A 57671-nucleotide genomic window follows, 5' to 3' on the forward strand; every position below is an offset into this window, starting at 1 on the left:
CGCGAGGGCCCGGGGGTCGGCGAACGCGTGCTCGACGCCGAACCGGCGGGCCGCCTCGCGGGCGCTGGCCTCGCGGCTGGTGCCGACAGCGGTGATCTCGAACTCGGGCAGCGTCCGCAACGCCGGGATATGGGCGCGGGCCGCCCATCCCCAGTCCGGATTGGCCCCCACGATGCCGACCCTGATCTTTCCTGAACTCATTGCCCGCCTCCCGTGCACCGGAATATGCGGACTCGTCACGTCCGCTTAGCGCCGACCGTACCATAAGCGGACGCACTAAGTCCGGTTGGTAGGCTGGCGGCGTGAACAAACGGGACGGCGCCGTCGACGAACTGCTGAGGGCCGTGGCCGGTGGCCCGCCCCGGGCCGACGCGCGGCGGAACGTGGAGCGGCTGGTGCTGGCGGCCAGGGCGGCGGTCGCGGAGGTGGGCGTCGAGGTCACCGCCCATGAGATCGCGCGCCGCGCGGGCGTCGGCATCGGCACGTTCTACCGCCGGGTGTCCTCCCGTGAGGCCCTGCTGGAGGCGGTCCTCGGCGAAGTGCTGGGTGAGGCGGCGGAGCTGGGCGGGCGCGCTCTGGCCGACCCGGATCCCTGGCGCGGGCTGGAGACGTTCGCCGCCGGATACGTCCGGATCCGTGCGGAGAGCTGCGGCATCCGCGACGCCATCGGCGGCGCCTGCGGGCCCGGGCTCGACCGGATCCTCGGCGAGCTGCGGGAGCTGACCAGGCGGCTGGTCGAGCGTGCCCAGGAGGCGGGGGTCGTGCGGTCCGACGTCGCGTGGCAGGACGTGCCGTTCCTGCTCGCCGCCGTGGCGACCGGGGAGCGGACGATGGGCCTGCGAGCGGGCGCCGAGCAGTGGGAGCGCAACCTGCGGATCGTGCTCGACGGCCTGCGCGCCGCCGGGGCCGCTTCGTTGCCGGGGGAGCCCCCCGCCTGACGCGGCTCCGCGCGCCGGTGCGACCGGGCGCGGAGCCGGGACGTGCGGCTAGTCGGTCTCGAAGGCGAGCCGGTCGGCGAGCCAGCGGTGGAACTTGATCGAGAATCTCACCCAGTGGGCGATCACAGTGGTCAGATGCTCCCTCGTGACGCCCGCGCCGATGTAGAGCTGGGCGTCGCCGATGACCCGGATCACGCCGTTGTCGGGGGTGAACGCGTAGACCTTCGGCCACATCGTGTCGGCGTTCCACTCGTTCAGCGCCGTGAGCAGCATCGGCTTCTCGTCGACGGAGTAGTGCCTGTCGTAGAAGGTGCGGATCGTGAACAGGTCGCCCTCTGAGCCGAACAGGAAGAAGATCGTGAGTGCGGCGGTGGAGATGGCCAGGTCGCCCTCGGCGTCGAGGGTGTGCTCGAGATCCAGCTCGTCGAGGATCTCCTTGATGAGCTCCTGGTCGGGCTGGACGACCGCTGGGGAAGGCGTCACGCGTCCATCCTGCACCATCCCGCCCTCATTGAGGCAGCACTCGAGGGAGACGGATCCGTGCTTCAGAAGATGCGGGCCACCAGCGCGGTGATCTCCCGCGCGAGCGCCGTGTCGACCGGCGCGTGCTGGTTGAGCAGGCGGTACCACATGGCCCCGAAGATCATGTCGACGAGCAGGTCGGGGTCCGCGCCGGCGGGGACGGGGCGGCGCACGAGCACGTCTCTCAGCGCGGCGCGCCGGGGGCCGATGAGCTCGTTCCGGAGCCGTACGGCGAGCCCCGGATCGCCCTGCGCCTCCGCCATGAGCCCCACGACCACCTGGCCCGCGACGCCGTTCGTCAGTGTGAACGTGTCGCGCAGGAACATCTCGAGGTCGGCGGGCAGGGGGACGAAACTGCCCGCCACGACGTCCGTCATCGCCTCCAGGAACACCTCCGGACGCGACGCGGTCGTTCCTCGCGGCTACGGGGCCCGTGGACCACCTGGTCGTCACGGTGACGGGCCGGGGGCAGGCGGTGGGCCCGCTGAAGTCGCTGACGGCGCAGGCGCTGCGCCAGGCGGTGGAGGACAAGCTGATCGCCCACATGATGACCGTGCAGGCGGCTCTCGACGTGCTGCGTCCCGGCGGGTCGGTGACGTTCGTGTCCGCCGCCTCTGCGGGGGCGGCCCTCGCGGGGATCTCCGGGCTGGCGGCGGTGAACGGCGCCATCGAGGCCGTCGTCCCCGGCCTCGCGGTCGAGCTGGCTCCCCTCCGGGTCAACGCCGTCTCGCCCGGCGTGGTGGACACCGAGTGGTGGGACTGGCTGGGCGAGGAGCGGCGGAGCGCGCTCGACGGCTTCGCCTCGGGCACCACGGTCGGGCGGGTGGGGACGCCCGCCGACGTGGCGGGGGCCATCGCCTACCTGATCGGCAACACCTTCGTCACCGGCACCGTCCTGCGGATCGACGGGGGAGGGATGCTGAAGCCGGCGACCGGCGTCCAGTGAATCCACGGGCCGCACGGGGTTCGGCGGTCAAGCCGGCTGCTCGGGCGGCTCGGTGAGACGAAGGGCGGTGACCGCTTCGTCGAGGGCCGCGTTCACGGATCGCATGGGTCGCAACGGACGTCGCCGGACGCACCCGGCCGACTTCTGGAGGCGGCGCTGACGGTCGAGCAGGCGAGAGCCGGCGAGAACAGGTGCGGGCGTGAGGAGACGGTCAGGATGGCTGGACTTCGTCGAAGAGGGCGATGGCTTCGGCGGGGTCCGGGCTCACGAGGCGTTCCAGACCGGCCGTTGTGATCTTCGCCCACTTGCCGGCCCGTGCCCACATCTGTTCCTCGAAGGCGCGTACGGCCTCGTCCAGATCGCCGGGGCCGGAGGCGGCGGCGACGGACTCGGCGAGTTCGGCGCCTTCCAGCATCGCGAGGTTCGCGCCCACCCCCAATGGGGGCATCAGGTGGGCGGCGTCGCCCAGCAGGGTCACCCCGGGAACGTGGGTCCAGGAGTGGGGCGCGGGCAGGACGTAGAGGGGGCGGGGGACGAAAGCGGTGCCGTGGCGGAGGAGGTCGAGTAGAGGGGCGGCCCAGCCGTCGAACAGAGCCAGCAGGCTTGATCGCACGGCCTCGGCGTCGTCCAGGTCCAGGCCCGCGTCCGGCCCTGGATTCAGGCCCAGATTCAGGCCCGGATTCAGGCCCGGACGCCGGTCCGCGTTCGTGTGCCAGTCCGACCGCGCGCGGAAGTGGGCGTATACCTTGACGTGGCCGCCACTGTTGCGCTGGGCGACGAGGCCGCGGTTCACGCCGTACGCGGCCACGGACCCGTCGCCGATCAGCCGGGCGAGGCCGGGGTGGCGGGTGTCGACGTCGTCCAGGGAGGTCTCGACCGAAGTGACGCCGGTGTAGTGCGGTGTCACGGACGAGAGCGCCGGGCGGACCCGGGACCAGGCGCCGTCCGCGCCGACCACGAGGTCGAACCTCTCCTGCCGCCCGTCGGCGAAACGGACCAGCGCGCCGTCCCCGGTCCCCGGCACGACCTCCGCCACGCCCCGCCCCCACTGAACGTCGAGGGGGCCGAGCAGCAGGTCGCGGAGCTGCCCACGGTCGATCTCGGGATTGGCCCGGTCCTCCGGACGGGGTTGCCAGTCGCGCAGGACGGTCCCGTCGGTGTCCAGGATGCGCATGGCCTGCCCCTCGGGCCGCGACAGCGCCTGGAATTCCGCCAGCAGGCCCGCCTTGCCCAGCGCGAGCTGGCCCATCCCTTCGTGCAGGTCGAGCGTGCCGCCCGGGGGACGGGCGTCGGGGGAGGGATCGCGTTCGAGGACGGTGACGGGGTGACCGTGGCGGTGCAGGACGCGGGCGAAGGTGAGCCCGGCGGGACCGCCCCCGACCACGGCGATACGATGTCTCATGTCGATATACTATATCTCTTCAATACACTGTATCGCAACAGTACGATGTGTCCATGACTGTGTGGGACAGGCCGGAGCCGCCGGCGCGCCCCGTGCCGCTCGACCGGCAGCGGATCGTCGCCGCCGCCGTCGCGCTGGCCGACGAGGGCGGGCTGGAGGCGGTGTCGTTGCGTAAGGTCGCCGCCCGGCTGGACGCCGGCCCGATGCGGCTGTACGGCTACATCTCCACCAAGGAGGAGCTGTTCGACCTCATGGTGGACGAGGTGCACGCCGAGATCCTGACCGAGGAGCGGTTCGGCGACTGGAGGGAGGCGCTGCGCGTCCACTCCCACCGCACCAGGCAGGCCACCCGCCGCCACGAATGGCTGGCCGATCTGCTCGGCGGCCGTCCGGCGCTGGGCCCGAACGCGTTCGCGGTGACCGAGGCCAAGCTGGCCGCCCTCGACGGTCTCGCCGACGTCGACACCGTCATGCGCGCCGTGGAGACCGTCAGCGCGTACGTCACCGGCGCGATCAGGCGCGAGATCGCGGACGTGCGGGCCGAGCGTGCCACGGGCCTGTCCAAGCCCGACTGGCAGCGCGCCTTCGGCCCGCATATGACCAGGATGCTGGCCACGGGCCGCTTCCCGGCGCTGGCCAAGATCGTGCACGACGGCACGGAGGTGGACGCCGAGACGTCCTTCGCGACCGGCCTGGAGTGGGTCCTCGACGCCGTGGCCGCCAAACTCGCCCGGCCGCCGGCGTGACGGTCTCCGGGACCGGGTGCAGGCCGTGATCTTCTCCTGCGAGTGCGGCCTGGTCCGCGCCGGCGGGTGACGATCGGCCGGGTCCGGCGACGGGGCTACAGCGGCTCGCCCGCGCGACGGAGCACGTGGCCGGGGACGGGCCGCGTGGCCTGGGGGTCGGTGAGGGGCGCCTGCCACGTGTGGGCGAGCGGCAGGACCCCCGCCCACACGTCGTGCGGGTCGTCGGCGTCGCCGGGGTGGCCCTGCCGCACCTTGACCGATGCCTCGGCCAGCGAGATCGCGAGGATCGTGGTCGCCGCGAGCTCCTTGCGGCTGGGCTGCCTGGCGTACTCCCACTGGCCGGGGGCGAGGTGCTCGGTCAGGCACCGCAGGGCCGCCAGCTTCTCGTCCCCCTCCAGCGGCCGGGGCACGCCGTAGATCATCGCGCTGCGGTAGTTGACGCCGTGCTCGAAGACCGACCGGGCGAGCACGAGGCCGTCGACGTGAGTGATGGTCACGCACGCGACCGCGTCAGGGGTGAGGCTGCGGCTGGCGACCGACCCGTGCAGGTAGAGATGGCCGGAGTCGAATCCGTAGACCGTGGGCACGACCATGGGGTCGCCGTCCACCACCACCCCCAGATGGCAGACGAATCCCGCCCGGAGCACCTCGAAGAGGGACTCCCTGTCGGTCCGGCCCTGCTCGCGCAGCCGGCGGTGCCTGGTGCGCTCGGTCGCTGACAATTCGCTCACGAGGGCAGATTCAACCAGAAGACCCACCGGTTGTACGTCGTGTACGTCGCGGAGCCCGCCGCCCGCTCAGGCGGCGGAGGTGGGGCCCGACGTCCTGGGGAAGCGGATGACGTTCGCACCCGTGTAGGCCCGCAGGTCGACGACCTTCGTGTCGCGCCGCGGCCTGCGCCGCAGGGCCGTCCGGATGTCCCTGACCTTGGCGAGAGACGGCACCACCCTGAGCATCGCTGTCATCCCCCCGCGCGTGATGCTTCCGTTATCTAACGACGATTGATACACGTAAGCCAGTAAAACGGCCGTAAAGGCGGGTGGGGCGGGCCCGTGGTCGCGCCTCGGACGTGGGGCCGGAAGCCGGTGTCCCGGGCGCGGACGCGCGCCTGGGACACCGGCCCCGTTGACCTCAGTGGACCATCACGTACGCGCCGAACTCCAGCACCACGTCCCAGGCCCGGGAGAAGACGATCACTCGTCCGCCGTCGAGCCCGCCGCAGTACACCGGCTTGCTGACGGCGGAGGTGATGCCCTGCGCCGCGATCTCGTCGAACCAGTTGGTGTAGGAGAACACCGGGCCGCCGCTGTCACCGTGCGCCACGGCGCAGCCGCCGTCGACGCTCTTGGCGCGGACCATGTGCTTGACGTACTGCCCGTTCGAGTAGGTTCCGCTCCACCCGGTCTCGGTCACCTTGATCAGGCAGTTCTCGCCCAGGGACGCCCCGGAGTTGCACACGAAGTTGCCGACGTGCGCCTTCCACAGCGCCACCACCCTGTTGCTGGTGGAGGCCGAGCTGTTGCCGTCGAACATGTCGGCGGTCGCGTCCGCCTGCACGATCGCGGCGTCCCTCTTGGTGACGCGCCACGTCACCGGGCCCATGTAGTTCGCCGCGGACCAGGTGCCCCCACCGTCGTAGAAGTTCTCCCAGAGGGCGCCGCAGTGCGCGGCGGTGAGGAATCCGCGGTTGCCGTACTTGTCCCAGACCGCGAATCCGGAGGTGCAGCCGGCGCCGGACTGCTGGTTCCAGGTCCGGCCGCCCGCGTAGTAGCTGGGGACGTCGTCCTGCCTGCTGTAGGCGGGATCGAACCGCTCCCCGCGCTCCAGTGTGATCGGCGCGGTGGCGCCGGCGGGGCGCTGCAACTGGTCGGGGCCGGTGTCCTCCCCGGCGACCGAGAGCCTCACCCCGCTGCCGTCTGCCGCCGGGGCCGCACCCGTCACCTGGCCGGACTCGGTCCATCTGTCGGTCTCCTGAAGGAGCTGGGCGCGGGTGTACGCGGCCGGCAGCACCGACACCGGCGCCGTCTGCCGTCCCTGTTCGACCACGTCCTGCACGGCCCGCGGCACGGTGCCCCGCCAGTACAGGCGCACCTCGTGGTTCTCCGGGTCGGCCACGAGCCCTCCGTAGCCGTCGGTGTTCTCGGCGGCGGCGAGGATGCGGTCGGCCACGCCGTTCAGCCGGGTCTGCTCGGTGAACAGGGCGTTCCAGCCGGCGAACCCGCCGGGCACCGGGCCGCGCGGCCCCGTGTCGTCGGCGGCCGGCGTCTTGCCGTCCGGGACGGCGGCGGCCGGCCGGGTGAGGTCGGGGTCGTCGGCGGCCTGTGCCCCGGCGGCTCCCGCGCCCAGGAACGGCATGAGCACACAGGCGGCGCTCAGGACCATCAGGCGTAAGCGGACATTGTTCTGCATGGATTCCCCCATACGTGTCGAGATCTGGGGGCATCACAGCAGCCGGCCCGCGGTGTCTTCCGCGTCTAATTACCGGCATGAACCTGGTGTTTTCACCTTCCGCGGCCGGACGGCCGGCCAGGCGCGCGTCCGCGTCCGCGGCGAGAAGCGACGCCGCTGGGCCGACCGGCCACTCGAGCGGCATGATCAGTCGGGCCGACGTTGTGGTCACCCACTAGCTGACGGTCCGCAGGCCGGGCCACATCGTGGTCCACGACGCCCGCAGCCCGGTGCAGACCGAGACGGCCTTGCCCTGCTCTCCGTTCGGGACGCCGAGCCCGTTGGAGATCCGGGCCACGTCGTGGCAGCCCGCGAAGAAGCCGCTCCAGTCGGCCGGCCGCCAGTCGCCGACGTGCACGACGACGGTACGGCGGGCCGGTGGCGGGCCCCAAGCCCAGTACGCGTTGTGGCCGGTATAGACGGGTGGCAGCCCTGATCCGAGCAGGACGAGCGCGCTCGCCTCGCTGTAATCGTTGGCCAGGATCACCGCTCGCGCGCGCTCGGGCGCGGGCAGGGCGGCCACCACGCCTTCGACCGTGGAGACGAACTGTGGCCAGCCGATCTGGTTGGCGGTGTCCGGAACCGCGGATGGAAGCGAGCCGGCGGCAAATGTGGTGACGGGCAGAATCGGCAGGGTCACGAGCGCGAGGAGGGCGCCCGAGGCCGCCGCCGCGACAGTGAAGCCCACCCCTTTGAGACGGGCATGGCCGCGTGTGAGCCAGCGATCCACGACGATCGAACCGGCGGCCATGAACACGGCCACGCTTCCGATCGCGTAGTAGGGCTTGCCGCCGGTCACCACGACGAGACCGAGCGCGACCGGGCCGGCGATGCCGATCGCCCGCCACGGTGCCGCGTCCCTCGCGCGGAGGAACCACGCCACGCCGGCGGCGGTCACCGGGAAGAGGAGCGGCCCGGTGAAGAGCCAGAGCAGCGGTACGATCTGGGCCCGGTTGTCCGCCGCGTACCCGGCGATGCGCGAGGCCATGGTGAGCTGGGGCCAGCCGTTCGCCGCCTGCCAGGCGAGGTTCGGCGCCCAGAGCAGCAGGGCGATCGCGGCCGCCGCCCAGGCCCACCCCGAGCGGACGATGTCCCAGCGCCGGGCGACGACGAGCCCGACCGCCAGCCCCGCGGCCAGGAACAACAGCGTGTCCTTGTTCTCGAGCGCTATCCCGGCGGCCAGGCCCACCGCCGGCCACAGGCGCCGGTCGGCGCCGGCGAGAAGCCGCACGATCAGCCACAGGATGAACGCCCAGGCCAGCAGGTCGAGCTCGGTGGTGGTGTCGAGGTGGCCGGCGGCGAGATACCCGGAGACGGCGGCGGTCACGGCCGCCAGGACCTGTGCCCGTCGCGAGCCGCCGAGGTCGCGCGAGATGAGCGCGACCAGGACGACCACGAGCGTCATCTCCACGGCCGGCAGCACGCGCACCGCGGTCGGCGACACGCCAAGCACGCCCACCGAGGCGGCGGACAGGAGCGGGGTCAGCGGCGGCTGGTCGACGTAGCCGAAGGCGGGATGCCGGCCCGCCACGACGAAGTACATCTCGTCGCCGTGGAAGCCATAGGCGCCCGACAACGCCAGCAGCAGGGCGACCATCAGACCGGCCACCAGGATCACCGGCCACGGAACGGCGAAGGACCAGGTTCGCTGGGGAGTGTCCGGCATCGTCACAGTGTGATCGCCGCGCCGCCGCGACGCTAGTGCTGTTCAGCCCATATCGGTCAGGTCGAGGACGACCTTTCCCCGCCGGGGCGGTCGTGCGGCTGTCTCATGTGCCTGTGCCGCCTGATGGGCCGGGAAGGTGTCCCGGACCGGAACGCGGAAGCGGCCCTGGCCGGCGAGCGCCGCGGCTGACGCGAGTCCGTGGACGCCGTCGGGCTGGCCGCCGAAGCGGCCCAGGGACAGCCGTACGCCGAGAGCCGGGGCCCCGAAGTCGGCCAGGGTGACGACGCTGTCCGCGGTGCCGGTCAGTTCGATCAGTTCGCTCAGCGCCCCGGCTCCCGCGACGTCGAGTGCCCGGCCGACCGGAGCGGTGGCCAGCTCCCGGACCCGGGCGGGCAGGCCACGACCGTAGTCCACGGGTCGCGCCCCCAGTTCCTTGAGGAACCCGTGGCTCTCCGGGCGTGCGGTGCCGATGACACGGGCGCCGCGCGCCGCCGCGAGCTGCACCGCGATGCTGCCGACGCCGCCGGCCGCACCGTCGATCAGCAGTGTCGTGTCGCCGCGTACGCCGAGCAGGTCGAGGGCGCGGGTGGCGGTCTCGACGCCGGTGCCGGCCGCGCCGGCCTGCGCCCAGGTCATGCTGTGCGGCTTGTGCGCCCAGAAGTCCAGGACCGCGTACTGCGCGCTCGCACCGCCCAGCCTCGTCACGTCGACCGCGCCGAAGACCTCGTCGCCGACGGCGTAGCCTGTGACCTCGGCGCCGATCTCATCGATCACTCCGGCGGCGTCGACGCCGGGAACGTGCGGCAGGGCGAGGGCCTTGCTCGCGGGGGACAGGCCTTCGCGCAGTCCGAGGTCGACGGGGGAGACCGCCGCCGTCCTGACGGCGATGCGGACTTGGCGGGGGCCGGGATGCGGCTCGGGCGCCGTGCCCACGGTCAGGACCTGTGGTGGCCCGAACTGGTCGAACAGCACAGCAAGCATGATCACCTCTCCCGTCCGGAGCCTCCGGACGCTTCGATGAGGTGAACATCGTTCCGGAGCGGATGTTCCAATAAAGGAGGAAGTGAGAGGGGCGCGGGGAAAAGTGACTCGGAAAGCCAGGGCCGACGCTGTGGGCAACCGTCAGCACATCGTGGGGACCGCCCGCGAGGCGTTCGCCGCGGAGGGCGTGGACCTTCCCATGCGGGAGATCGCCCGGCGCGCCGGTCTGGGCATCGCGACGCTGTACCGGCACTTTCCCACCCGTACGGACCTGATCAGGGCGGCCCTCGCGGATCATGTGGCAGCCTGCCGGGCTGACATGCGGGCCGCGCAGGCCGAGCCTGATGCCTGGATCGCGCTCAGCGGCGCCATCCGCCGGTTCGCGGAGCACCAGATCCGTGCTCCCGGTCTCAACGAGGCCCTGCTGGGCTCAGGCGATGCGGGCGCCGCGTTCCGCGACGACCGGCTGGCTCACGCCGCGGCCCTGGAACAACTCGTCGCCCGTGCGCACCAGCAGGGGGTCCTGCGGCACGGAACCTCCGCCGCGGATGTACGCGTCGCCCTGACGGCGATCTCCTCGCTGCGCACGACACAGGCGGAGCGGCGGCCCGCCGCGATCCGCACGCTGCTGGACCTGCTCCTGGCGGGGCTGCACTCAACCGATCAGCGCCCCCTGGGGACCGGCCGCCGCGTGTGGCCAAGCAGGATCAGTCCCGCGGAGCCGAGGGGCGACGCCGGCGTTGAGGACGCGACCTAGTAGGGGAGTATCCGGCCCGAGGGTGAGCGCAGATCGAGGCCGTGGCCGCCGGATGTGCGGCGGGGGGTGCGGGGCCGGGAGATCCTTATCCGTCTCATTGACCCTTCCTCCTTCCGGGACGTGAGCAGACTATGCTCCCCGCCGCTTGAGGTCCTCTTGATTTCCGTTAAACCCTCAGTTGGTGCGCGGGCCCGCGGGCGGCGGCGCCGCCGGGCAGGTTGGTGCGCGGGCCCGTTTGCGGGCGCCGGGTCAGCGGCGCGAGCCGGGGGTCAGCTGGGTGGCCACTCCGATCCGGTTCCAGGCGTTGATGGCCGCGATCGCCATGACGAGCGCCGCGAGCGTCTCCTCGTCGTAGTGCTCGGCGGCCTTCGCCCAGACGTCGTCGGGCACCGGGTCCGGCCGGTCGCTCAGCCGGGTGGCCGCTTCCGTCAGGGCGAGCGCCGCACGCTCCGCCTCCGTGTAGAACGGCGCCTCCCGCCACGCCGCCACGGCGAACAGCCGCTCGTCGGTCTCCCCGGCCTTCTTCGCGTCGCGGCTGTGCATGTCCAGGCAGAACGAGCAGCCGTTGATCTGGCTCGCCCGGATCTTCACCAGCTCCAGCGTCGGCTGCGGCACCCCGCTGTGGCGTACGAAGCGCTCCACTCCCTGGAGGGCCTGGTAGCCCTCGGGGGCCAGCTTCATCATGTCGAGCCTCGTCATCGTCGTTCCCTCTCCTGATCGCTCATCTGGCATGTTCCTGACAGCTCACCTTGGCGAGCTTGTCCGGGTTCACGATCATGTCGATCGCGGTGATCCTGCCGCCGGCCACGGTGAGCCCGATCACGGCCGTCAGGCGGTCGTCACCGCGGTAGCGCAGCAGGCCGGGCCGGCCGTTCACCGTGGCGGGCACCATCCGGGACGTGCCGAAGCGGCGGATGCCCAGGAGCAGCCGGGCGACCTTGAGCGCCCCGTGCACCGGCCGCCTCGCCGCGGTGACCACTCCGCCGCCGTCGCTGCGCATGACGACGTCGGGGTCGAGCAGCGCGAGCAGGGCGCCGAGGTCGTCGCCGACGCTGGCCCGGGCGAACGCGCTGACCACCCGGCGGTGCTCCGCCGGGTCCACGTCGAACCGCGGTGCCCGGGAGGCGAGGTGCGCCCGCGCCCGCGCGGCGAGCTGCCGGCATGCCGCCGGGCTGCGTCCGACCACCTCGCCCACCTGGGTGAACGGCAGGCCGAACACGTCGTGGAGGACGAAGGCCGTCCGTTCGGCGGGGCTCAGCGACTCCATCACGACGAGCATCGCCATGCTCATCGACTCGTCGAGCGTCACCCGGTCGGCCGGGTCGGGCACGGTGAGCGCGGGATCGGCGAGGATGGGCTCGGGCAGCCACGGCCCGACGTACTCCTCCCGGCGGTGCCGGGCCGACCGCAGCACGTCGAGCGCCAGCCGGGAGACCGTCACGACGAGCCACGCCGTCACGTCCCCGATCTTCTCCGGGGCGCCCTCGTCCCCGTCCCCGGCGGTGGCGGCGCGCAGCCGCAGCCACGCGTCCTGGACGACGTCCTCGGCCTCGTCCACGCTGCCGAGCAGCCCGTAGGCCACTCCTATGAGCCGCGGCCGCAAGGCGTGGAACTCGGCCGACAGAGCGCCGGTGCCGTCGTCATGGTCGTTCACATACAGAGGACGGGACACACACTCAGTGTGTGACATCGCCTCCCCGGCGGGTCAGGCGGAGTCGCGCACGATCAGCCGTGTGGGAAGGATCACCGGGTCCACATGAGCGGCGCCGTCGAGCAGCGCGAGCAGGAGCCGTACGGTCTCCTCCGCCACCTGGGCGACGGGCTGGCGGATCGTGGTCAGCGGCGGGTGCGTGGAGGCGGCGACGGACGAGTCGTCGAACCCGCCCACCGCCACGTCGTCGGGCACCCGCCGCCCGGCGATCCGCAGGGTCGCGAGGGCCCCGGCCGCCATGAGGTCGGAGGCCACGAAGACGGCGTCGAGGTCGGGAGTGCGCTCCAGCAGCCGGGCCATCGCGCTCTCGCCGCTGAGCCGCGTCCAGTCGCCGTGCTCGATCAGCCTCTTGGAGGCCCTGCGGCCGAGCACGTCCGCGAAGCCCTCCAGTCGCAGGATGCCCCCCGGGGTGTCCATGGGCCCGGTGATCGTGGCGATCTTCCTGCGGCCCTGATCGACGAGGTGGCGGGCCATCTGCCGGGCCCCCTCGCGGTCGTCGGCGGCGGCGTACGGGATCACGTTTTCGCGGCCGATGACCGCTCCCTGGGCGACGGCGGGGACCTCGGTGTCCACCAGCGTGTCGACCAGGGCGTCCCCGGAGTGGGCGGACACGAGGAACACGCCGTCGGCGTGGCCGCCGCGCACGTACCTGAGCACCCGCTCGCGGTCGCCGTCGTCGGCGGCCAGCATCACCACCAGGGAGATGTCGCGCGCCGCCAGGCGCCGGGTGGCCGCGCGGATCAGCACGCTGTAGTTGGGATCCTCGAACAGCCTCTCGTGGGGCTCGGAGAGCACCATCACGACCGACCCCGTCCGCTGGGTGACCAGGCTGCGGGCGTTGCGGTTGACGATGTACCCGGTCTCCGCGATCGCCCGGCGCACCGCCGCGTGGGCCGCCGGGCTGACGTACCTGTCGTCGTTGAGCACCCGGGAGACCGTCCCCCGCGAGACCCCTGCGGCGGCCGCGACGTCGTGGATGGTCGGACGTTTCCCCATGGTGGCCATTGTCGCCTAGCTCTTCACGGCGCCGTCGGCCAGATCGGTGCGCCAGTACCGCTGCATGGTGAGGAACAGCGCGACGAGCGGGATGATCGAGACGAGCGCGCCCGTGACGATCAGGTTGTAGAGCGACGGCTGGTTGGCCCCCGCCGCCAGCAGCGTGTAGAGCCCCACGGTGAGCGGGAACGTGTGGTCGTCGCCCAGCATGATGAACGGCAGAAGGAAGTTGTTCCAGATCGCCGTGAACTGGAACAGGAAGATCGTCACCATGCCGGGCGTCATCAGCGGCAGGGCGACCCGGCGCAGCAGCAGCCAGTGCCCCGCCCCGTCGATGCGCCCCGCCTCCAGCAGGGAGTCCGGGATCGCCGCACCCGCGTACACCCTGGCCAGGTAGATGCCGTACGGATGGAGGATCTGGGGCAGCAGCACCGACCAGTACGTGCCGGCCAGGCCGGCGGCGCTGAACAGCAGGTACTGCGGGATCGCCAGCACGACGGACGGCACGAGGACGCCGCCGATCAGCACGTTGAAGATCACCGTACGGCCCGGGAAGCGGTACTTGGCGAGAGCGTATCCGGAGACCGCCGAGACGGCGGTGGACAGGAGCGCGCCCCCTCCGGCGTACAGGAGGGTGTTCAGCACCCACACCCAGAACACGCCGTCGCGGTACGCGGCCAGGTCGGCGAGGTTGGACAGCAGCCCGGTGCCCGGCGCGAACGTGGAGGTGGAGAACAGCTCCGCCTTCGACTTGGTCGCCGCCGCCACCACCCACACCACCGGGAGCAGGCAGTAGACGGCCCCCAGCAGCAGGACCGCCGTCGGGACCAGGCCGCGAGGGCGGCGGGAGCGCGCGTAGGCCGCGCGCCGCGTGACGGCGGCCATCAGCCCTCCCTGAAGGCGCGGTCGCGGACCACCCGCAGGAATCCGAACGACAGGGCGAGGGACACCCCCGCGATGAGGACGGACGTGGCGGCGGCCCCGTAGAGGTCGCCCGTGACGAACGCGTCCCGGTACACCTTCATGAGCGGGCTCCACGTGGAGCTGATGGTGTTGGTGAGCGGCCGCAACGCGGTCGGCTCGGTGAAGACCTGGACCGTGGCGATCAGGGAGAAGACCGTCGTCAGGATGATCGCCGGCGTCAGGATGGGGATCTTGATGCGCAGCGCGATCTGGAGCTCGCCCGCCCCGTCGATGCGGGCTGCCTCGTAGTAGGTCCTCGGCACGGCGCGCAGCGCGGTGTAGAGGACCAGCATGTTGAACCCGGTGCCGCCCCACACCGCGATGTTGGCCATGGAGAAGGTCACGAGCCGCGGTCCCAGCAGGGCCAGGTCGATGTTCAGCCCGCGCAGCGGCGTGAGGCTGGGCAGGTAGAGGAAGCCCCACAGCAGCGTCGCGACCACGCCCGGCACCGCGTACGGCAGGAAGATCGCGATCCGCGAGAAGCGGGCGAGCCGCACCTGCGCCGAGTCGAGCGTCAGCGCGAACACCAGCGCGAGACCGAGCATGACGGCGAGGACCAGCGCGCCGTATCCGAGCACGCGGCCGAACCCGGCCCACAGCGCGCCGTCGCGCACGGCGTCGGCATAGTTGGCGAGCCCGGCGAACACCTCGGTCCGTGAGCCGCGGCCCAGCCCGAGCCCGGTGACCTTCGTCCGCCGCAGGCTGAGATAGGCGGTGTAGCCGATCGGCACGGCGGTGAACAGCGCGAACAGCACGAGCGCGGGTGTGAGGAACAGGTAGGCCGCGGCGTCCCGGCCGCGGGGCCGGGCGCCGCGCGCGCGACGCGGACTCGTCATTGGGCGAGCTGGAATCCGGACTTGCGCATGTCCGCGACGGTCGCCTCCTGCATCGCGTGGACGGCGTCGGAGAACGACGACTTGTTCTCGACGGCCTTGTCGAAGGCGTCCTTGAAGGCGTTGTAGGTGACGTTGACGTTCGGGCCGAAGGTGAAGCCCCGTGCGGTCGCGGCGATCTCGGCGGCCGTCTTGTAGAAGTCCGGCTGGCCGGAGAAGTAGGCCGGGGGCTCGGTGAGGGCCTGACCGCCCTTGGCCGAGGCGGGGTAGACGGCTCCCTCCTTCACCAGGAGAGCGAGGGCCTGCGGATCGGTGTTCAGCCAGACGGCGAACCGCGCGGCGGCGGCCTGGTTCGGCGACTTGCTCGCCACGGCCGTGGACGAGCCGCCCCAGAAGCCGCTGTAGCTCTCGCCCGCGCTCCACTGCGGCAGCGGAGCGATGGCCCAGTCGCCCTTGGCCTTGGGCGCGTTGCTCTCCAGCACGCCCGGCCCCCACACAGCGGACGGCCAGGTCAGCAGCCTGCCGTCGTTGAGCGCCTTGTTCCACTCCGGAGTGAAGTACGGCTGGCCGTCGATGACCCCCTCCTTGACGAGGCCGCCCCAGTAGTCGGCGACCTTCCTGGTGGGCTCGTCGTCGACGGCGACCTTCCAGGAGTCGCCGCTGATCGACCACCACTTGGCGCCCGCCTGCTGGGCCAGCCCGGCGAAGGAGCCGGGATCCTTGCTGGAGAACGTCCCGAGGTAGACCTTCGGGTCGGCCTTGTGGACCTTCCTGGCCGCGTCGGCGTACTCGTCCCAGGTCTTCGGCACGCCGATGCCGTACTTGGCGAACAGGTCCTTGCGGTAGTAGAGCATCATCGGCCCGCTGTCCTGCGGGATCGCGTAGACCGCCTCGGTTCCGAGCGTGACGAGCCCCCAGATCCCCGGGCCGAACTCGGCCTTCGCCGCCGACACGTGCGGGGTGAGGTCGGCGACCGCGTCGGCCGCCACGAACGACGGGAGCATCTGGTATTCGGCCTGCACCAGGTCGGGCGGGTTGCCGGCCTTGGCCGCCGTGAGGAACTTGGCGGCGGCGTCGTCGCCCCCGGCCTGCTTGCTCACGTTGACCTTGATGTCCGGATGGGCCTGGTTCCAGACCGAGACGATCTTGTCCATGTTGGGAACCCAGGTCCAGTAGGTCAGCGTGACCGGGCCGGTGGCCGCCGTGCCCGCGGCCGACGCGGCCGGTTTCCCGGAGCCGTCCGATCCGCCCGAGCCGCCGGAGCATCCGGCGGAGAGCGCGGCGGCGAGGACCGCGGCCGCCGCCACTGCGAGCCGATTGATGCGCATACATGCCTCCAAGCGGGTGGGGGAAAGATCGTCCGCATTACTTCTGGGAGCGTTCACAGACTGAAAGGAGGCACACGGGCTGTCAATGCTCGTTACGCGGTTGTTAACGGTCCGACCTGATCTGGGGAGATCGCCACCGGCCTTCCTTCACTTGTCCTGCTGAGTTACTGTGCACGTTCACAGAGCCTTTTGAGGGGGAGCAGTGCCCGGATATCCCGTCCTGCCCGAGGGCATCGCCTACGGCGGCGACTACAACCCCGAGCAGTGGCCGGAGGAGGTGTGGCGGGAGGACGTCCGGCTGATGCGGGAGGCCGGGGTGAACCTGGTCACCGTGGGGGTCTTCAACTGGGGGCTGATCGAGCCTGTTGAGGGGGAGTACGACTTCTCCCGGCTGGACCGGATCCTCGACCTGCTCCACTCGGGCGGCGTGCTGGCCGACCTGGCGACCCCCACCTCGTCGCCGCCGGCGTGGTTCCGGCGGCGCTACCCCGCGAGCCGGCTGGTGGACGGCGAGAACCGGGTCCTCGCGGGCGGGACCCGGCACAGCTTCTGCCCCAGCTCGCCCGACTACGCGGCCGCCGCCGAGCGCGTGGCCGGGGCGCTCGCCTCCCGGTACGCCGGGCACCCCGCGCTGGCGATGTGGCACGTCCACAACGAGTACGGCTGGGCCAACCAGCACTGTTACTGCCCGGTGTCCGCCGAGGCGTTCCGCGCGTGGCTGCGCGACAGGTACGGCGAGGTGGGCGCGCTCAACGCGGCGTGGGGCGCCACGTTCTGGGGGCTCACCTACGGATCGTTCGACGAGGTGGAGCCGCCCACCGTCGCGCCGCCGGGCGCGCTGACCGCCCTGCGGCTGGACTGGACGCGGTTCTCCGTGGACGCGCACATCGCGAACTTCCGCAGGGAACGCGCGGCGATCCGCGGGTTCAGCGACCTGCCGGTCACCACCAACTTCATGATCCCCAACTGCAAGGAGATGGACTACTGGCGCTGGGCGCCCGAGGTCGACGTGGTCGCCAACGACCACTACCTGGACGCGGCCAGGGCGGAGCCGCACATCGAGCTCGCGATGGCGGCCGACCTGACGCGGTCGGTGGCCGGGGGACGGCCGTGGATGCTGATGGAGCACTCCGCGGGCGCGGTCAACTGGCAGCCGCGCAACCTCGCCAAGCGCCCGGGGGAGATGCGCCGCAACAGCCTGGCCCACGTGGCGCGCGGCTCGGACTCCGTCCTGTTCTTCCAGTGGCGCGCCTCCCGCTACGGCGCGGAGAAGTTCCACTCGGCGATGCTCCCGCACGCCGGGACCGACTCGGCGGTCTGGCGCGACGTGGTCGCGCTGGGCGCGGACCTGCGGCGGCTGAGCGGGGTCAGAGGGGCCCGGGTCGAGGCCGAGGTGGCCCTGCTGTGGGACTGGGAGTCCTACTGGGCGCTGGAGCTGGAGTGGCGGCCGTCGGCCGATCTGCGCTTCCGGGAGCGGATCGAGGCGTTCTACGAGGCGCTGTGGCGCGAGCACGTCACCGTCGACTTCGTCCATCCCTCGGCCGACCTGTCGGCGTACCGGCTGGTCGTGGCGCCGAGCTCCTACCTGCTCACCGAGGCGTCGGCGAAGAACCTGCACCGTCACGTGGAGGCGGGAGGCCACCTGCTCGTCTCGTACTTTTCCGGCATCGTCGACGGCGACGACACCATCCACCCCGGTCCGCACCCCGGCGCGCTGCGCGAGGTGCTGGGGCTGTCGGTCGAGGAGTTCCACCCGCTGCCCGAGGGCGGGAGCGTCGGGGTGCTCCCGCCGGGGGCGGCTCCCCGCACCGGCAGGATCTGGTCCGAACGGGTGCGCCTCGGCGCGGCGACCGGCCTGTGGACGTTCGCCGACGGCCCCGACGCCGGGTGGCCGGCCGTGACCAGGAACGATCTCGGCGCAGGGACGGCCTGGTACGTCGCGACCGCCCTCGACCCGGTCGGCGGCGGCGGGGGGCTGCGCCGCCTGCTCGCCGAGGTGCTCGACCACGCCGGGGTGGCGCGGCCGCGCGACCTGCCCGCCACCGTCGAGGTCGTACGGCGGGGCGACTTCGTCTTCCTCGTCAACCACGGGGACGACGCCGTCTCCGTGCCGGGGATCACCGGCACGAGCGTGCTCGACGGCGCCGTGTGCGAGGGGGCGGCGACCGTGGCGGCCGGGGACGTCACGGTGGTACGGGTATAGGCGTCACCGGCCCGGCCGGAGGCGATCGGGGGATCGGGGGTGTCCGCACAACTCCTTCACAGAGTGAGGACCCATGAAGAAAACCCTGGTGGCGCTCTTACTGTGCGCCGCCGCGACGCTCGTCGCCACGCCCGCGCGGGCGGGCGCCACCGTCGTGAACGGCGGCTTCGAGACCGACGCCGGAACCGCCGCACCCACCGGCTGGAGCAGCTCGGGCACGGTGTCCGCCGACTTCACCGAGTCGGGCGGCCACTCCGGCTCCTACCGCCTCAGCCACTGGTCCACCGCCGCGTACCGGGTCGAGACCCGGCAGCGCCTCACCGGCCTCGGCTACGGCGCCTACACCCTGCGCGTCTGGGTTCGCAGCGGCGCCGCCGGCCAGAGCTGGATCGCGCTGCGCGACTGCGGGTCGCCGGACAAGACGACCTACGCGCCCGTGTCGTCGTCCGAATGGCTTCAGGTCGCCGTCACCCAGACCGTGACGAGCGGGGCCTGCACGATCGTCCTCGGCACCTCCGCCGCGGCGGGCGGCTGGGCCAACTTCGACGACGTCGCGTTCGCGCGCGGCTCGTCCGGTCTCGCCGTCAAGGGCGCCGACGTCTCCAGCCTCGCCAAGTCCGAGGCGCGCGGCGGCGTGTACCGCACGTCCTCCGGCGCCACCGGCGACGCCCTGACGATCCTGAAGGGCGGCGGCGTCAACTACGCGCGCCTGAAGGTCTGGGTGAACCCGGCCGACGGCTACAACACCAAGACCCAGGTCCTCGCCATGGCCAGGAGGATCAAGGCCCTCGGGATGGGGCTGCTCGTCGACTTCCACTACTCCGACACCTGGGCCGACCCCGGCAAGCAGTACAAGCCGGCCGCATGGACGGGCTACACCTACGACCGTCTCAAGACCGCGGTCTACGACCACACCTACGACGTGCTCAGCGCGCTCAAGGCGCAGGGCACGACGGCGGACATGGTCCAGGTGGGCAACGAGATCAACGACGGGATGCTCTGGGAGGACGGGCGCAGCTCCGACTTCGGCAAGCTCGCCGGGCTGCTCAACTCGGGGTACGCCGCGGTCAAGGCCGTGTCGTCGTCGACGAAGGTGGTCCTGCACCTGGCCGAGGGAGGGAACAACGCGCTGTTCCGCTGGTGGTTCGACAGCGCGGCGGCCAGGGGAGTGGCCTACGACGTGATCGGCGTGTCGTACTACCCGTACTGGCACGGCACGTTCGGGGCCTTCCAGGCCAACCTGAACGACATCGCGGCCCGGTACGGCAAGCCCGTGCTGGTCGTGGAGACCGCCTATCCGTTCAGCACGGGGAACGAGGACGGGCTGGGGAACATCATCACCTCCGCCGAGCCGGTCGCCGGTTACCCGGCGTCCCCCGCGGGCCAGGCGGCGATGCTGCGCGACGTGATGAGCCTGGTCCAGGCGGTGCGGGACGGCAGGGGGCTCGGCGTCGTCTACTGGGAGCCGACCTGGACGGCGGTCTCCGGCAACGGCTGGGACCCGGCCGATCCCTCCTCGGGGAACGGGTGGGAGAACCAGGCGCTGTTCGACTTCGGGGACCGGGCGCTCCCGGCGCTGGCCGAGTTCGGCCACCAGTGACGCCGGCAGTGACGCCAGTGACGCTGTGATCTCGCGCGGGTGATCCCCGCACACGGCTCCCGTGGGTCCCGGGAGCCGTGCCTCACGCCTCGGGGACGGCCTCCCACTCGTGGCAGGGGCTCAGCGCGTGGTGGTGGTAGATCACGCCGACGGCCGGCCGGGTCCAACCGGCGCTCACGGGGTCGTGGGCGAGGTCGAGCTCGGCCGCGGTGACGGGCTGGCCGCCGGGGCCGCAGACGCAGCTGGGCGTGCCCTCGTGGCCGATGACGTCGTCGAGCGGCATCACGTGCACGAACCGTTCCATGCGACCTCTCCCTCAGGGGACCGGAGAATTGCCGTCACATTACCCTAAACGGGCATAAATCGGAATATAAAGCTTAAAGATGCACTAATAGATCACCCGCGCTATAACGTGATGTGATCGCCGCACTCTGACCGTTGACCTTTGTTGGGATGGACGGCAAACTAACTCCACAATCTTCGGATGAGCCATGGAGTGCCTCGATGCCGTACCGTCCTCCCCTGATCGCGCGTGAGTTCTTCGTCGCGGACCCCCCCGAGCTCCCTGTGCGGGCGCACGGTGAGGAGGGGCTGTCGGCGGTGCGGCGCGCGGAAGTGGTGGACTCCGGTGACCATGGCGTCACGCTCAAGGGCTCCACCTCGACGGAGGAGACGCTGATCGTGCAGGTCACGGTCGCGGGGGAGGGCGTGATCCGGGTCCGGCTCGGGCAGGACCGCGAGGCGCGCACCCGCTCCGCCCGGGCCATCACGATGGTCACCCCGGGCCGGTACGGCGGGGCCGCGGTGGAGGCCGGCGAGGGCCGGGTCGTCGTGGACGCCGGGTCGGTGCGGGCGGAGGTGCGGCTCGACCCGTGGAACATCCGGTTCACCGACCGGTCGGGGCGCACGCTGGTGGAGCAGGACGCGGGGCGGCCGGACATCAGCGGGCGGGTGCGCACCCTGCCGTTCGGCCGGTCGGCCGTCGACGGCGTGCCCGTCGCCTACCACGAGACGTTCGTGGCCCCCGCGGACGAGGCGTTCGGCGGGTTCGGCGAGTCGTTCACCCCGCTGGACAAGCGGGGCCAGCGCCCGCTGATGTGGAACTTCGACGCGTTCGGCGCCGAGTCGCAGCGCGCGTACAAGAACGTGCCGTTCTACCTGTCGAGCAGGGGTTACGGAATCCTGGTCGACAGCGGCGCACCGGTCGAGTTCGACATGTGCCAGTCGACCCACAGCACCGTGCAGATCATCGTGCCGGACGACCTCATCGACTACTACGTGATCGGCGGGCCCGCCCCCGCCGACGTGCTCGGCCGGTTCGACGCGCTGACCGGCAAGCCGGTGCTGCCGCCCAAGTGGGCGTTCGGCACCTGGATCTCCTCCGGCTTCTTCCGCGACAGCCAGGAGCGGGTGCTGGAGCGGGCCCGCAGGATCAGGGACGCCGGCATCCCCTGCGACGTGCTCCACCTGGACACCTACTGGCAGACCGAGACCCACTGGTCGGACCTGCGGTGGGACCCGGAGGCGTTCCCCGACCCGGCCGGGATGCTGGCGACGCTGAAGGAGCAGGGATTCAAGGTCTGCCTCTGGATGAACCCGTACGTCTCCCACCTCAGCCCCGCCTTCCCCGGCGCGGCGGAGAAGGGCTACTTCCTGCGCAGGCCGGACGGCGACGTCTACGTGGCCGACTCCTGGCACGGCTCCCACCCGGCGTGCGGCATCGTCGACTTCACCAACCCCGAGGCGGTGGAGTGGTTCAAGGGCCTGCTGCGCGACCGCCTGCGCGAGGGCGTCGCCGTGTTCAAGACCGACTTCGCCGAGGGCGTCCCGGCCGACGCCGTCGCGTACAACGGCATGACCGGCACGGACCTGCACAACGTCTACACGCTGCTGTTCAACGACGCCGTCGCGGAGGTCACCCGGGAGATCGCGGGGCACGGCATGGTGTGGGCCCGCTCGTCCTTCCTCGGCGGCCAGCGCCATCCGGCCCAGTGGAGCGGCGACGTCGACGCGGTCTACCCCTCGATGGGCAGCACGATCCGGGGCGGCCTGTCGCACGGGCTGTCCGGCATCCCGTTCTGGAGCCACGACGCGGGCGGCTTCACCGGCACGCCGGCGCCGGACCTGTACGTCCGGTGGGCGCAGTTCGGCGCGCTTTCGCCCCTCGTGCGGTTCCACGGCACCACGAGCAGGGAGCCCTGGCAGTTCCCGGCCGACGCCGAACGCGGGGCGATCGAGGCCATCCGCCTCCGCTACCGGCTCATGCCGTACATCTACTCGGCCGCCGTGACGGCGGCGGAGACGGGCGCGCCGATGATGCGCGCCCTGTGCGTGGACTACCCGGACGACCCGGTGGCGTGGCAGGCGGACCTGGAGTACCTTCTCGGGACCGACCTGCTCGTCGCCCCCATGACCTCGGCCGACGGTGTACGGAAGGTCTACCTGCCCTCGGGGGTGTGGGTCGACTACTGGACCGGCGAGGCGGTCGACGGCGGCCGGTACATCACGGTGTCCCCGCCGATCGACCGGATCCCCCTGTTCGCCCGGCACGGCGCGCTGATCCCCGTGACCGAGCCCGGCGACACGGTCGCCGACGACCCGGTCGTCACGCTGCTCGCCTTCGGCGTCCCCGAAGGCGAGTGCCGTACGACCATCAGGGACCTGGACGGGGACACGACGGTCACGGCGGTGCGGGACGGCGACCGGGTCGTCGTCACCGCCGAGGGCCCCAAGCGGATCGCGGGCGTCGAGTTCGTGGGGCCCGGCGCCCCGGTCGTCATCAACTAGTCAACCCCCTGGAGAAAGACCATGGTCAAGGTAGGCAGGAGCGCGGCGGTGGCGGCAGTGGCCGCCATGGCGCTGGCGCTCGCCGCGTGCGGCTCGTCCACGGACAAGCCCAGCGCGGGCGGCTCGGGCGGCTCGGCTGAGAGCAGGACCCTCACGCTGTGGCACTACGAGGGCGCGGACAGCGCGATGGGCAAGGCCTGGGCGGAGGCGATCAAGGAGTTCGAGGCGAGCCACCCCGGCGTCAAGGTGAAGTTCGAGGAGAAGGGCTTCGAGCAGATCCAGAAGACGGCCGGCATGGTCCTCAACTCCGACCAGGCGCCCGACATCATGGAGTACAACAAGGGCAACGCCACGGCGGGCCTGCTCTCCAAGCAGGGGCTGCTCAGCGACCTGAGCGAGGAGGCCGCCAAGCGCGGCTGGGACAAGGCGCTCAGCCCGTCGCTGCAGACCACCGCCAAGTACGACGAGCGGGGCATCATGGGCTCCGGCAAGTGGTACGGCGTGCCCAACTACGGCGAGTACGTGATGGTGTACTACAACAAGGACGCCTTCAAGAAGGCGGGGATCGAGATCCCCACGACCTTCGAGGAGTTCACCGCCGCGCTCGACAAGTTCGCCAAGGAGGACGTCACCCCCATCGACACCGGAGGCGCGGAGTACCCGGCGCAGCAGATCTTCTACATGCTCGCGCTGAGCAAGGCCCAGCGCGCCTGGGTCGACACCTTCCAGCTCTACAAGGGCAAGACGGACTTCCACGGCCCCGAGTTCACGTACGCGGCCCAGACGTTCGCCGACTGGGTGAAGAAGGGCTACATCAGCAAGGACGCGGCCGGGATCAAGGCCGAGGACATGGGCGTGTCGTTCATCGGCGGCAAGTTCCCGATCATGATCTCCGGCAGCTGGTGGTACGGCAGGTTCCAGGAGCAGATCAAGGACTTCGACTGGACCTCGTCGCTGTTCCCGGGCAACAAGATGGCCCCCGGATCCAGCGGCAACCTGTGGGTCGTGCCGGAGAAGTCGAAGAACAAGGACCTGGCGTACGACTTCATCGACATCACGATGAGCAAGAAGATCCAGAACCTGCTCGGCAACTCGGGCGGCGTGCCCGTCGCCGCCGACGCGGCGGCCATCAGCGACCCGAAGAGCAAGGAGCTGATCGAGAACTTCAACACCCTGTCGTCGCAGGACGGCCTGGCCTTCTACCCCGACTGGCCGGCACCCGGCTACTACGACGTCATGGTCTCCGGCGTCCAGGAGCTGATCAACGGCAGCAAGACGCCCGACCAGGTGCTCGACGAGCTCGCCGGGCCGTACAACGACAACCTGGCCGACATCGGCAACTGACCTCACTCAGGCGGCACAACCCTCCCGGCGGCGGACGCGGCGCGATCGGCGTCCCGCCGCCGGGCATAGCGCGAAAGGTCTGCTCATGGCGCCAATCCAGGCGCGCCCGCGAGGGAGGGGCGGCTACTGGCTCTACCTGATCCCGAGCCTGGTGCTGTTCCTCGCGGTCATCGTCGTGCCGTTCCTGATGAACGTCGCGACGAGCTTCACCCGCTGGTCCGGGGTCGGCACCCCGACCTGGATCGGGTTCGCCAACTACACGAAGCTGTTCAAGGACGCGCGGTTCTGGACGTCGTTCGAGCACAACGTCGCGCTGATCGTCGCGATGGCCGTCGTGCCGACGATCCTCGGGCTCGTGCTCGCCGCCGCGCTGTTCGACTACATCGGCAAGCGGTTCGGCTTCCGCACGGCCGCGGCGCTGCGCGCGGCGTACTACCTGCCGCAGATCCTCCCGGTCGCCGTCGCCGGCGTCGTGTGGGGCTGGATGCTGAACCCGTCGTACGGCGCGGTGAACCAGATCTTCGGGCTGAAGGTCAACTGGCTGGGCGACCCCGACTACGCCCTGGCCACCGTCATGGCGATCATGGTGTGGTTCCAGCTCGGCTACCCGGTCGTCATCTTCATGGCCGGGCTCCAGCGGGTGGACCCCGCGCTCTACGAGGCCGCCGAGATCGACGGCGCCTCCTGGTGGCGGCGGTTCTGGCACATCACGATCTCCCAGATCCGCCCCGAGATCTTCGTCGTGCTGCTGACCTGCACGATCGCGGCGCTGAAGGTCTTCGGGCCGATCTTCGTGCTGACCAGGGGAGGGCCGGGCGGCGCCACGATGGTGCCCTCGTACTTCTCGTATCTGAACTTCTTCGAGAAGGTCAACGTGGGATACGGCTCGGCGATCGCCACCGTCCTCGCCCTGATCATCGTCGTGGTGACCTTCCTCTTCCTGCGCGTCCAGGAGCGTGAGTCGTGACCTCGGAACGCCTTCGCGCGCCGGCCGTGCCCGCTCGCGCCGTCCGCGCTCCCGTCGTGCGCGGCCCCTCCGGCCGCGGCCCCGGACGGTGGGCGGTGCTCGCCGCGCTGGCCGTGCTCGCGGTCGTGATGCTGTTCCCCTTCCTGATCGTCACGCTCAACGCGTTCAAGTCGCCGGCCGAGTACTCCTCCGGCGGCCCGCTGAGCCTGCCCAAGGGCCTCTACCTCCAAGGGCTGATCGACTTCTGGAACCGGGTCGACTTCGGCGAGAAGCTCTGGAACAGCTTCGTCATCAGCGCCTCGGTCGCCGTGGGTGCCGTGGTGCTGTCCGTGCTCAACGCGTACGCGCTGGGGATCGGCAGGGTCAGGGGCCGGCTCTGGATCCTGGTGCTCTTCCTGGTGGCCAACACCCTTCCGCAGGAGGCCCTGGCCTACCCGCTCTACTTCCTGTCCAAGCAGGCCGGCCTGTACGACTCCAAGATCGCCGTCATCCTGATCTTCACGGTCATCCAGGCGGCGTTCGGGACGTACCTGCTCTCGGCGGTGCTCGGGCAGTTCCCCCACGAGATCCTGGAGGCGGCGGCGATCGACGGCGCGGGCAGGTGGCGGGCGCTGTGGCGGATCGTCGTGCCGATCAGCCGGCCGACCCTGTCCGTGCTGCTCATCTTCTTCTTCATCTGGACCTGGAACGAGTTCTTCCTGCCGCTGATCTTCCTGATCTCCAACGACAACCAGACCGTGCCGGTCGCCCTCGGCGTCCTGCAGGGGGAGAAGATGATGGACGCGACCATGTCGAGCGCCTCCGCGCTGCTGGGCATCGTGCCGGCCGTCGCCTTCTTCCTGATCTTCCAGCGCACCCTCACCCGAGGCGTCACGGTGGGCGCCATCAAGTAACCCAGCGAGTAACCCGGCAAGTCAAAGGGCCCGCCGAGCAGTTCACCCCGCGCGTCACTACCTGACCTGGAGGCGCAATGTCCCTTCGCCGACCCCTGTCGGCGGCGGCCGTCCTGGCTCTCGCCCTGAGCTTAGGAACGGCACCCGCGCGAGCGGCGGAAGACTTCCCCTTCCGAAATCCCGCCCTGCCGCTCTCCCAGCGGATCGACGACCTCCTCGGCCGGCTCACGCTGGACGAGAAGGTCTCGATGCTCCACCAGTACCAGCCGCCGATCGACCGTCTCGGCATCAAGCTGTTCAAGACCGGCACCGAGGCCCTGCACGGCGTCGCCTGGTCCACCGACTACGCCAACAACGGCGCGGTCGTCACTGCCAAGGGCACGGTCTTCCCCCAGGCGGTCGGCCTCGCCAGCACCTGGGACACCGGCCTGATCAAGCGGGTCGGCGCGGCCGTCGGCGACGAGGCCCGCGGGTTCAACGCGCAGAACCCGGTGGTGTGGGGGCTCAACCTCTGGGCGCCCGTCGTCAACCTGCTGCGCGACCCCCGGTGGGGGCGCAACGAGGAGGGTTACTCGGAGGACCCGTCCCTCACCGGCGCCATCTCGACGGCGTACGGCTCGGGCATCGAGGGCGACGACCCCGACCACCTCAGGGCCGCCCCGACCCTCAAGCACTACCTGGCCAACAACAACGAGGTCCACCGCGACACCACCTCCTCGGAGCTGCCGCCGCGGGTGAAGCACGAGTACGACGAGGCGGCGTTCAAGCCCGCTATCGCGGCCGACGCGGCGACCGGCGTGATGGCGTCCTACAACCTCGTCAACGGCCGGCCGAACACGGTGAGCCCCGACCTGAACGAGGTCGTGCGGTCCTGGACGAAGCGGGACCTGATGAACGTCAGCGACGCCTGGGCGCCCAACAACCTCACCGCCTCGGAGCACTACTACGACACCCAGCCCGAGGCCGACGCCGCGGTGATCAAGGCGGGGATCGACAGCTTCACCGTCGACGACACCAACGGCGCGCCGACCGTGACGGCCGTGAAGGCGGCGCTGTCGCAGGGCCTGCTGAAGGAGTCGGACGTCGACAACGCCGTCCGGCACATCCTCAGCGTCAGGTTCCGGCTCGGCGAGTTCGACCCCGACGGCGGGCCGTACAGCAAGATCACCCCGGCGGTGGTCGACAGCCCCGAGCACCGCGAGCTCAACCGGGAGACCGCGGGCAAGGCGGCCGTGCTGCTGAAGAACGACAAGGGCGCGCTGCCCCTGAGCCCCGGCAAGAAGGTCGCCGTGGTGGGCCCGCTCTCCGACGTCCTCTACACGGACTGGTATTCGGGCGCCCCGACGTACAAGATGACGCCCCTCGACGGGATCAAGGAGCGCGCGGCGTCGGTCACCTCGTCCGAGGGCGCCGACCGCATCGCGCTCAAGGACGTCGCCACCGGCAGGTACCTCACCGCCCCCACGACCGCGGCCGGGGGCGACCTCACCGCCGGCCCGGCCACCCTGGGCGACACCGAGAAGTTCGACGTGTTCGACTGGGGCCAGGGCGTGGTGACGCTGCGCTCCGTGGCCAACGGCAGGTACGTCAGCCGCGCCAACTGGTCGACGCTCGCCAACAGCGCCGAGCAGCCGGCCGGCTGGTTCGTCCAGGAGCAGTTCAAGCTGGAGCGGCAGTCCGACGGCTCCTACCTGCTCCACTACGCCGGGTACGAGACCGCCTACGACTGGTTCGGCCCCAACGCGTACGTCAAGGTCAACGCCGACAGCACGCTCACCCTCAGCACGGCCGCCGACGCCACGCACTTCGCCAAGGAGACCGTCAGCACCGGCTTAGACGACGCCGTCGCCAAGGCCAAGGCGGCCGACGTCGCCGTCGTGGTGGTCGGCAGCATGCCGTTCATCAACGGCCGGGAGGACCACGACCGGACCGACATGAACCTGGCCGAGGGCCAGGAGGCCCTGGTCAAGGCCGTGCGGGCGGCCAACCCCCACACGGTCGTGGTGCTGGAGAACAGCTACCCGACGACGATCAACTGGGAGCAGAAGAACGTCCCCGCGATCCTGTGGACCACCCACGCCGGCGCGGAGACCGGCCACGGCGTCGCCGACGTGCTCTACGGCGACGTCAACCCCGCCGGGCGGCTGACCCAGACGTGGTACAGGTCGGCGTCCGACCTGCCGGACATCCTCGACTACGACATCGTCAAGAAGGACCGGACGTACCTGTACTTCAAGGGCTCGCCGCTCTACCCCTTCGGCCACGGGCTGTCCTACACCACGTTCGGCTACCAGGGGCTCAAGGCCGTCCAGAAGGGCGACGGGGTCCAGGTGTCGGTGAAGGTCACCAACACCGGGTCCAAGGCCGGTGACGAGGTCGTCCAGCTCTACACCCACCAGCACAAGTCGCGGGTGAAGCAGCCGGTCAAGCAGCTGCGCGGGTTCCAGCGCGTGCCGCTCGCCCCCGGCCAGACGAAGACCGTCACGTTCGACGTGAAGAAGTCCGACCTCGCGCTATGGGACGTCACCCGGAACAGGTGGGCCGTGGAGTCGTCCACCCACGACGTCCTGGTCGGGTCGTCGTCCGGGGCCATCCGGCAGCGGACCACGGTCAAGGTCGACGGTGAGACGATCCCGCATCGCGACCTGTCGAAGACCACCCGGGCCATCGACTTCGACGACTACTCGGGTGTCCACCTGGTCGACGAGACCAAGGCCCGCGGCGACGCCGTCGCCGGCACGGCGGGCGCCTGGATCGCGTTCAAGGACGTCGCCCTCGGCTCGCCCAGGAAGGTCACGGCCGGGGTCGCCGCCACGGCCGGCGGCTCGGTCGAGCTGCGGCTCGGCTCGCCGACCGGCACGCTGATCTCCACCGTTCCCGTCGCCGCCACCGGCGGGATCTACAACTGGGCCACCGCCACCGCCGCCGTCACCGGGGCGAACGGGGTCAAGGACCTGTACGTCGTCTTCAAGGGCGACCTGAGGATCAAGGACATCACCCTCACCACCGGGTGACGTCCTCCGCCCCATGAAGGGGCGGCCGGTCCCGGCGGGCGCGCGATCCGCGTCCGCCGGGGCTCACGCCGCCTTGCGGGTGATGTGCAGCAGCCACCAGGTGTCGTCGCCGCCCTGGAACTCGCCGAAGAGCCGGGCCGCCTTGCCGTTCAGGTCCACGATCCTGGCCTGCCAGGGGGACCGGGTGCCGTCGAAGACGATCAGATGGTCCTCGTTGTACCACTCCCACAGGCCGCCTTTGTCCGGAAGTCCGAACCGGTGCCGGCGCTTCCCCGTCGCCGCGTCGGTCACGCACACCGCCTTGGCCTTCTGCGGGCACTGGGCGGCGAGCAGCCGGCCCGAGGGGGAGAACCCGGCCATCATGTTGTCCCGCCACCTCAGCCCTGGGATGGTGCGCACCGGCGTGCCGTCGAGGGCGTAGACGGAGATCCCGTTCCTCGGGTTCGCGAGCGGGCCGTTCCCGCGCACGACCGACGCGCCGTCGGGCGCCCAGCCGTACTCCGTGGCCCCCGCCCGGGGGTCGTCGATCCGGGTCAGCCGCGCCGTCCTCGACGCGGGGTCCACGACCACGAAACCGACGGCCTCGCGGTCGTCGTCCTTGCCCGTGGACACCGTGAGAAGAAGCCGCCGCCCGTCCCGCGACCACTGCGGGGAGCCCACCAGCAGCGGTCGTTCCACGGTCGGCACCGCGTACCGCTCCCCGGTGCGCCGGTCGGTGAAGAAGACGTCGTCGGCGTGATCGGGGATGTTGTCCGGCGACACGTAGACGGCGGCGACCATCCCTCCACCGGGCGAGACCACGGGGTCGAGGAACTCGGTGAGCCGTTCCACGCCCCCCTCCGGCCTGCGCAGATAGGCGGGGGAGGACATCCGGCTCTCCTTGACGAGGAACGAGGTGACGGCGACCGGATCGCCCGGCGCCTCGTACAGGGTCGCCTTCAGCTCGGGCACGGCGACGCGGGCCGCCGCTGCGGGCGGCGGGCCGCTGAGCACGGGCGCGACGGCCGGCGCGGCCGATGTGCCCGGCCCCGGCGTCCGCGGCCCGCGGGTGATCACGTACGCGGACACGCCCGCGCTGAGCAGCACGCCCGCCGTCGCGACGGCGATGCCCCTGCGTACGCCGGGCCGGATGCGGCCCACCGGCCCGGGCGGCGACACGGGGCTGGGCGCGGGGTCGTGAGGAGGCACGGAGCCGTGAGGCGCGGGGGCGTGACGAGGCGCGGTGGCGGCGACGTGGGCGGGGGCGGTGATCGTGCCGGGGGACGCCGCCGCCGATCCCCGGCTGAGCAGCCCGGACGGATCGGTGCCCTCGCGTGCGGCGGCGGGTGCCACGGGGTGGCCGAGCAGGCGGAGCAGCACGGCGCTCGCCGCCGGCCGCGCCGCCGGGTCCTTCGCCAGGCATTCGGCTGCGATCTCCCGCAGGTCGCCGTCGAGCTCGCCCAGGTCGGGATCCCCGGTGAGCAGGCGGCGTAGCACCGCGGGGAGGGCGTCGTCCCCGAACGGCGCACGCCCGGACGAGGCGAAGACGATCACCCCGGCCCAGGCGAACATGTCGGCGGCGGGGGTGGGGCGCTCGCCGTGCAGGATCTCGGGCGCCATGTACGCCGGGGTGCCGAGCACGCCCTCCTCGGTGATCTCCGGTCCGTGCGCGGCGTCGGGCGTGACGGCACGCGCGATGCCGAAGTCGATGACGCGGGGCCCGTCCCGGCCCAGCAGGACGTTTGCCGGCTTGAAGTCCCGGTGCACCACCCCGGCGCGGTGGATGGCGGCCAGCGCGGTGACCGTCCCGACCGCCACCCGCCGCAGCTCCCGGCCGCCGAGCGGCCGGCGGTCCCGCACCGCCTGCTGCAGCGTCGGGCCCTCGACGAACTCGCTGACGATGTATGGCACGCCGTCGGCGGAGCCGACCTCCAGCACCTGGGCCGTGCAGAACGACGCCACCCCGGGGAGCACCTCGGCCTCGCGGCGGAACCGGGCGTCGGCCTCCGGGTCGCCGGTGGTGTGCAGCACCTTGACGGCCACCCGGCGGCCGTCGCCCTCCTCGGCGAGGTAGACCACGCCCTGGCCGCCCGCGCCGAGACGGCCGACGATCCGCCGTCCGCCGATCCGGCCCGGGTCGCCGGGGCGCAGGACGAGGGTGTCAGGCATGCCGCCCCTCCTCAGCGTCGCGTGTAGGACAGCCGGATGACCGGTTGCTTCGGGGCGCTGAACTCGGCGAGGACGCGCCCGTCCCGGCCCGACCGGTCCACCAGCAGCGTCCGGTAATGGTGGCCGTCCACCCAGTGGCCCTGGATGACGTGCTCGTCGTCGAACCAGCCGATCACGTCCCGGTGCTCCTTGCCGGGCACCGTGGCCACCCGGTTCCCCGTCCGGATGTCCCACAGGCAGACCGCGAGCCGCTTCTCGCAGTTGGTCGTCAGCAGGTAGGCCCCGGAGGGGGAGAACGGGTCGTTGAGCCCGATCATGTAACCGGTCCAGTGCATGCTGCGGACCATCCGGCCGGAAAGGTCCCAGAACCGCGTGCCGTAGGTCGCCTCGGGCGTCATGTACAGCGCCGCCACCGACGCTCCGTCGGGCGTCCAGCGGAACGTCCCTATGGGACGGCTGTTCTTGGGCAGAGCCAGGTACTCCTTGACGTCCTCCGCGTTGTCCGTCTGGACGAACCGGACGCCACGGCTGACGGGGTCGACGGTGAGGAATCCGGCCCGATGGAAATTGCCCACCCCCTTCTCCAGGTTCATGACCGTGAGCAGCACCCGCTTGCCGTCGCGGGACCAGGCGGGCCACTGGGCGGCGTACGGCAGGGTGAGCATCGGCATCGAGAACCGCTCGCCGGACCGCTGGTCGGTGAACGTGATCGACTGCCGGTCCGACTGGGCCAGATAGATCTCGTTGACCGTGGCCAGCCACCGGCCGCCCGGGGAGAGGGCGGTGAACACGTTGTCACCGCCCGCCCGCTGGAAGCCCCCGGAGGGGGTGCGGGCCCAGGTGGTGCTCCCCGTCTCGCCGGTCACCTGGAACGACGTGAGGATGACCGGGTCGGACGGCGTCTCGTGGACGGCCGTGAGCGGCATGGCGGGGGAGGCGGCGGGGGACGCGGCCGTGGATGGCGTGGATGGCGTGGCCCGGGCGGACGCGGATGTCGTGGCGGGCCCGGGGGCGGCGGCGGTGACGACGTGGCGGGGAGTCAGGGCGTACGCGGCGCCGCTCGACGCGAGGGCGATGGCGAGGCCGGCGGCGGTGAGCACCAGCGCGGACGGCCGCCGGCGCGGCGCGGGATCCGGCACGTCCCGGGCGGGCTCCGGGGGGCCGCCCGGAGCGGTGGTGCCGCCGTCCGGCGCGGGGGCGGTGATCGCCCGCCCGGCCACACCGGGGACGACCGTGTCGAGTGCCCCGGTGTGCCCGATGAGCCGCAGCAGCGCCTCGTGTGCGGAGGGCCGGTCGCCGGGCTCCGAGGCGAGGCAGTCGGCCACGAGCTGCCGCAGATCGCCTTCCAGCGGGTCCAGGTCGGCCGCGCCGTGGGCCAGCCGCATCTCGGAGGTCGTCTCATCCGGGTTTTCCGGGCTTCCTCCGGGGCTTTCTCCCTGGCTTCCCGGGGAGGAGCCGGCGGCGAACGGCTCCCGCCCGCTCGCGGCGTACACCATCGTGGCGGCCCAGCCGAACAGGTCGGCGGGCGGGCCGGCCGGTTCCCCGGCCGCCTCCTCGGGGGAGCGCCACGCGGCGGGGTTCGGCGCCGGTGAGCCGTGGCAGAGCAGGCGGGGGCCGTCCGGCCCGAGCACGATCTGGTCGGGCCGCACGTGCCCGTGGGCGATCCCGGCCTGGTGCAGCGCGGCGATCGTGGTCATCGTCGCGATGGCGAGCCGATGCAGCGCGGCCCCCATGATCGGCCGCGTCTCGTCCAGGGACGGCCCGTCCACGAGCTCGGTGACGACGTAGTCCGGGCCGGAGTCGAGGACCAGCGCGGTCCCGATGGGCGCGGCCTCGCGCAGCGCCGCCACCCGCCGGGGGTCGGGACGACTGTCGCGCCGGTCGGGAAAGCGTTTCACCGCGACCTGCTCGCCCGAGGGGGACGTGGCGACGAAGACGGCCGGGCCGAGCCGGCCGGTGAGACGGTAGGGCCCCAGCGTGGCCGGCTCCTCGGGGGAGAGCGGAACGACGGGAGACATGGGGGTCAGCTCCGGATGTAGTTGACGGTCAGGTCGCTCGTGTCCTTGGCCGCGATCTCGGCGATCACACGCTGCTCGCGGCCGCGCAGGTCCATCACGACGCCCTTGTGGGTCTTCTTGTCGCTCGCGTCGAGCATGACGACGTGGTCCTCGTCGTACCAGCCCCAGAACGCGCTGCCCTCGTAGAAGATCGCTATCGACGCCAGCCGCCCGCCGCTGGAGGCGTCCCACAGGCAGATCGTGCCGCCACTGGGGCAGAGCGTGGCGAATCGGCGGCCCGAGGGGGAGAACAGGCGGCGGCCCACCGTCTCGCCGACCCAGTGCATCTCGCGCTGGAACCGGCCGGCGAGGTCGAGGAAGGTGACGCCGGTGCCCTTGGCGGTGACGGAGGTGACCGCCACCCCCGACCCGTCGGGCAGCCAGGCGAACGGGGTGATCCCCTTCGGCACCGCCGGCCGGGTGTCCACGTACGAGACCGCGCGGGTGGCCGGATCGATCATCACGAACCCGGCGGGGTCCTGCCCGTCCGCCGAGGTGGCCAGGTACCGCTTCCCGTCAGGTGACCAGAGGCCCCGCTCCAGCGGCGCCGGGGCCCCCGGGTGGGCCTCGAACCGCGCGCCGGTGCGCCGGTTCTCGAACGTCACGGTGTCCTTCGTGGCCAGCGCCACCCAGGTGCCGTCGGGGGAGGGGGCGGGGTCGGCGTCGGAGACGTCGGCCTTGGTGAACGTCCCGCCGTCGAGTGAGCGGACGTAGGTGTCCTTGCCGAAACGGTAGGCGGTCAGCCGTACGGGGTCGGCGGGGTTCTCGCGCAGCGTCATGTGCGGGCCCGGCAGGGCCAGGCTGGTGGTCGGCGGCGGCGGGGTGGGCGGGTCGGGGACGGCGGACACGACCTGCACCGGCGGCGGCGTGGCGGAGGCCGGAGAAGCGGTGGAGCGGGAGGACGCGGCGGCGGTCTGCTGCCGCGAAACGACGGCGTAGGTGCCGCCCCCGAAGGCCAGCGCGATGAGCAGGCCGCCCAAGGCGAGGGACAGCGCGTAACCCGCGCGGCCCCCCCGGGGCGCCACCACTCCCCGCGCCCTGGGGTCTGGGCGGTCGGCTCCCGCCGCTTCGCCCGCTCTCGGGAAGGGCAGCGCGGGCTCCGTACGCGCGATGTGGACGGTGGCGTCCTCGGCGGGCTCTGTCACCCCCGCGTCCATGGCGCTCTCGCCTCGCCCGGCCGCTGACACGGCGGCTCCGGCGGGGCCGGGCAGCGCGATTCCGGCCTCGCCCAGGTCGAGACGGCCGGTCAGCAGGGAGTGGCCGACCAGGGTGAGCAGGGCGTCGGAGGCGGTGGGCCTGCCCGCTGGATCCTTGGCGAGGCATCGGGCGACCAGGCCGCGCAGCGGCTCGCCGAGCGCGGAAAGGTCCGGCTCCTCGTTGAGGACGCGGTTGATCGACGCCGCCGCCGACCCGGCCTCGAACGGGTGACGCCCTGTGGCCGCGAACACCATGACGGACGCCCACGCGAACATGTCGGCCGGCTGCCCGGCCGGCTCCCCGTTCAGCGCCTCGGGGGTCAGCGGGCCCAGCGCCTCGGCCGGCTGGGTGACACCGGCAGGCGCGGCTTCGAGGAGCGGGACCAGCCCGGTGCCGGCGACCCGGGGGCCGTCGGCGGCGAGGAGCACGGCGTCGGGGCGGAGCCCGCCGTGTACGGCGCCCTCCTCATGGACGCCGACCAGCGCGGTGACCGTGCCGACCGCCAGCCGGTGAAGCGCCGGACCGGCGAGCGGCCCGTTGTCGCGCACCTCCTCGGTGAGCGTGGGCCCGTCCACCTGCTCCGTCACGACGTACGGCCGGGCCCGCACGGTGCCCGCGTCGAGGACCGGCACGAGGTAGTAGGCGGGCAGCCGTTGCAGCATGTCGACGGCGGACAGGAAGCGGTCGGGATCGTCGAGCTCGACCTCGTACAGCGTCAGGACGGCTTGCTCACCGGAGCCTGACTCGGCGGCGTAGACGACGCTCCGGTCGTTCTCGGAGATCCGGCCGCGCAGCCGATAGTCGCCGAGCCGTTCCCTGTCCTCCGGTCGTAACGGGCTGATGGCGAGCAAATCGACCCCCGTTCCAGGCGAACCGACCATGGCGGTTCATTATCCGATGTACTCACGAATGGCGCCGCAATTCGCCGGGCTATCGATCATTATTTCGGTATTCTCACCGTTATGGCCGACTCGCTGGGGGAGAAGGTGGCCGCCCGATACCACCTGCTGCGCCCGCTGGGGTCCGGCGGCATGGGCACGGTCTGGCTCGCCAGGGACGCGGTCCTCGACCGTGAGGTCGCGGTGAAGGAGCTTCGCCTCCCCGACGGCCTGGGGGAGCGGGACCGCGCCGAGCTGGTGGCCAGGGTGATGCGCGAGGCCGAGGTCACCGCGCGCGTCCGGCATCCGGGGATCGTCGCCGTCCACGACGTGCTCCTCGCGGACGGCAAGCCGTGGATCGTCATGGAGCTGCTGCACGGCCGCGACCTCGCCCGAGAGGTCTCCGCCCGTGGGCCGCTGCCCCCGCCTGTCGTGGCGGGTCTCGGCGCGCGCCTCATGGAGGCGCTGTCGGCCACCCACGCCCGGGGCGTGCAGCACCGGGACGTCAAGCCCGGCAACGTGTTCCTCACCGCCGACGGCCGCGTGGTGCTCACCGACTTCGGCATCGCCAGGCCCGCCGACCGCACCGCGCTGACCGAGGCGGGGCTGCTGGTCGGATCGCCCGGCTTCATCGCGCCGGAACGGCTGGCCGGCGAGCCCGGCGGGCCGGCCGCCGACCTGTGGTCGCTGGCCGCGACCCTTTACACCGCCGTCGAAGGCGTCTCGCCGTACCAGGGCTCGCAGGCCGAGGTGATCCGCGCGACGCTGACGGCCGATCCCCGCCCGGCGGCGCTGGCAGGCCCGCTCGGTCCGGTGCTGGCGTGGATGATGGCGAGGGGCCCGGCGGACCGCCCCGGCCCGGCGACCGCGATCGCGCTCCTCAGAGAGGTCGAGGCCGGGGGCTCGCCGCGGATCCCGTCACACCGTGACTCCGGCCGCGGCTCAGGACGCGGCTCAGGACGCGGCTCAGTACAGGGCCCCGGGCGTGCCGGGGGCGGCTTCCGGCGGTGGTGGATCCCCGTGGCGGCCGCCGCCGTGGCCCTCGGGGTGGCGGCGGCCGTGCTGGTCTCCGTACAGAGTCATGAGACCGGGCCCGTCGCGCGGCCCGCGCGGGTCTCCCCGACGTTCACCCGCGCGGTCGACCTGTGCCGCGCCCTGACCGGCCCGGACACCGGCCGGCTCCTCGGCGCCGCCGCGCCCGTTCGCGCACGCTCCGGCAAGGCGAGCTGCCAGTGGACGCTCCAGGGGACGGGCATCGCGCTGACCGCCGAGACCGACTCCGACACCCCCGACCCGTGGTCGCTGACCACCGGCTCCGCCCGCACGCTCATGGCCGGCCTGCGCAGGCAGTACGCCTCGGGCCCCCAGGACGGCGACTGGATCTGGTACGAGATCGGCCTCGACCGGAGGGCCCCGGTGATCCAGTCGGCGGCGCGAGCGGTCGAGGGGGTCGCCGACGAGGCGTTCGCCTCTGACCTCACGACGCCGGAGGGAAAGGCGCAGGGGACCGTCGTGGTGTTCCGGCTCGGTGACCTCGTGGCGCGCCTCCAGTACGCCGACCTCGACGGCCCCGCCCCGGCGCAGGTCCGCCGGCGGGGGGTCGAGGCGGCCTCGGCCGTCGCCGAGGGCCTCAGAGGGCTGGCGTAGCCGTGGACCTGCTCGCCGGCCGCTACCGGCTGGCCGAACGGATCGGTGAGGGCGGCGGCGGCACCGTCTGGCGGGCCGTCGACGAGCTGCTCCGCCGCGAAGTGGCGATCAAGCAGCTCCGCATCCCGCCCGGGTTGAGCGAGGAGGACCGGGCCGCGTTCACCGGGCGGGCCATCCAGGAGGCGCGGGCCGCCGGACGGCTCAGCCACCCCGCGATCGTGATGATCCACGACGTGGTCGGCCACGCCGGGCAGCCGTGGATCGTCATGGACCTCGTGCCCGGCCGGTCGCTGGACAAGGTGGTGCGCGAGGACGGCCCGCTCCCACCGGCGCGGGTGGCCGAGATCGGGCTCGCCGTCCTCGACGCGCTGCAGGCCGCCCACGCCCAGGGGATCCTGCATCGCGACGTCAAGCCGGGCAACGTCCTGATCGGGCGGGACGGGCGGGCCGTGCTCACCGACTTCGGGATCGCCGCCCCCATGGGCCAGGCCGGGACGGCCGCCTGGCAGAGCTCGGCCGGATCGCCCGCCTACATGGCGCCGGAGCGGTTCCGCGGCGAGCCGGACGGGCCGCCCTCCGACCTGTGGTCGCTCGGCGCGACCCTCTACACCGCCGTGGAGGGCGAGCCGCCGTTCCAGCGGACCCTGGCCGCCGCCGTCGTCGCGGCCGTGCTCCTCCACGAGCCGCGGCCCATGGCCCTTGCCCCGCCCCCGCTCGCCTGGATCGTGCTCGCCCTGCTGGACAAGGACCCGGCCCGCCGTCCTCCGCCCGGCGTCGTACGGCAGGCCCTGCGCGCCGTCGACACCCCGCGGCCGCCCGCCCCCGCCGTACGGCCTCGCCGTACGCTGCGGCTCCTCCTCGCGGGCGCGCTCGTGGTGGTGATCGGCGTGGCGGCGGGGCTCGGCGCCTGGCGGCTGGTGTCCGGCGGGGGCGGGGAGGTGGGCCGCTTCGCCGCCGCTCCCGACCCGTGCCGGAGCCTCACGGACGCGGAGATCCGTCAGGTCCTCGGCGCCGACACCAGGGCGGAGCCGTCGGCCTCCGCGTGCCAGTGGAGCGATCTGGCCGGCGGGAACAACGGGACGATCACCGTGACGTACGTGCTGCCTCCCTCAAGCCAGGGGGAGGGCGGCGCCTCGGCGGCCGAGCTCGACTTCGAGAGACGGCGGGCGGGCATGACCCGCCTGTCGAAGGGCGCCTGCCGCGATCGGCCTGACATCGGGGACGAGGCGTTCGCCTGTGATGTGCACTACCTCACGGCCGGAGCCACCGGGGCCACCGTGTGGTTCCGCCTCAGCAACCTCGTCGTCGAGGTCGCCTACCGGCGCTCGGGCGACCAGACGATCACCGAAGCCGACCGGCGGACCGCTGAGAACGCGGCGCGGCTCGTCGGCGTCGGGCTCGGCTGACCCCGCGCCCGCCTTCCCCGACCCCATTTCCAGGAGACGACATGACCAGCGGCGACGACCGGCCAGTGCGCCCCGATGGCACAGTGCGCCCCGATGGCACAGTGCGCCCCGACGGCCCGCCCTACGGCCAGACGCCGCAACCTCAGCCGCCCGGGGAGCCCGAGCAGGGCGAGCAGCGCGAACGGCCTGGGCGCCCTGAGCCGACCCTGCCCGAGGGGCGCGGACAGGCTGGGCATCTCCGGCGGCCTGAGGGCTCCGGGCCTCCGGGGCCTCCCGGTTCTCCGGCGCGGCCCGAGCAGTCAGGGCCTCAGGAACGGCCGCGGGAGGAGGGATGGTTCGGGTCACCTGCCGCCCCGGCCGGGTGGCAAGGTCCTCCCTCCGGTCCTCCGCCGGCGCCGCCGCAGGGCTTCTCGCAGGGATCTTTCCCCGGTCCTCCGCGGGGCTTCCCACAGGGACCTTTCTCAGACCCGCCGCAGGGTGTTCCCTCCGGCCCTTCGCAGGGATCTTTCCCGGCTCCTCCGCAGGCACCTTTCCCGGGTTTTCCGCAGGCGCCGCCGCAGGGGCCTGCCTCCGATCCTTCCCGGGGATCCTTCCCCGGTCCTCAGCAGGCGCCGCCGCCGGGCGCCCCTCAGTACCCTCCGCCGTACGGTCCGCCGGGTGCTCAGGAACAGGGCCGGCCGTACGGTCAGGCCGGGCAGGACCCGTGGCAGGGATCGGGACAGGGCGCGTGGCAGGGATCGGGGCAGGGGTGGCCCGGAGCCGGGCAGGGGTGGCAGGGGACGCCGCCCCCGCGCCCACCAGAGCCGGGGCAGGGGTGGCAAGGGACGGCGCAGGGATCGGGGCAGGGGTGGCAGGGGACGACACCCCCGCCGCCGGAGCTGTGGCAGCTGCCGACGCAGCCGTCCCAGCCGCGGCGGCGCGGGTGGGTCGTCCCGCTGGTGGCGGTGCTGGCCGTGCTCGCGGTGGCGGGCGGGACCTTCGCGTTCATGACGGTCCGCAGCGAGGGCACGCGGCCCGCGCCCGTGACGACGGGAGCCGTCGTGGCGTCCCGGAGCCCGGCCGCCCCGGCCGGCGTCCCCGCCGCGGACGTCTGCTCGATGCTCGACCCCGCGACGACCGAGCGTCTCGTCCCCTCATCCGAGGTCGACGCCTCGGCGAACGACAACCGTGACGGCACGCTGGTCAGCTACGTGCAGTGGACCTGCAGATGGTCCAACCGGAACATCTCCTACAAGGACGTCACCCGCCGCCGGGAGATCACGGCAGAGGTATCCCGGTACGAGGCGATCGGCACCACCACCGCCGAGGCGTCCGCGCAGATCCAGTACAAAGGTGAGCTCGGGCAGTACAAGTACGGCGCGGCCCATTCCACCAAGGAGCGCTACTACGCGGCCGTGAAGGAGTTCCCCGGCATCGGCGACGGGGCCGCCGCCCACTACCAGTGGACGCGGGAGGACACGTACTGGTACTCGTTCGGCGAGGGCGTGGGCCGCGTCGGCGACGTGGTGTTCAAGGTGAAGTACGAGGCGAGCCAGCAGAAGAAGGAGGCCGATCTCTTCTCGGGGGAGGGCACGCAGTCCATCACCGAGGAGAACGCGCTGCGCGAGGTGCGGAGCCTCATGACACAGCTCGCCGAGTCGGTCACCGCCTGGCGGGCGGGCCGGCCGCTGCCGTATCACCTGCGGCCGAAGCCGAGCCCGAGCCCGTCGCCCACGCCGACCCTGATCGCGCTTCCCAGCGCGTGCACGAGCATGAAGCCGCTGGCCGCGACGCTGGTGCCGAAGACAGAGGGCGCCGCCGCGCGAAGCAAGGAGGGCGGCGCGACCGTCACCCAGTGCCAGTGGTTCAACGACAAGATGCCTCTCGGCGGAGGCAAGGTCCGGTGGCGCAACCTCCGCGTCACCGTACGCGCGTTCGCCGACGCCCAGTCGGCCCGCTACAACCTCATCGACGAGCGCGCGAAGGCGAAGACCACCGCGGGCGGAGGCATCGGCGGCATCCGATGGAGCAAGATCCAGAATCTGCCGGGTTTCGGGCAGGAGGCGTTCGGCCAGGCCATCCGGCAGCGCACCGACACCGCGCAGTCCAACAGGTACGAGATCTACGCCCTGGACGGGAAGAACGTCGTCTGGGTGATGCTGGGCGGCAGCGACCGGCCCGCCGGCACCCCGATCAACGCTCCCGAGTCCGTCCTGATGGACATGAAGGAGGCCACGGCCGGGGTCAAGGAGGTGACCAAGGCATTGCTCGCGGCCCTCTGAGCGTGTGGTGTCCTCCCAGGTCCGTGGGGGTATGCCCCCATTCGACTACCAGCTCACGGGGGGAATCATGGCGACCTGCGAGGTATGCGGCAACGAGTACGACATGGCGTTCGAAGTGCACTCACAGGGCGCCGTGCACGTCTTCGACAGTTTCGAGTGCGCGATCACGAGGATGGCGCCGGTGTGCGAGCACTGCGGGTGCCGGATCGTCGGCCACGGGAGCGAGGTCGACGGCCGGTGGTACTGCTGCGCCCACTGCGCCCGTGAGTCCGGCGCCAAGCGCATCGTCGACAGGGAGGTCTCGGCCGCCGGGCAGATGTAGCGGCGCGAGGTCACGCCGAGGACGGCCGTGCGCCGGACCGCGGGCCGGTGACGGCATAACAGGGGGCACAGTGGGGATGCGGCGGCCGTCACGTCTCCAGTACGAGCTGGTCGTCGGCGTCCACGCTGACCGGGTAGACCGTGAGCGGCGGCTGCCCGGTGGTGGAGCACCCGGTGCCGAGGTCGAAGGTGTGCTGGTGCAGCGGGCAGACCACGAGCCGCCGGTCGACCAGCCCGTCGGCGAGCGGGCCGCCGGCGTGGGGGCACACGGCGGACACCGCGCGGACACCGCCGTCGCGGAGCCGGAAGACGGCGATCATCAGGTCGCCCACGGCGTACGCCCGGCCCTCGCCGACCGGGATCTCGTCCAGCGGCCCGAGCCGGTGCCGGGTCGTCATGCCGGCCATCACGCCTCCCGTTCCGGTGAGGATGAGTGGCCGGCCGCCGCCGAGCCGACCGCCGGCACCACGGGCCCTGGAGTGCCGACCGGCACGGGCTCCCGCACCGGCACCCTCGGCTGCTCGATCAGCGGCAGCGACGGGCGGAACTGCCCGGGCGTGACCGGCGCGGCCCGTTCCTTCCACGGATCCCGGTACGCCGCCACGGCCCTCGCCATCGCGGCGTCCAGGCCGGCGGCTATGCCGTCGGAGTCGTCCACGACGATCCGGCGAATGCGCTCGATGCCGACCCTCGGGACGAACGCGTACGTGCGTTCGAGCCAGTTGGCGTTCTCCCGGTAGTACTGGAGGAACCGGCCGGTCAGCGTGATCACCTCGTCGGCGGAGCCCACGGTGGCCAGCAGGTCGCCCTTGCGCACGTGGGCCCCGGCCGCGCCGCCGACGTAGATCTCCCATTTGCCGCCGTCGATGGCCACCACACCCAGGTCCTTGACGTAGGCCTCGGCGCAGTTGCGCGGGCAGCCGGTGACGGCCAGCTTCATCTTGCCCGGCCCCTCGACGCCCTGGTAGCGCTCCTCGATGGCGATGCCGAGCGCGGTCGAGTCGCCCACTCCGAAACGGCAGAACTCCGAGCCCACGCAGGTCTTCACCGTGCGGAAGCTCTTGCCGTACGCGTACCCGGACGGCATGTCCAGGTCGGCCCAGATCTCCGGCAGCCTCTCCTTCGGGACGCCGAGCAGGTCGATGCGCTGGCCGCCGGTCAGCTTCACCATCGGCACGCCGTGCTTGTCGGCGACGTCGGCGATCCTGCGCAGCTGGGCCGGGGTGGTGACACCGCCCTTCATCTGCGGCACCACGGAGAACGTCCCGTCGCGCTGGATGTTGGCGTGCACCCGGTCGTTGATGAACCGGGCGTCGCGTTCGTCCACGTACTCGTCGTCCCACATCATCTTGAGCAGCGACGCAAGGCCCATCTTGCTCCTGGCGTCCTCCTCGCCGTCCGGCGCCAGCGTGGCGAACACCGCCGAGACCGACTTCAGCCCGCGCTCGCGGATGACCCTCATCAGCTCCGGCTTGGGCATCGGCACGCCGGGGACGTACCAGGAGGCCGCGGGGTCCTCCTCGACCGCTCCTCCCGCGGCCCACTCGACGATCTGCGCGACCAGGCCCTTGCAGGTGCCGCAGCCCTTGCCGGCCCTGGTCTGGTCCATCACCCCGGTGACCGTCTTGACGCCGTCGGCCACGCAGGCCGTGATCATGCCTTTGGAGACGCCGTTGCAGTTGCAGACCTGGGCGTCGTCGGCCAGCTCGGCGGCGCTCACCTCGGCGGGCGGCGCGCCGAGGTCGAACATCAGCTCCAGCCGTTCCTCCGGCAGCGGCAGCCCCCGGTCGAACGCCTGCATCAGGAACGCGACCTTCCTGACGTCGCCGATCAGGGTGGCGCCGACCAGCCGGCCGTCCCGGATGATGACGCTCTTGTAGACGCCCTTCTTCCGCTCGCTGAAGACCAGCGTCTCGTCGTCGTCCCGCTCCGGCTCCTTCAGGCCCATCGCCGCGACGTCGACGCCGGCCACCTTGAGCTTCGTGGCGAACCGCGAGCCGTGGTAGGCGGCCCGCGGGTTCCGTCCCGTGATGTGGTCGGCCAGCACCCTGGCCTGGTCCCACAGCGGCGCGACCAGCCCGTACGTCTGGCCGCGGTGCTGCACGCACTCGCCGACGGCGTAGATGTCCGGCTCGTCCAGGCAGCGCATCTGATCGTCGGTGACGACGCCGCGCTCGACCACCAGCCCGCTGACCTCCGCGACCTCGACGTTGGCCCGGATGCCGGCGGCGACCACCACCACGTCGCACGGGATGTCCCGGCCGTCGGCGAGCTTGATGCCGGTGACCGCGTGCTTGCCGAGGATCTCGGTGGTGCGCGCGCCGGTGACCACCTCGATGCCCAGGCGTTCGACGCCGCGCCGCAGGATCTCCCCGGCCTGCGGGTCGAGCTGCGCGTTCATCAGATGCCCGGCGGCGTGCACCAGCGTCACGTGGGTGACATGGTTCTGCAGGCCGCGGGCGGCCTCCAGGCCGAGCAGGCCGCCGCCGATCACCACGGCCCGTTCGTGCTCGCGGGTGTACCGCATCATGGCGCGGGTGTCGTCGAGCGTGCGGAACGCGAAGACGCCCTGGTGGAAGCCGCGTCCGGGCCGGCTGATCCCCGGGATCGGCGGGACGTGCGCGCGGCTGCCGGTGGCGATGATCAGCTTGTCGTACGGCGTGACGGTGCCGTCGTCGGCGTACACCCGCTTCGCGTACTTGTCGATGCGGGTGATCCGGCGGCCGGAGTGCAGCGTGATGCCGTTGGCCGCGTACCACGCCATGTCGTTGAGGAAGATCCCCGACTCCTCCTCGACGCCGGCCAGGACGTTGGACAGCATGATCCGGTTGTAGTTGCCGTACGGTTCGTCGCCGAACATCGTGATGGTGAACTGGTCGCCGCCGCCGCGCGTGAGGATCTCCTCGACGGTGCGGGCGCCGGCCATCCCGTTGCCGATGACCACGAGTCGCCGCCTCATCAGACCTCCATCAGGCCCAGATCGACCACGACCATCCCGGCGACCCCCGGCGGAGCGGAGAGGTACAGCTCCACGGCCGTGCCGGAGTCGAGGTCCTCGACGACGCGCAGCGGGATGTGCACGTCGGCCTTCGCGCCGATGGGGAACCAGCGCATCGGCTTGCCGTCGCGCATCAGCACCACGCAGATCAGCTCGTCGCTGGAGTTGCCGCCGCGGAAGTAGACCGCCTGGGCGACGGTCCCGGCCGGCACGACGTAGCTGAGCGCGCCGTCGACCGGCACCGGCTGGTCGAGTCCCTTGCCCTCGAAGGCGAACACGCCTTGCAGGAAGCGGGGTGTGGAGTGCACTTGTCTGGTCCCTTCGTCGATGGAGGCGATCGCGACCGCGCACGCCTTGAACGCGGGCATCTTGGAGTGCGGGTCCAGGGCCGGGTTGGTGAGCAGGTTGGCGCCGACCCAGTGGAAGGGGGCGAAGACGGTGTCCGGCCGGATGCCGGGGTCGAGCCTGGCCCGGAAGACCGCACGGCCGCGGCGGCTGCGCAACTCCACCATGTCGCCGTCCGCGACGCCGTGCCGGCGGGCCAGGTCGGGGTGCATCTCGGCGCGCGGTCCGGGCAGGGCGTCGGCCAGGGCGCGCACCCGCCTGGTCTGGTTGCCGCTCTGGTACTGCTGCATGTTGCGGCCGGTGGTCAGTACGTACGGGTAGTCGCGGTCCGGCAGCTCGCCGGGGTCGCGGTGCTCGACGGGGACGAACCGGGCCCGGCCGTCGGGCGTGGGGAAGCGGTCGGCGAACAGCCGCGGCGTACCGGGATGGTCGTCGGCCGGGCAGGGCCAGAACACGCCCTGCTCCGCCTCGATCCGCTCGTAGCTGATGCCCGCGTAGTCGGCGATCCCGCCCGCGCTGGCCCGCCGCAGCTCGTCGAAGACGGTGCGCGGATCCGCGCTGAAGTACCGCCCCCGGCCGAGCAGCCCGGCCAGGTCGGTCAGCGTCTGCAGGTCGGTGCGGACCCCGGGCGGCGGCGGCAGGGCCCGCCTGCGGCGCAGCACACGGCCCTCCAGGTTGGTCATCGTGCCCTCCTCCTCGGCCCACTGGGCGGTCGGGAGGACGACGTCGGCCATGGCCGCGGTCTCGGACAGGAAGATGTCCGAGACGACCAGCAGGTCCAGGGCGTTCAGCCGGTCGGCGACGCGGTTGGCGTCCGGCGCCGAGACGACGATGTTGCTGGCCAGCACGAGCAGCACCCGGACTCCGCCGTCGGTGCCGAGACGGTCGAGCATCTCGTACGCGGACCTGCCCGGCCGCGGCAGCTCGTCCGGGTCGACGCCCCATACGGCGGCGACGTGCGCCCGCGCGGCCGGATCGTCCAGCCGCCGGTAGCCGGGCAGCTGGTCCGCCTTCTGCCCGTGCTCGCGGCCGCCCTGCCCGTTGCCCTGCCCGGTGATCGTCCCGTACCCGGAGTACGGCCTGCCGACCAGGCCGAGGGCCAGGGCCAGGTTCAGGTACGCCTGCGCCGTGTCCGTGCCGTTGCTGTGCTGCTCCGCGCCGCGCGCGGTGAGGATCATCGCCGGGCCGCCGCCGGCCAGCAGCCGGGCCGTCTCGCGCAGGCTCGCCTCAGGCACCCCCGTCATCCGCTCCACCCGGCCCGGCCAGTACGGGTTGGTCGCCGCGCGGACGGCCTCGAAGCCGGTGGTCCGGTCACGGATGTAGGCGTCGTCGACCAGGCCCTCGCGGATCGCTATGTGCAGCAGGCCGTTGGCCAGCGCCAGGTCCGTGCCCGGGAGCGGTTGCAGGTGCAGGTGCGCGCCGGCCGCGGTGGCCGTCCTGCGCGGGTCCACCACGATGTGCCTGGCGCCGGCGGCCCGACCGGCATGCAGGTACTGCATGGACGGCGGCATCGCGTCGGCCGGGTTGGCGCCGGCCAGCAGCACGGTCCTGGCCTCGGCGATGTCCGCCACCGGGAACGGCAGCCCCCGGTCCACCCCGAGGGCGCGGTTGGCCGCGGTGGCCGCGGACGACATGCAGAACCGGCCGTTGTAGTCGATCGCCGACGACCGCAGCGCCACCCGGACGAACTTGCCGAGCGTGTACGCCTTCTCGTTGGTCAGCCCGCCTCCGCCGAAGGCGCCGACGCTGTCAGGGCCGTGCCGCCGCTGTGTGGCCCTGATCGTGCCGGCGACCAGCGCGAGCGCCTCGTCCCAGCCGGCCTCCCGCAGGGGACTCGTACGGTCGCCGGGCACCTCGCGGACCAGCGGGGTGACCAGCCGGTCGGGGTGGTGAAGCAGTTCGGCGGCCGTCCAGCCTTTCACGCACAGGCCGCCCCGGTTGACCGGGAAGTCGGTCGGGCCCAGGCGGACCGCCCCGTTCTCCGTGGTCAGCGCGATCCCGCACTGCAGAGCGCAGTAGGGGCAGTGCGTCTCGGTGGCCCGCATGTCGCGCATGCTCGCAGCGCGTTGTTACCCGGGGGCTCATGCGAAATGTCGGCCAGGTTGACAACATTTACGCGGCCGTGCAAGTGGATGTGAGTCGTGGCGGCGGGTCAGGTCTGGGTCAGACGGGTCAGGTCCGGTTCAGGTCTCGAAGGCGACGAGGCGGACGATGAGGTAGCTCTCACCTTCGGGCACCGGCGGGAACGTGGTGCCGGGCACGGCGTCGAACACCTCCGGGCGCTCCGCCCGGGTCACCACGCCGAACATCTCACCGGGCACGGTCATGCCCAGCGCCTGCGCGCGCTTGGCGGCGGCGTAGAAGCTCCCGCCCGCCTCCAGGTCGGCGGCGACCGTGTCCGCCGAGAACCGGTCGGCGAGCCGGATGAAGGCCACCCGCGCCCGGTCCGGCTGTGCCGTCTGGGCGCTCAGATAGTCTTCGATCTCCCATATGAGCAGCTCGCCGAGGTACCGCGAGGCGTCCTTCTTCCACATGTCGCCAAGCCTCCCCGGTCCCGCTTGGAGATCTCTTGCAGTCCGATGTCCGGTGGATTGGCATCCGCCGCTTTCATGGTGAATCCTACGGCTCGCCCTCATACGCTCTGGGACCGGGAGCCTGGTAGGCCCGGACATGGGACCGTCCTCCCAGGCGAAAGATGACCTCACGGGAGGACGAGATCGGGCGGGCCGGGCGCGACGCTTGAAACATGAAGATCACGAATCTGGCGATCGCCGCGGCCCTGGCGCCGGTCGTCTCACCCGCCGCCCCGGCGGCCGCCACGGCTCCGGCTGAGCGGCTCCATGAGTGCGCGAAAGCCGTCACACGCTGCGAGGGCACGCTGTCCGTGCCCCTCGACTGGGGCGGCCCGTCATCGGAGCGGATCACCGTCGCCTTCACCTGGCTGCCCGCGAAGGACGCCGCGGGCACCATCCTCGCCAACCCCGGTGGGCCCGGGTCGGCGCTGCCCGCGCTCCCCACCGTCGTGAACGCGCTCGGCCCGGTGCTCGACAGGCGGAACCTGCTGGTGGTCGAGCCCCGCGGGTTCGGCGCGTCGGCTCCTCTGCTGTGTCCCGGCCTCGACCTGAACGCTCCGGACACCGTCGGCGCGTGCGCGGCGCGGCTGGGGCCTCGCGTGCGGTACTTCACCACCGATCAGGCGGTGGCCGACATGAACGCGGTCCGCGAGGCCCTGGGCGTGCCCAAGGTGACGTTCTACGGCAACTCCTACGGCACACTGTTCGCCCAGGCGTACGCGACTCGTCATCCGGGCGGCACGGAGGCGCTGTTCCTCGACAGCACCGTGACCACGACCCCGGAGGGTTACGCCACCTGGCCCACCCGCACCCGGCTCGACCTCCTCGGTCTCGTCTGCGCGCCCTCTCGGCAGTGCCGGGAGCTGCCCGGCACTCCCGGCGGCACCTGGTCACGGCTCGTGGAACGCCTGCGCGCCCACCCTGATCCGAAGGCGCCGCTCATCTCGCTGTCCGCCATGGGACAGAGCCTCTTCCAGCCGGTATTCGGCCGCGAGGCCAACGCCGCCGCCACGGCGTACCTGCGGGGCGACGCCGCGCCGCTGCACCGGCTCGTGAGCGCCGTGGGCGCGAGCCCCACCCCGCCGATGCGGGGGGCGGAATGGGCCGGTTTCCTGGCCTACCGGTGTGGCGACAGCGCGCTCCCGTACGACAGGCAGGCGTCCCCGGCGGAGCGAAGGCGGCAGCTCGACCGTTACTACGCGGAGAAGCGCCCGATGAGGCCGTTCACCATCGCCGACGTCGGCGGGAAGACCCCTCTGGACCTGTGCGTCAACTGGCCGACGCCGCGCCACAGCCCGCCGGTGCCGGACGGCGCCGAGTATCCCCCGGTGCCGGTCCTGGCGGTCGGCGGGGACTTCGACACCGGTACTCCAGCCGAAGTGGCGCGGGCGGTGCGTCGTTTCCCGGACGGCACGTTCGCGCGGGTCCGCTTCGGCGGCCACAGCCTCGCCTGGGGGGAGCTGCCGGTCAACCGGTGCGTCCGCTCGGCGATGCGGTCCTTCCTGGCCGACCCGCACGGTCCGGTGCCCGCCGTGGACTGCGGGGCGGAGAACTACCGCGCGGTGGGGGCGTTCCCCCGGTCGGTGAAGGACGTGCGGCCGATCAGCGCGCCCGGCCTCTCCGAAGAGGAGCGGCGGCTCGTCGCGGCGGCCTTCGCGACCGTCCAGGACGCGTCCGCCAGGCGCAACCCCTACTCGGTGGTCCACTCGCTGCTCAAGACGGAGCCCGGCCTGCGCGGGGGCGTGATCCGTTTCGACGACGATGCGGGCACGATCGCCCTTGAGGACGTCCGCTTCGTCGGCGATCTCACGGCCGGAGGCAGGATCCGCCTCACCCCGGACGGTGAGGCCGCCGCGGAGCTGGTCGTCACCGGAGCCGCCGGCGCGCACCGGCTCACTCTGTCGTGGTCGGCCTTCCAGGCCAGTGAGCGGCCTCCCGTCTCCGGCTCCTTCGACGGGCGCGCGTTCTCGTCCTGACCGGCTCGTCTTGACCTGTCATGCTCGCCTGCCCGCCTGCCCGCCTGCCCGCCTGCCCGCCTGCCCGCCTGCCCGCCGGGCCGCCTCCGTGCCCGGCGTCAGGCGTCACCGGGCGTGACGAGCCCGGCCTCGTAGGCGGCGATGACGGCCTGGGCCCGGTCGCGTACGCGGATCTTGGCGAACAGGCTGGTCACGTGGTTCTTCACGGTCGAGGCGGCCACCTGGAGACTCGCGGCGATCTCGGCGTTGGACTGACCGCGCGCGATGAGCGTCAGCACCTCACGCTCGCGATCGGTGAGCTCGGCGAGCGCCGCCGGACGTGGCGCGGGGCGGGGGGCCCGGACGAAGGTGCCGATCAGCCGGGTCAGCAGCCGGGGCGCCACCACCGACTCGCCCCGCTGCACCACCCGGACGCCCTCCACCAGCTCCTCGGGGGAGATGTCCTTCGGCAGGAAGCCCGAGGCCCCGGCCCGCAGGGCGTCCACGACGTACTCGTCCAGGTCGAAGGTGCTCAGCGCGAGCACCCGCACCCCCGGCAGCTCCGCGGTGATCGCGGCGGTCGCGGTGATGCCGTCGGCCCCGGGCATGTGCAGGTCCATCAGCACCACGTCGGGCCGCAGCTCCCGGGCGCGGCGCAGCGCCTGCTCGCCGTCCTCGGCCTCGCCCGCCACGCTCATGTCGTCCTGGGCGTCCAGGATCATGTGGAAACCCGCGCGGACCAGCGCGTGGTCGTCCACGATCAGCACATTGATCACGGCTTGTCCTCCTGTGCGGCCGGACCCGGTGCGGTCGCCGCCGCCTGCGCGGCCTCTACGGCAGGTCCGGTGCCTGCCCCTTGCGCGGTGTTCGCGGTATACGCGGCATGCACGATCGTTGTGACGGACAGGGGGAGGCGGGCGAGCACTTCGAAGCCTCCCCCGGGGCGCGGCCCGGCCCGCAGCCGGCCGCCGCAGGCCGCCACCCGCTCGGCCATGCCACCCAGGCCGTATCCGCCTTCGGCGTCCGGGTCGTGAGCGCCTCCTCCGCCCCCGACCCCGCCCCCGGCACCGGTGTCGGGGCCCTCGGTGCTCCCCGGCAGGCCTGGGCCGTCGTCGAGCACCTCCACCTCCACAGCCCCGGGCTCGTAGCCGAGCCGGACGCTCGCGCCGGCGCCTCCCGCGTGCTTGCGGATGTTGGTCAGCGCCTCCTGGACGACCCGGTAGATCGTGTGGTCCACCATGGCGTCCAGCTCGACGGGATCGCCGGTCACCTCGAACGTGACCGGCAGGCCCGTGTCGGAGGCCCTGGCGACCAGTCCCGGCAGCGCGGCTGTGCCGTACCCGGCGCCTGAGGGACCGTTGTGGAAGGCGTCGTCGGCGCGCAGCACGTGCAGCAGGTGGCGCATCTCCGCCATGGCTTCGCGCCCGGTGTGCTCCGCCGTGATGAGCGTCGCCTCGGCCTGCTCCGGCCGGCGGGCCATGGTGGTGCGCGCCGCGCCGATCAGCACGTTCATCGTGCTGATGTGGTGGGCCACGACATCGTGCAGCTCCCGGGCGATCCGGTGGCGCTCGGCCCGTACGGCGGCCTCGGCGAGGTCGGCCCTGGCCCGGTCGGCGAGCTCCCGGCGCAACCGCAGCAACTGGCCCAGCCCGACGATGATCAGTGCTCCCAGCGCCCCCGTGGGCGACGGCTTCACACCGTCGACGAAGTAGCGCGTCTGGGCGACGGCCGCGAGGCTCAGGTCCACCGCCACGGCCGTGATCCAGGCCCGCCGCGGCGCGCCATGCCGGCCGGCTGAGTACAACGCGCACGTCGCCGCCCCGGCGGCCCACTGCCCATGGCCTATCACGACGCCCGCAAGATGGCAGGCCACGGTGATCGTCACGACGAGGAACGGCCGGTCGCGGCGCCGGAGCAGCGCCGCGGAAGCGGCGGTGTCGAGCGCCAGCACGGCGATCGGGGAGGCCGGCGCGCCGGTGGAGAAGGCGAGCGACGCCTGGAACGCCCAGACGAGCAGCGCCAGAAGGGAGTCGGCGACGCGCGGCCGGCGAAGGGCCCGCCACGCCGCCCGCAGGCCTGTCATGATCGAAGAATAGGCGACATCCGCGGGCGGGGACTTCACGTGCCGCCGTGACGGAAGGTGAAGGATCAGGGGCCTTTCCGGCCCTGTCTTCGCCCCGCACACTGGCCCTGTGACCGATTTCGAGGTACTTGTCCTGGGCTCTGGCCCGGGAGGGCAGAAGGCCGCCATCGCGGCCGCGAAGCTTGAGCGGCGGGTGGCCATCGTCGAGCGCCGCGACATGATCGGCGGCGTCTGCATCAACACCGGGACGATCCCCTCCAAGACTCTCAGGGAGGCGGTGCTCTACCTGACGGGCCTGAGCCAGCGGGAGATGTACGGCCAGAACTACCGGGTCAAGGAGAACATCACGGTCGCCGACCTGACCGTGCGCACGCAGCACGTGGTGGGCCGCGAGATCGACGTGATCCGCAACCAGCTCGCCCGCAACCGGGTGACCGTCCTGACGGGCTCGGGGCACTTCGTGGACCCGCACACGGTGGCCGTCGTCGACGAGAAGGGACACGAGGTCAAGGTCACCGCCGACAAGATCATCGTGGCCACCGGCACCCGCCCGGCGCGGCCGGACACCGTGGAGTTCGACGACGAGGCGATCATCGACTCCGACGGGATCCTCCACATGGAGCAGGTGCCCGACTCGATGGTGGTGGTCGGCGCCGGGGTGATCGGCATCGAGTACGCCTCGATGTTCGCCGCGCTCGGCACCAAGGTCACGGTGGTCGAGCGGCGTGACCGGATGCTGGAGTTCTGCGACCTTGAGGTGGTCGAGGCGCTGAAGTACCAGTTGCGCGACCTGGCGGTCACCTTCCGGTTCGGCGAGACCGTCGCCGCGGTGGAGCGGCATCCGCGTGGCGCGCTCACGATCCTGGAGAGCGGCAAGAAGATCCCCGCCGCCACGGTCATGTACTCGGCGGGGCGGCAGGGGATGACGGAGAACCTCGTGCTCTCCGCGGCCGGGCTCGCCGCCGACGCCCGGGGCAGGATCAGGGTCGACGACTTCTTCCGCACGGAGGTGCCGCACATCTACGCGGTCGGGGACGTCATCGGCTTCCCGTCGCTCGCCGCGACCTCCATGGAGCAGGGCAGGCTGGCCGCCTACCACGCCTGCGGCGAACCGGTCAGCGGCATGCACGCGCTCCAGCCGATCGGGATCTACACCATTCCGGAGATCAGCTACATCGGGAGAACCGAGGACGAGCTCACCGACGCCCTGGTCCCCTTCGAGGTCGGCGTCTCCCGCTACCGGGAGCTGGCACGCGGCCAGATCATCGGCGACACCTACGGCATGCTGAAGCTGCTGGTGTCCCCCGAGGACCGCTCCCTGCTCGGGGTGCACGTCTTCGGCACGGGCGCCACCGAGCTCATCCACATCGGCCAGGCGGTGATGGGCTGCGGTGGGACGGTCGACTATCTCGTGGACGCGGTCTTCAACTACCCCACCCTGGCGGAGTCGTACAAGGTCGCGGCGCTCGACGCGGTCAACAAACTCAGACGGGTGGCCCGCTTCAGCGGATGATCCGCGCCCCGTCCGGTGACCGCCGCTTCCGCGCGCTTTGAGTCCGCAGCGTCTTTAGTTAGTCTTATGGCCAAACAAATGGCGAAGCGCGGCAGGAACTCGCGGCATGCGGCATGATGAGCCGGAGCAGGAACGGGGCTGTCCATTGATCACTTCCCACAACGGGCCACAGCCGGCCGACTTCACCGACGTCCGGGCGACCAATCTGGCCGTCGTGCTGCGGTTCGTCCGGGAGTGCGCTCCGTGCTCGCGTGCCGACATCGCCGCCTCGACCGGGCTGAACAAGGCCACCGTGTCGAGCCTCGTGGCCGACCTCATCGACCGGCGGCTTCTGCGCGAGACCGGCCTGACCGAGAACCGCGTCGGCCGCCCGGCCACGATGCTCGTCCTGGACGGCTCGCCGTACGCCGCGATCGGCGTCGAGGTGAACGTGGACTACATGACCGCGGTGGCGGTCGACCTCAAGGGCGAGGAGCTGCTGAGCTGGCGGCGCTCCTTCCCGGGCGGGACGTCCACGGCGAGCCAGGGCGTGGTCGCGCTGGCCGCGCTCGCCAGGCGGGTGGTCAGCCGGATGACCAAGGAGGCCCGGCAGGTGCTCGGCCTGACCGTGGCCGTGCCCGGCCTGGTGGACGTGCACGGCTCGGTCCATCTCGCGCCCAACCTCGGCTGGCGCGACGCCGACCTGCGCGGTGATCTCACCAAGGCCCTGCGCGACCCGGGGTTCCCGGTGCTGGTGGACAACGACGCCAACCTCGCGGCACTCGCGGAGCACCGGTTCGGCCCCCACCGCAACGCCGCCAACCTCGTGTACGTCACGGGGGAGGTGGGGGCGGGGGTGGTCATGGACGGCAGGCTGCGGCGCGGCGGCCAGGGCTTCAGCGGCGAGATCGGCCACATCGAGATCGACCCCGCGGGCCCCCCGTGCCGCTGCGGCCGGCGCGGCTGCCTGGAGGCGGTCGCGGGGATGAGCGCCGTCCTCGCCCGGATCGCGCCCGACACCTCACTGGCCGAGCTGGAGCTGGAGATCGACGAGGTCGTCCGGCGGGCCGGGAGCGGCGAGCCGGAGATCCTCGCCCTGCTGGAGGACGTCGGCCGCAATCTGGGAAAGGGGATGGCCGTGGTGGCCAATCTGCTCAACCCGGACGTGGTCATCCTCGGCGGCTACTACGTCCCCCTGGCGCCGTGGCTGATCCGCTGCGCCGAGGAGGAGATGTATGCCCGGGTCCTCGCGCCGGGCGGAGGGGGCTCCCGGCTGGAGGTCTCGACACTCGGGTACGGCGCCGCCGCGCTCGGGGCCGCCGCCCGCGTCCTCGACTCGGTCGACTCCGGCCGCCTGCCCAGCCAGCACTGACCGGCCGGCACTGACCGGCCGGCACTGACCGGCCGGCACTGACCGGGTCGGCGGCGGCCGCAGAGGATCGGGCACGCGGTGACCTGGGCCGAGCCGCGGGACATCCGGGATGACGGCGGCGGCGGGCCTGCCGCCGTTCGGCGAAAGGGTCTTGACCCCGCCCGCCCGAGAGGGCAATCTTCCGGATAAGCCTCGATTTACACCACTGAAACTTTCGGTAACGCTGTCGAAGCGCTTCGAAGTGGCGCTTCCCGACGAACCTCGGTCCTCATGGCGCGCGCCCTTTCCGCGCGTTTTCTCGGCTAGGTCCTCGAAGCGCTTCGACGCGAAGGGTGGGTCTCATGGAAGAACCGGCTCCCGGACCGGCGTTCAGGAACCCAGCGCTGACCACCCGCGAACGGGTGACCGACCTGATCGGCCGGTTGACCCTGGAGGAGAAGATCGGCCTGCTGCACCAGCACCAGGCTCCGGTCGACAGGCTGGGCCTGGCGCCGTTCCGCACCGGCACCGAGGCGCTGCACGGGCTCGCCTGGCACGGCCCGGCGACCGTGTTCCCCCAGGCCCTCGGCCTGGCGACCACCTGGAACCCCGAGCTGGTCAGGCAGGTGGGGGAGGCGGCAGGGGACGAGGTCATGGCCTTCCACCACAAGGACCCCGCGGGTGTCGGGCGGAACGTGTGGGCGCCGGTGGTCAACCCCCTCAGGGACCCCCGGTGGGGCCGCAACGAGGAGGGCTACTCCGAGGACGCCTGGCTGACCGGCCTCATGGGCACGGCGTACGCGCGGGGCCTGCGCGGGGACCACGCCGTGCTCAGGACCGCGCCCACGCTCAAGCACTTCCTCGCGTACAACAACGAGAACGACCGGTGCGTCACCTCCAGCGGCCTTCCGCCCCGGGTGCTGCACGAGTACGAGCTCAAGGCGTTCCGCCCGGCCATCGAGTCGGGCGCGGCGGTGGCGGTGATGCCGTCCTACAACCTGGTCAACGGCCGCCCGGCGCACCTGTCGCCGCTGATCAACGGCGCGCTGCGGACCTGGACGGACGAGGACCTCCTCGTGGTGAGCGACGCCCACGCCCCGGGGAACCTCGTGGGGGAGCAGGGCTACCACGACGACCTGCCGCAGGCGTACGCGCACGCGATCAGGGCCGGGCTCGACTCCTTCACGCAGGACGACGACCGCCCCGCGGAGACTGCCGGCCACATCAGGACGGCGCTCGAACGGGGCCTGCTGACCGAGGCGGACATCGACTCCGCCGCACGGCACGTGCTGTCGATCCGGGTGAGGCTCGGCGAGTTCGACCCCGCCACGCCGTACGACGAGATCACGCAGGACGTGGTCAACGGCCCCGAGCACCGGCGGCTCGCCCGCGAGGCGGCCCGGCAGTCGATCACGCTGCTCAAGAACGAGGGGATCCTGCCGCTGCACTCGCCCGGCACGATCGCCGTGATCGGCCCGCTGGCCGACGTGTTGTTCGAGGACTGGTACAGCGGCACCCTGCCCTACCAGGTCACCGCGCGCGCGGCTATCGCCGAGCGGTGCGCGACCGTCTACTGCGAGGGCGTCGACCGGGTCGCCCTGCGGGTGGAGGGCGGCTACCTCGTGGCGAACCCCGACCCGGCGGGCGGCCCGCTGACGGTGGGGGCCGAGCGGTCCGGCTTCGACCTGTTCGACTGGGGTGGGGGCGCGTTCTCCTTCCGCGCGGCGGCGAACGGCCGGCACGTGTCGGTCGGCGAGGACGGCGTCCCGGCCAACGACCAGCCGGGGCCGAACGGATGGGAGGTGCGGCAGGCGTTCCACCTTGAGGAGCGGCCCAGGGGCGTGGCGCTCCGCACCGTCTACACCGGGCTTTACGTCACGGTGGAGGACGGCGTGGCGGGGACCACCGAGGATCCCGCCCGGGCGGCGGTGCTGGCGCTGGAGCTCGTCCACAGCGGCACGGAGCAGGCGGCGGCGGCCGCGGCGGGCGCCGACATCGCGGTCGTCGTCGTGGGCGACCATCCGATGGTGAACGGCAGGGAGACCGAGGACCGGTCGTCCCTGGCGCTGCCGGCCCGGCAGGAGGCCCTGATCAAGGCGGTGCACGCGGCCAACCCCGCGACCGTGCTCGTGGTCGGCAGCGGCTGCCCCTTCTCCCTCACCTGGGCCGAGGAGCACCTGCCGGCCGTCCTGTGGTCGGCCCACGGCGGGCAGGAGTACGGCAACGCGCTCGCCGACGTCCTGTTCGGCGACGAGGACCCGGGGGGCCGGCTCACCCAGACCTGGTACCGCTCGGCCGCCGAGCTGCCCGACCCGCTCGACTACGACATCATCGCGTCCGACGCGACGTACCTCTACTACCGCGGCCGGCCGCTCTACCCCTTCGGTCACGGGCTCAGCTACACCCGCTTCACCTACTCCGATCTGGAGCTGTCCTCCGGCGACCTCGACCCCGGCGGCACGCTGACCGTCCGGGTGACCGTGACCAACACGGGGTGGCGGGAGGGGGACGAGGTCGTACAGGTCTACACCCACCAGCAGCGGTCCCGGGTCAAGCAGCCCCTCCGCCAGCTCCGCGGATTCCGCAAGGTGCACCTGTCCCCGGGCCAGAGCCGTACGGTGTCGGTGGACGTCCCCGTCGGCGACCTCGCGTTCTGGGACGTCACCCGCGGCCGGTTCGTGGTGGAGGAGGCGGCCCACAGGGTCCTGGTGGGGCGGTCGTCCCGCGACATCCGGCTCAGCGCGCCGTTCACGGTGCGTGGCGAGCGCGTCCCGCCGCGCGAAATCACCGGCGGAAGGCTGGACGCGGCCGATCACGACGAGTACGACGGAGTTGTGCTGTGCGACGCCGCCATCGACGCCGGGGACGCGGTCCGCTCCACCGGGCCGGGAGCATGGGTGGCGTTCCGCGGCGCCGACTTCGGCCCGGCCGGGCCGAAGGAGTGCGTGCTGGCCGTGTCCGGCGGCGAGGGCGGGATGGTCACCCTCCGCCTCGACGACCCGCTGATCGGCGAGGTCTTCGGCACGGCGGCCGTGCCGCCCACGGCGCACCGGCACGACTTCGTCGAGATCGCCGCGCCCCTGGCCGGGGCGACGGGTGTGCGCGATCTTTATGTGGTGTTCGAGAGCGAGGGTGTCATCATGAGCAACCTGGAGTTCCGCCAGTGAGGACGGTGACGATCTCCGACGTGGCCAAGCACGCCGGGGTCGCGGTCAGCACCGTCTCGTACGTGCTGAGCGGGAAGAGGGCGATCTCCGCCACCACCCGGCAGCGGGTGCTCGACAGCGTGCGGTCCCTCGGGTACCACCCGAACGCCGGTGCCCGCGCCCTCGCCAGCAAGCGGGCCAAGGTCATCGGACTGGTCCTCCCGCTCCGCGCGGGCCTGAACCTGCCGGTGCTCATGCAGTTCGCCACGTCGGTCGTCACCACGGCCCGGCAGTACGACCACGACGTCCTGCTCATGACGGCCGACGAGGGCCCGGACGGGCTGCGCCGCGTGGCGGCCAGCGCCCTGGTCGACGGGCTGCTGCTGATGGACGTGGAGATTCACGACCCGCGCGTGCCGCTGCTGCGCGAGCTCGCCGAGCCCAGCGTGCTCATCGGCTTCCCCGCCGACCCCGAAGGGCTGACCTGCGTCGATCTCGACTTCGCGCACGCGGGGAAGCTGTGCGCCGACCACCTGGCCGACCTCGGGCACCGGCGGATCGCCCTGCTCGGCGCGCCCCGCGTGGTCTACGAGCGGGGCACCGGCTTCGCGGAGCGCACGCTCGCCGGGTTCCTGGAGGCGGCGCGGAGCCGGGGGATCGACGCGAACGCGCGACCCTGCGAGGAGTCGTTCGACGAGGTGTATGAGACGGTGAAGCTGCTGCTCGACGAGTGCCCGGGCCTGTCCGGGATCGTCGTGCACAACGAGG

General features: G+C 72.1%; 43 protein-coding genes and 2 pseudogenes (2 of these 45 cut by a window edge). 20 read left to right on the top strand and 25 right to left on the bottom strand.

All coding sequences use genetic code 11. The features are described 5' to 3' along the window. Positions 1-201, bottom strand: partial view of a Gfo/Idh/MocA family protein gene (locus AB0B72_RS15385; RefSeq protein ID WP_367739378.1) — the 5' portion only. The gene continues 918 nt to the left of window position 1, outside the view; the window shows 201 of its 1119 coding nt (coding positions 1-201); the start codon lies at positions 199-201; its stop codon lies off the left edge, out of view. Positions 202-302: 101 nt separating this feature from the next. Here AB0B72_RS15385 and AB0B72_RS15390 point away from each other — a divergent pair, with 101 nt between their 5' ends. Beyond that, entirely contained in the window at positions 303-938 is a 636-nt protein-coding gene (locus AB0B72_RS15390) for a TetR/AcrR family transcriptional regulator (RefSeq protein ID WP_367739379.1), read from the top strand. Between the two features lie 48 nt (positions 939-986). On the opposite strand, the gene AB0B72_RS15395 is transcribed toward AB0B72_RS15390, so the two are convergent. Continuing rightward, positions 987-1421, bottom strand: a complete 435-nt coding sequence (locus AB0B72_RS15395; RefSeq protein WP_367739380.1) for a YbjN domain-containing protein — start codon at positions 1419-1421, stop codon at positions 987-989. A 62-nt stretch (positions 1422-1483) separates the two neighbouring features. After that, the gene (locus tag AB0B72_RS15400) at positions 1484-1837 is read right to left on the bottom strand and encodes a TetR-like C-terminal domain-containing protein (protein WP_367739381.1); all 354 of its coding nucleotides are present in this window, start codon (positions 1835-1837) and stop codon (positions 1484-1486) included. Positions 1838-1881: 44 nt separating this feature from the next. On the opposite strand from AB0B72_RS15400, the pseudogene AB0B72_RS15405 reads away from it, so the two are divergent. After that, positions 1882-2406, top strand: a pseudogene (locus AB0B72_RS15405) (SDR family oxidoreductase); the annotation flags it as partial. Between the two features lie 211 nt (positions 2407-2617). On the opposite strand, the gene AB0B72_RS15410 reads toward AB0B72_RS15405, so the two are convergent. Next, positions 2618-3808, bottom strand: coding sequence for an FAD-dependent oxidoreductase (locus AB0B72_RS15410; RefSeq protein WP_367739382.1), 1191 nt, complete (start codon positions 3806-3808; stop codon positions 2618-2620). 53 nt (positions 3809-3861) lie between these two features. On the opposite strand from AB0B72_RS15410, the gene AB0B72_RS15415 reads away from it, so the two are divergent. Then, the gene (locus AB0B72_RS15415) at positions 3862-4554 is read left to right on the top strand and encodes a TetR/AcrR family transcriptional regulator (protein WP_367739383.1); all 693 of its coding nucleotides are present in this window, start codon (positions 3862-3864) and stop codon (positions 4552-4554) included. A gap of 95 nt (positions 4555-4649) precedes the next feature. On the opposite strand, the gene AB0B72_RS15420 is transcribed toward AB0B72_RS15415, so the two are convergent. The 5 genes from AB0B72_RS15420 to AB0B72_RS15440 form a co-directional block, all read right to left on the bottom strand. After that, positions 4650-5285: a pyridoxamine 5'-phosphate oxidase family protein gene (locus AB0B72_RS15420; protein ID WP_367739384.1), complete on the bottom strand. Its 636-nt coding sequence runs from the start codon at positions 5283-5285 to the stop codon at positions 4650-4652. Positions 5286-5351: 66 nt separating this feature from the next. Continuing rightward, a complete protein-coding gene (locus AB0B72_RS15425; RefSeq protein WP_367739385.1) occupies positions 5352-5510 on the bottom strand; it encodes a hypothetical protein in 159 nt (52 codons plus the stop codon). A gap of 175 nt (positions 5511-5685) precedes the next feature. Then, positions 5686-6963, bottom strand: a complete 1278-nt coding sequence (locus tag AB0B72_RS15430) for a S1 family peptidase (protein WP_367739386.1) — start codon at positions 6961-6963, stop codon at positions 5686-5688. A 214-nt stretch (positions 6964-7177) separates the two neighbouring features. Then, positions 7178-8668 carry an ArnT family glycosyltransferase gene (locus AB0B72_RS15435; RefSeq protein WP_367739387.1) on the bottom strand — a complete coding sequence of 497 codons (1491 nt, stop codon included), beginning with the start codon at positions 8666-8668 and terminating at the stop codon, positions 7178-7180. 42 nt (positions 8669-8710) lie between these two features. Beyond that, entirely contained in the window at positions 8711-9649 is a 939-nt protein-coding gene (locus AB0B72_RS15440; RefSeq protein ID WP_367739388.1) for an NADP-dependent oxidoreductase, read from the bottom strand. A 103-nt stretch (positions 9650-9752) separates the two neighbouring features. On the opposite strand from AB0B72_RS15440, the gene AB0B72_RS15445 reads away from it, so the two are divergent. After that, positions 9753-10406: a TetR/AcrR family transcriptional regulator gene (locus AB0B72_RS15445; RefSeq protein WP_367739389.1), complete on the top strand. Its 654-nt coding sequence runs from the start codon at positions 9753-9755 to the stop codon at positions 10404-10406. 249 nt (positions 10407-10655) lie between these two features. On the opposite strand, the gene AB0B72_RS15450 is transcribed toward AB0B72_RS15445, so the two are convergent. The 6 genes from AB0B72_RS15450 to AB0B72_RS15475 are packed head-to-tail and all read right to left on the bottom strand — an operon-like array spanning position 10656 to position 16237. After that, a complete protein-coding gene (locus AB0B72_RS15450; protein ID WP_367739390.1) occupies positions 10656-11105 on the bottom strand; it encodes a carboxymuconolactone decarboxylase family protein in 450 nt (149 codons plus the stop codon). Between the two features lie 22 nt (positions 11106-11127). After that, the gene (gene sigJ, locus AB0B72_RS15455; protein ID WP_367739391.1) at positions 11128-12078 is read right to left on the bottom strand and encodes an RNA polymerase sigma factor SigJ; all 951 of its coding nucleotides are present in this window, start codon (positions 12076-12078) and stop codon (positions 11128-11130) included. Positions 12079-12111: 33 nt separating this feature from the next. Then, positions 12112-13113, bottom strand: coding sequence for a LacI family DNA-binding transcriptional regulator (locus tag AB0B72_RS15460; protein ID WP_367739392.1), 1002 nt, complete (start codon positions 13111-13113; stop codon positions 12112-12114). 15 nt (positions 13114-13128) lie between these two features. Then, complete coding sequence (locus tag AB0B72_RS15465; protein ID WP_367739393.1) at positions 13129-13998, bottom strand: carbohydrate ABC transporter permease; 870 nt, start codon at positions 13996-13998, stop codon at positions 13129-13131. Next, positions 13998-14912, bottom strand: coding sequence for a carbohydrate ABC transporter permease (locus AB0B72_RS15470; RefSeq protein WP_367739394.1), 915 nt, complete (start codon positions 14910-14912; stop codon positions 13998-14000). The genes AB0B72_RS15465 and AB0B72_RS15470 overlap by 1 nt, the downstream gene beginning before the upstream one ends. Next, on the bottom strand, positions 14909-16237 hold the full coding sequence (locus tag AB0B72_RS15475) for an ABC transporter substrate-binding protein (RefSeq protein ID WP_367739395.1): 1329 nt from the start codon (positions 16235-16237) through the stop codon (positions 14909-14911). The genes AB0B72_RS15470 and AB0B72_RS15475 overlap by 4 nt, the downstream gene beginning before the upstream one ends. 202 nt (positions 16238-16439) lie before the next feature. Between AB0B72_RS15475 and AB0B72_RS15480 the strand changes: the two genes are divergently transcribed. Together AB0B72_RS15480 and AB0B72_RS15485 are read left to right on the top strand one after the other, a co-directional pair. Beyond that, positions 16440-18440 carry a beta-galactosidase gene (locus AB0B72_RS15480; protein WP_367739396.1) on the top strand — a complete coding sequence of 667 codons (2001 nt, stop codon included), beginning with the start codon at positions 16440-16442 and terminating at the stop codon, positions 18438-18440. Between the two features lie 73 nt (positions 18441-18513). Beyond that, on the top strand, positions 18514-20040 hold the full coding sequence (locus AB0B72_RS15485; protein ID WP_367739397.1) for a glycosyl hydrolase 53 family protein: 1527 nt from the start codon (positions 18514-18516) through the stop codon (positions 20038-20040). Between the two features lie 82 nt (positions 20041-20122). Here the strand turns inward: AB0B72_RS15485 and AB0B72_RS15490 are convergent, their stop codons facing one another. After that, entirely contained in the window at positions 20123-20344 is a 222-nt protein-coding gene (locus tag AB0B72_RS15490; protein WP_367739398.1) for a hypothetical protein, read from the bottom strand. A gap of 200 nt (positions 20345-20544) precedes the next feature. On the opposite strand from AB0B72_RS15490, the gene AB0B72_RS15495 reads away from it, so the two are divergent. The 5 genes from AB0B72_RS15495 to AB0B72_RS15515 all read left to right on the top strand — a co-directional run bounded on the left by AB0B72_RS15495 (position 20545) and on the right by AB0B72_RS15515 (position 29045). After that, positions 20545-22827 (top strand): TIM-barrel domain-containing protein, encoded by a 2283-nt coding sequence (locus AB0B72_RS15495; protein ID WP_367739399.1) that lies wholly within the window; start codon positions 20545-20547, stop codon positions 22825-22827. A gap of 21 nt (positions 22828-22848) precedes the next feature. Further along, positions 22849-24171 (top strand): ABC transporter substrate-binding protein, encoded by a 1323-nt coding sequence (locus AB0B72_RS15500; RefSeq protein ID WP_367739400.1) that lies wholly within the window; start codon positions 22849-22851, stop codon positions 24169-24171. Between the two features lie 85 nt (positions 24172-24256). Further along, the gene (locus tag AB0B72_RS15505; protein ID WP_367739401.1) at positions 24257-25138 is read left to right on the top strand and encodes a carbohydrate ABC transporter permease; all 882 of its coding nucleotides are present in this window, start codon (positions 24257-24259) and stop codon (positions 25136-25138) included. Further along, positions 25135-26031: a carbohydrate ABC transporter permease gene (locus tag AB0B72_RS15510; RefSeq protein WP_367739402.1), complete on the top strand. Its 897-nt coding sequence runs from the start codon at positions 25135-25137 to the stop codon at positions 26029-26031. Before AB0B72_RS15505 ends, AB0B72_RS15510 begins: the two co-directional genes overlap by 4 nt. 77 nt (positions 26032-26108) lie before the next feature. After that, positions 26109-29045, top strand: a complete 2937-nt coding sequence (locus tag AB0B72_RS15515; RefSeq protein WP_367739403.1) for a glycoside hydrolase family 3 C-terminal domain-containing protein — start codon at positions 26109-26111, stop codon at positions 29043-29045. 63 nt (positions 29046-29108) lie between these two features. On the opposite strand, the gene AB0B72_RS15520 is transcribed toward AB0B72_RS15515, so the two are convergent. From AB0B72_RS15520 to AB0B72_RS15530, 3 genes are read right to left on the bottom strand one after another with little or no spacing between them, the layout of a single operon-like run. Further along, positions 29109-31193, bottom strand: coding sequence for a protein kinase (locus AB0B72_RS15520; RefSeq protein ID WP_367739404.1), 2085 nt, complete (start codon positions 31191-31193; stop codon positions 29109-29111). A gap of 11 nt (positions 31194-31204) precedes the next feature. Further along, positions 31205-33211: a serine/threonine protein kinase gene (locus AB0B72_RS15525; protein ID WP_367739405.1), complete on the bottom strand. Its 2007-nt coding sequence runs from the start codon at positions 33209-33211 to the stop codon at positions 31205-31207. Between the two features lie 5 nt (positions 33212-33216). Further along, positions 33217-35328 (bottom strand): protein kinase, encoded by a 2112-nt coding sequence (locus AB0B72_RS15530; protein ID WP_367739406.1) that lies wholly within the window; start codon positions 35326-35328, stop codon positions 33217-33219. Positions 35329-35409: 81 nt separating this feature from the next. Here AB0B72_RS15530 and AB0B72_RS15535 point away from each other — a divergent pair, with 81 nt between their 5' ends. From AB0B72_RS15535 to AB0B72_RS15550, 4 genes are all read left to right on the top strand, one after another. Continuing rightward, positions 35410-36972, top strand: coding sequence for a serine/threonine-protein kinase (locus tag AB0B72_RS15535; RefSeq protein ID WP_367739408.1), 1563 nt, complete (start codon positions 35410-35412; stop codon positions 36970-36972). Positions 36973-36974: 2 nt separating this feature from the next. Further along, the gene (locus tag AB0B72_RS15540; protein ID WP_367739409.1) at positions 36975-38378 is read left to right on the top strand and encodes a serine/threonine-protein kinase; all 1404 of its coding nucleotides are present in this window, start codon (positions 36975-36977) and stop codon (positions 38376-38378) included. A 938-nt stretch (positions 38379-39316) separates the two neighbouring features. Beyond that, entirely contained in the window at positions 39317-40639 is a 1323-nt protein-coding gene (locus AB0B72_RS15545) for a hypothetical protein (RefSeq protein WP_367739410.1), read from the top strand. Positions 40640-40706: 67 nt separating this feature from the next. After that, positions 40707-40961 (top strand): hypothetical protein, encoded by a 255-nt coding sequence (locus AB0B72_RS15550; RefSeq protein ID WP_367739493.1) that lies wholly within the window; start codon positions 40707-40709, stop codon positions 40959-40961. Between the two features lie 88 nt (positions 40962-41049). On the opposite strand, the gene AB0B72_RS15555 is transcribed toward AB0B72_RS15550, so the two are convergent. The 4 genes and pseudogenes from AB0B72_RS15555 to AB0B72_RS15570 form a co-directional block, all read right to left on the bottom strand. Next, a complete protein-coding gene (locus AB0B72_RS15555) occupies positions 41050-41367 on the bottom strand; it encodes a Rieske (2Fe-2S) protein (protein ID WP_367739411.1) in 318 nt (105 codons plus the stop codon). Beyond that, positions 41367-43919, bottom strand: a complete 2553-nt coding sequence (gene nirB, locus AB0B72_RS15560; protein WP_367739412.1) for a nitrite reductase large subunit NirB — start codon at positions 43917-43919, stop codon at positions 41367-41369. Before nirB ends, AB0B72_RS15555 begins: the two co-directional genes overlap by 1 nt. 374 nt (positions 43920-44293) lie before the next feature. After that, a pseudogene (locus AB0B72_RS15565) lies at positions 44294-46348 on the bottom strand (molybdopterin oxidoreductase family protein); the annotation flags it as partial. Between the two features lie 138 nt (positions 46349-46486). Beyond that, the gene (locus tag AB0B72_RS15570; protein ID WP_367739413.1) at positions 46487-46837 is read right to left on the bottom strand and encodes a hypothetical protein; all 351 of its coding nucleotides are present in this window, start codon (positions 46835-46837) and stop codon (positions 46487-46489) included. A 212-nt stretch (positions 46838-47049) separates the two neighbouring features. Between AB0B72_RS15570 and AB0B72_RS15575 the strand changes: the two genes are divergently transcribed. Then, entirely contained in the window at positions 47050-48852 is a 1803-nt protein-coding gene (locus AB0B72_RS15575) for an alpha/beta fold hydrolase (RefSeq protein WP_367739414.1), read from the top strand. 98 nt (positions 48853-48950) lie between these two features. Here the strand turns inward: AB0B72_RS15575 and AB0B72_RS15580 are convergent, their stop codons facing one another. Both AB0B72_RS15580 and AB0B72_RS15585 read right to left on the bottom strand, forming a co-directional pair. Further along, positions 48951-49607, bottom strand: a complete 657-nt coding sequence (locus AB0B72_RS15580; protein ID WP_367739415.1) for a response regulator — start codon at positions 49605-49607, stop codon at positions 48951-48953. After that, positions 49604-50914, bottom strand: a complete 1311-nt coding sequence (locus AB0B72_RS15585) for a sensor histidine kinase (RefSeq protein WP_367739416.1) — start codon at positions 50912-50914, stop codon at positions 49604-49606. The genes AB0B72_RS15580 and AB0B72_RS15585 overlap by 4 nt, the downstream gene beginning before the upstream one ends. 109 nt (positions 50915-51023) lie before the next feature. On the opposite strand from AB0B72_RS15585, the gene sthA reads away from it, so the two are divergent. From sthA to AB0B72_RS15605, 4 genes are all read left to right on the top strand, one after another. Next, positions 51024-52427, top strand: coding sequence for a Si-specific NAD(P)(+) transhydrogenase (gene sthA / locus AB0B72_RS15590; protein ID WP_367739417.1), 1404 nt, complete (start codon positions 51024-51026; stop codon positions 52425-52427). Positions 52428-52533: 106 nt separating this feature from the next. Continuing rightward, positions 52534-53778, top strand: a complete 1245-nt coding sequence (locus AB0B72_RS15595) for an ROK family protein (protein WP_367739418.1) — start codon at positions 52534-52536, stop codon at positions 53776-53778. 341 nt (positions 53779-54119) lie between these two features. Then, the gene (locus AB0B72_RS15600) at positions 54120-56924 is read left to right on the top strand and encodes a glycoside hydrolase family 3 C-terminal domain-containing protein (RefSeq protein ID WP_367739419.1); all 2805 of its coding nucleotides are present in this window, start codon (positions 54120-54122) and stop codon (positions 56922-56924) included. A gap of 5 nt (positions 56925-56929) precedes the next feature. Next, on the top strand, positions 56930-57671 hold the 5' portion of the coding sequence (locus AB0B72_RS15605) for a LacI family DNA-binding transcriptional regulator (RefSeq protein WP_367739420.1). The gene runs 251 nt beyond the window's last position; only the first 742 of its 993 coding nucleotides appear in the window; the start codon lies at positions 56930-56932; the stop codon falls past the right edge of the window.

The sequence above is a fragment of the Microbispora sp. NPDC049125 genome, assembly GCF_040802045.1.
Classification (GTDB): Bacteria; Actinomycetota; Actinomycetes; order Streptosporangiales; family Streptosporangiaceae; genus Microbispora.

What these genes read in the sequence shown, in the direction of transcription:
- AB0B72_RS15400 (WP_367739381.1), bottom strand. Translation starts at nt 1,837, where the DNA reads ATGACGGACGTCGTGGCGGGCAGTTTCGTCCCCCTGCCCGCCGACCTC.
- AB0B72_RS15410 (WP_367739382.1), bottom strand. Translation starts at nt 3,808, where the DNA reads ATGAGACATCGTATCGCCGTGGTCGGGGGCGGTCCCGCCGGGCTCACC.
- AB0B72_RS15415 (WP_367739383.1), top strand. Translation starts at nt 3,862, where the DNA reads ATGACTGTGTGGGACAGGCCGGAGCCGCCGGCGCGCCCCGTGCCGCTC.
- AB0B72_RS15425 (WP_367739385.1), bottom strand. Translation starts at nt 5,510, where the DNA reads ATGCTCAGGGTGGTGCCGTCTCTCGCCAAGGTCAGGGACATCCGGACG.
- AB0B72_RS15430 (WP_367739386.1), bottom strand. Translation starts at nt 6,963, where the DNA reads ATGCAGAACAATGTCCGCTTACGCCTGATGGTCCTGAGCGCCGCCTGT.
- AB0B72_RS15435 (WP_367739387.1), bottom strand. Translation starts at nt 8,668, where the DNA reads ATGCCGGACACTCCCCAGCGAACCTGGTCCTTCGCCGTTCCGTGGCCG.
- AB0B72_RS15440 (WP_367739388.1), bottom strand. Translation starts at nt 9,649, where the DNA reads ATGCTTGCTGTGCTGTTCGACCAGTTCGGGCCACCACAGGTCCTGACC.
- AB0B72_RS15450 (WP_367739390.1), bottom strand. Translation starts at nt 11,105, where the DNA reads ATGACGAGGCTCGACATGATGAAGCTGGCCCCCGAGGGCTACCAGGCC.
- AB0B72_RS15460 (WP_367739392.1), bottom strand. Translation starts at nt 13,113, where the DNA reads ATGGGGAAACGTCCGACCATCCACGACGTCGCGGCCGCCGCAGGGGTC.
- AB0B72_RS15465 (WP_367739393.1), bottom strand. Translation starts at nt 13,998, where the DNA reads ATGGCCGCCGTCACGCGGCGCGCGGCCTACGCGCGCTCCCGCCGCCCT.
- AB0B72_RS15470 (WP_367739394.1), bottom strand. Translation starts at nt 14,912, where the DNA reads ATGACGAGTCCGCGTCGCGCGCGCGGCGCCCGGCCCCGCGGCCGGGAC.
- AB0B72_RS15475 (WP_367739395.1), bottom strand. Translation starts at nt 16,237, where the DNA reads ATGCGCATCAATCGGCTCGCAGTGGCGGCGGCCGCGGTCCTCGCCGCC.
- AB0B72_RS15485 (WP_367739397.1), top strand. Translation starts at nt 18,514, where the DNA reads ATGAAGAAAACCCTGGTGGCGCTCTTACTGTGCGCCGCCGCGACGCTC.
- AB0B72_RS15490 (WP_367739398.1), bottom strand. Translation starts at nt 20,344, where the DNA reads ATGGAACGGTTCGTGCACGTGATGCCGCTCGACGACGTCATCGGCCAC.
- AB0B72_RS15495 (WP_367739399.1), top strand. Translation starts at nt 20,545, where the DNA reads ATGCCGTACCGTCCTCCCCTGATCGCGCGTGAGTTCTTCGTCGCGGAC.
- AB0B72_RS15500 (WP_367739400.1), top strand. Translation starts at nt 22,849, where the DNA reads ATGGTCAAGGTAGGCAGGAGCGCGGCGGTGGCGGCAGTGGCCGCCATG.
- AB0B72_RS15505 (WP_367739401.1), top strand. Translation starts at nt 24,257, where the DNA reads ATGGCGCCAATCCAGGCGCGCCCGCGAGGGAGGGGCGGCTACTGGCTC.
- AB0B72_RS15515 (WP_367739403.1), top strand. Translation starts at nt 26,109, where the DNA reads ATGTCCCTTCGCCGACCCCTGTCGGCGGCGGCCGTCCTGGCTCTCGCC.
- AB0B72_RS15520 (WP_367739404.1), bottom strand. Translation starts at nt 31,193, where the DNA reads ATGCCTGACACCCTCGTCCTGCGCCCCGGCGACCCGGGCCGGATCGGC.
- AB0B72_RS15525 (WP_367739405.1), bottom strand. Translation starts at nt 33,211, where the DNA reads ATGTCTCCCGTCGTTCCGCTCTCCCCCGAGGAGCCGGCCACGCTGGGG.
- AB0B72_RS15530 (WP_367739406.1), bottom strand. Translation starts at nt 35,328, where the DNA reads ATGGTCGGTTCGCCTGGAACGGGGGTCGATTTGCTCGCCATCAGCCCG.
- AB0B72_RS15535 (WP_367739408.1), top strand. Translation starts at nt 35,410, where the DNA reads ATGGCCGACTCGCTGGGGGAGAAGGTGGCCGCCCGATACCACCTGCTG.
- AB0B72_RS15550 (WP_367739493.1), top strand. Translation starts at nt 40,707, where the DNA reads ATGGCGACCTGCGAGGTATGCGGCAACGAGTACGACATGGCGTTCGAA.
- AB0B72_RS15555 (WP_367739411.1), bottom strand. Translation starts at nt 41,367, where the DNA reads ATGGCCGGCATGACGACCCGGCACCGGCTCGGGCCGCTGGACGAGATC.
- nirB (WP_367739412.1), bottom strand. Translation starts at nt 43,919, where the DNA reads ATGAGGCGGCGACTCGTGGTCATCGGCAACGGGATGGCCGGCGCCCGC.
- AB0B72_RS15570 (WP_367739413.1), bottom strand. Translation starts at nt 46,837, where the DNA reads ATGTGGAAGAAGGACGCCTCGCGGTACCTCGGCGAGCTGCTCATATGG.
- AB0B72_RS15575 (WP_367739414.1), top strand. Translation starts at nt 47,050, where the DNA reads ATGAAGATCACGAATCTGGCGATCGCCGCGGCCCTGGCGCCGGTCGTC.
- AB0B72_RS15585 (WP_367739416.1), bottom strand. Translation starts at nt 50,914, where the DNA reads ATGACAGGCCTGCGGGCGGCGTGGCGGGCCCTTCGCCGGCCGCGCGTC.
- AB0B72_RS15595 (WP_367739418.1), top strand. Translation starts at nt 52,534, where the DNA reads ATGCGGCATGATGAGCCGGAGCAGGAACGGGGCTGTCCATTGATCACT.
- AB0B72_RS15600 (WP_367739419.1), top strand. Translation starts at nt 54,120, where the DNA reads ATGGAAGAACCGGCTCCCGGACCGGCGTTCAGGAACCCAGCGCTGACC.